Source organism: Sphingomonas sp. BRN-1R (genome assembly GCF_057748035.1).
In genome coordinates this window covers 3,146,071-3,202,697 of sequence record NZ_CM173236.1, presented here as the reverse complement: position 1 = coordinate 3,202,697, position 56,627 = coordinate 3,146,071, and the positions used below count along the sequence as shown (strand labels likewise).

The following is a 56,627-nucleotide window of genomic DNA, read 5'->3' as shown; positions in this document are numbered from 1 at the left end:
CGGTGATCCCCGAACCGCAGGTAGTGACGAGCGGGCGGGTGAGGTCAACGCCCGCCGCGTCGAACTCGGCTTGCAGCGCCGCGCCCGTCTTCCACGTGTTGTCGGGGTTGAACAGCCGCGCATAATGGAGATGCTTCGAGCCGGGAATATGGCCGGGCGCGACGCCGGGCCGGGGATCGGCCTCCGCGCCGGTGAAGCGGCTGGCCGACCGCGCGTCGAGCATCTGCTCGGCACCGCTGTCGAGGTTGGCGCGCATCGCCGCGAGATCGCGCACGTCGTCGCGGACTGCGCCCGGCGTGAAGGCGGCCGGTGTCGGGGCGGGCGCGCGAGCCTCGGTGGCGCGGCCCTCGGCCTGCCATTTCGCGAAACCGCCGTCGAGGATGGCGATGTCGCGCACGCCGAAGTGGCGCAGCATCCACCATGCGCGCGCCGAAGATCGCACCGGAGACGCGTCGTACAGGACAATCCGTGTGCCATCGCCGAGCCCCAGCGCCGCCATGGCCTGCGCGAAGGCATGCGGGGCGGGCAGCATGGTGGGTAGCGGGCTGGCGGTATCGGCGACGTCGCGCAGGTCGAGGAACACCGCGCCGGGTATGTGCGCCGCAGCAAATTCCGCCACCGCGTCGCGCTTGTGTTCAGCGAGATAATAGCTCGCGTCGACGATACGGAGATCGTCCGCGCCGAGTTCGGCGGCGAGCCATTCGGTGGATACCAGCGAGTCCATGCGTGTTTCCCGTAGCCGTTACGCCGGCCCTCCTAACCCCGATCCGCGCCGCGTTGAAGCGCCGTCCGCGATGGAGTGGCGATCGCGGACGCGCGTCGCTACATAGCGTAGCCATGAGCATCACCCATCTCGGCCAGCCCAGCGCGCTGCCCGCTTCGCCCGAAGCGGCAGTCCTCGATTACGTTCCCAATCCGCGGCGCGGCCGCCCGTATCTGGTGCGCTTCACCGCGCCCGAATTCACCTCGTTATGCCCGGTAACGGCCCAGCCCGACTTCGCGCATCTGGTGATCGACTATGCTCCGGCCGAGACGATCGTCGAATCCAAGTCGCTGAAGCTGTTCCTCGGGAGTTTCCGCAACCATCAGGCGTTCCACGAGGATTGCACGGTCGGCATCGGCGAGCGGTTGTTCGCGGAAATGCAGCCGCTGTGGCTCAGGATCGGCGGCTATTGGTATCCGCGCGGGGGCATCCCGATCGACGTTTTCTGGCAATCGGGCGCGCCGCCGGAGGGCTTGTGGCTACCGTCGCAGGACGTGCCGGGATACCGCGGCCGGGGCTGATTTCGCACGCCCATTATGGGTGCGCTACCATCACCTATGTTAAGGGTAAAATGCGCTGCGCTGCAACAACTCTGCAACTTTCCGGGCATCTGGCCGTTGGAGAAGCAAAGGTGGGGTATTAACCCCCGGTTCATGCAGGACGCCCCTCGATGACGCGAGCAGCAGATGCGCTTTCCCAGATCGATCACATCGCGCTGATCGGTAATTTCCTGCCCCGCAAATGCGGTCTGGCGACCTATACCACAGACACGTTCACCGCGCTGAAAGGCCGGTTCCCCGACCTGAAGATCGACGTCTATGCGATGGACGATCATCCCGGTCGTTACGTCTATCCGCCCGAAGTGACGATGAGCATCCCCGAGCAGGATCGCATCGCCTATTCCGAAGCGGCGCGCGCGATCGAGCAGAGCGGCGCGCAGGCGGTGTGGGTGCAGCACGAATACGGCATCTACGGCGGCCCCGCCGGTGAGCATATCCTCGCCCTGCTTGACCGGGTGACGGTGCCCGTCATCGTCACGCTTCACACCGTTCTGGAGAAGCCGAGCGCGGACGAGCGCCGCGTCATGGAAGGTCTGTTGCGCCGCGCCGCCAAGATCGTGGTGATGGCGGAACGTGGCCGCGAAATCCTCGAGCGTGTCTATGGCGCCAGCAGCCGCTCGATCGTGATGATCCCGCACGGCGTGCCCGACCGCGAATTCGTCGATCCCGATACGCTGAAGGCGCAGTTCGGCTGGGAGGGCAAGAAGGTGATCTTCACCTTCGGCCTGCTCGCCCCCAACAAGGGGATCGAGGCGATCATCGACGCGATGCCCGCGATCACCGCGCGTCACCCCGAAGCGTATTACGCCGTGCTCGGCGCGACTCACCCGAACCTCGTCGCGCATGAAGGCGAAGCCTATCGCGACCGGCTGAAGGCGCTGGCGGCGGATCGCGGCGTCGGCGATCAGGTCGCCTTTATCGACGAATTCGTCGAGCATAACGACCTGATCGACTATCTCCAGGCCGCCGACATTTACGCGACGCCCTATACCAACCCGGCGCAGATCACTTCGGGCACGCTCTCCTATGCGGTGGGCGTCGGCAAGGCGGTGGTGTCGACACCTTACGTCCACGCGACCGAGATCCTGTCGGACGGACATGGCGTGCTGGTCGATTTCGGCGACAGCGTCGCCTTCGCGCGCGAGATCAACGCGCTGCTCGACAGCGAGCGCAACCGCGCCCGTCTGTCGCAGCGCGCCTATGAGCGTGGCCGCACGATGATCTGGCCGCGCCTTGCCGAGCGGGCGATGCGCGAGATCGCCGCGATGGTCTCGGCGCAGCCGCGCCGCATCGCCGGACCGGCGCCGTCGATGGCATCCCTCGATCCGGACTTCTCCGCAGTCGAGCGGATGAGCGATTCGACCGGCATGTTCCAGCACGCGATCTTCTCGGTGCCCGATCGCCGCCACGGCTATTGCATCGACGACAATGCCCGCGCGCTGATGCTGACCTGCAAGATGGACTCGCTTGCCGACGACGTTCGCGACAAGTGGATGACCACGTACGAATCGTTCCTGCAATATGCCTGGAACCCCGAGGCGCGCCGCTTCCGCAACTTCATGCGCTTCGACCGGACGTGGTGCGAGGAGGTCGGTTCGGAGGACTCGAACGGTCGCACGATCTGGGCGCTCGGCGTCACCGCACGCGATGCGCGTCATGCCAAGCACCGCGATTGGGCGGTGGCGATGTTCGACATGACCGCGAGCCTCGCGTTCGAACTCGGCAGCCCGCGCGCGCACGGCTTTGCGATGCTCGGCGCAGCGGCGATCCTCGAAGCCTTCCCCGGCCACGCACTGGCGCGCAGCATCCTGACGCGCTTCTCGGCCGAACTGCTCTCGCTCCTCGAGGAAGCGCGGCGGCCCGAGTGGGAATGGTTCGAGATCGTGCTGGCCTATGACAACGCCCGTCTGCCCGAGGCGCTGCTGCGCGCCGGCAAGGCGCTGCACCGCGACGATCTGATCGCCTGCGGCATCGCCACTCTCGACTGGATCGTGGCACGCCAGACCTCGCCCGAGGGGCGGTTCCGCGCGGTCGGCAGCGAGAGCTTCAACCGGCCGTACCAGCCGCCTCTGCCCTACGATCAGCAGCCGCTCGAAGCGCAGGCGACGATCGAGGCGTGCGAGGCCGCCTTCGCCGCGACCGGCGACCAGCGCTGGATCGAGGAGGCGCTGCGGGCCTATCACTGGTATCTGGGCCTCAACGATCTCGATCTGCCGCTCGCCACCGTTCAGGACGGCGGCTGCTTCGACGGGCTGATGCCGACCGGACTTAACCGCAATCAAGGCGCCGAATCGATTCTGGCGCTGCAACTCGCCTCCTGTGTGATTTCAGGGCTTTCAAAGCGGGCCGAAAGCGTGGCAGGACCGGATCGCGCCGTTGCGTAGCCTCGCTCGCAACGCCGCGAATGCGGACGGTTGGCAAGGCGATAACGTGATTGATCTGTTCCACCATGCGCTGCGTTTGCACGCCGACCCATCGCGCGTCGTGGTGCGCCCGTTCCACTTGGCCTGGGCGACGAGCCAGCAGGGGCCAAGCCGGACCGAGCGCATCGTCAACGCAGTGATGGCGCTCAACCCGCTCGAGACGCGCGCCGAACTTGAAGTGGTGCTTAAGGATTTCGAGGCGCGTCACTGGCAGACGCGCCGCGTCTTCATGACCCGCTACGAAGAGATCGCGGCGATGGTCGGGCTCGACGACAGCAAGCTCGACGACGAGAAGCGCCAGTTGATCGGCGCCTATTTCTGTCACGAATACAGCTATGCCGCCGCCGCGCTGATGAACCCGAGCGCGGTGCCGCATTACGACCAGTCGGGCATGCCACCGGGTTCGCAGCGCATCCTGATGTCGCTGCGCGCGGTGGGCGAGGGGCATATCTCATCGGTGGCGTTCCGCGAGGGCATCATCACCGACAACAACGAACTGAAGCTCGCGCCCGAGCCGCCGTTCGCGACCGCCGCCGATATCGTCGGCGGCGACGAGGAAACCGTGCCCGAGGGGCCGGTGACGGTCTATCGCCACCGCGACTCGACGCTGTCGGGCACGGTGATCTTCCCGATCACCAACGCGCAGTCGAAGGGGCTGGAGGATCTGCGTCTCGTCCACTTCCAGCATGACGATGGGTCGTGGGAGTGGCTCGGCACCTATACTGCGTACAACGGCTCTGCGATCCAGTCCGAGCTGATGCGCACGCGCGATTTCCGGGGCTTCGATCTGGTGCCGATGACCGGCCCGGCCGCGCGCAACAAGGGCATGGCGCTGTTCCCGCGCAAGGTGAACGGCCAATATATGATGATCGGGCGGCAGGACGGCGAAAACCTGTTCCTGCTCAAGTCCGACACGCTCACGCACTGGGAGGAGGGCGAGAAGCTGCTCACCCCCGAGCTGCCGTGGGAGCTGGTGCAGATCGGCAATTGCGGGCCGCCGATCGAGGTCGACGCGGGCTGGCTGTTGCTCACCCATGGTGTCGGCGCGATGCGTAAATATTCGATCGGCGCGGTGCTCCTCGACAAGGACGATCCCTCCAAGGTGATCGGCCGCACCGAGGAGCCGATCCTCGCCGCCGCCGACCAGGACCGTGAGGGCTATGTCCCCAACGTCGTCTATACCTGCGGCGCGATCCGGCATGGCGACAAATTGTTCGTGCCTTATGGCGTGGCGGACAGTTCGGTCGCGTTCGCGTTCATCCCGATCGATAGCCTGCTCGCCGCGATGTAAGTCGGGGCAAAGGCGCGCAAGGCAAAGCCTTGCACGCCGGTGCGCGAAAAGCGCATCGCCCCGACCGGCCGGCGGGTCGGGTGACACCCGAACCCGGCCGACGGCTTCGCCGTCGGCATGTCGTAATCCATACCCGGCCCCACATACCTCCGAGCAACTTTGCACCACCACGACACTGGCGTTCCCCGCGCACTTACATTAGTGTCAGCCTCGTGACCGACTCCGCCGCGCCCTTCGAACACGTCATCGCTATCATGCCCGGCGACATCGACTTCATGGGCCACGTCAACAATGCCCGCTATCTCGGCTGGGTGCAGGATGCGGTGCTCGACCATTGGCGCAAGATCGCTCCGGCCGACGCGGTGGCGACGCATCTGTGGGTCGCGCTGAAGCACGAGATCACCTACCGCAAACCCGCCTTCCTCGACGACGAGGTGATCGCCACCGTCGTGCTGGAGAAGGTCCACGGCGCACGCGCGTTCTACGAAACCTTCATCAAGCGCGGCGAGGAGATCCTCGCCGAAGTCCGGTCGAGCTGGTGCTGCGTCGATGCGCAAACGCTGCGCCCGGCACGGATCGCCAAGGAGATCGCGGGGCGGTTCTTCGGCGGTAACGAGGAGTGAAGGCGAGAGCTGCTCGTCGTGTGCAGCTCCAGCTTTCAGCCGAACTGCTGTACCATTTCGATTGGGCCGATGATGGCCGTGTTGAACGCGGGCAGGTCTTCGGCCGGTATCAACAGTCCGGATGGGCGCGGCCGCCGGCGTCCTGCACGGCGTAGCGATCGAGACGCGCCTTCCGCGCCGTGAAATGCGTGACGAACCCCGCACCGCTGTCGCGCACGTTCCAATCGCGCGCGATCTTTACCGCATGATCCTCGGTGGTGACCGGGTAGAAGACCGGCTGATCGGGCAGGCGGGGCGGGAGCGCCGTCATCCCGCTTCCCTCGATCAGCCGCGACTCTGCCGGGCCGACAGGGTGCCACACCTCACCGTCGCGTCGCTCACCGCGCCACCGTTACCGTCCGCCGGTACAGCAGCGCCGCCAGCGCGATGAACAGCAGCGTCCCCGCCACCAGTGCCACGCCCGCGAACCCCGGCCCGACCAGCGCGAGCGGTGCGTCGCTGCCGGTGAGATATACGATAAACGCGAACGCCACGCCCCACAGGCTCTCGCCGACGATGAGGCCGGTCGCGGTGAGCGTGCCCATCCGCTCGGCGACTTCGGGGTTGCGGCTCGCGCGCGCCCAGCGATCGTAGAGAAAGCCGACCACGGAGCCGGTCACGGTCGGCAGGATCACCGACATCGGCAGATAGATGCCGAGCGCTACGCCGAGCGGCGGCAGCCGCAGCAGCTTGAGGCGGCCGAGCACCTCGTCGAGAACGATCAGCGCCACCCCGGCAAGCGCACCATAGCCCAGCATCCGCCAGTTGGCATCGCCCGACAAGACGCCTTTCGCCAGCGCCGAGATCAGCCCGGCCTGCGGCGCGGCCAGCGCGTTCGGCCCCGCGCCTGGCGCGCCGGCGAAACCGATGCCGCTGTTGAGCACGTTGAGCACCGGCGGGATGATGAGCGAGCCGAACACCACGCCGATGATGAGCGCGACCTGCTGCTTCCACGGCGTCGCACCGACGAGTTGCCCGGTCTTGAGATCCTGCAAATTGTCGTTGGAGATCGTCGCCACGCCGAACACGATGCCGGTGACGATCAGCGCATAGGCGATCAGCGCACGCGTCGTGTCTGCGCCCGGATGCTGGCCGAACAGCCCAACCAGCAGCAGCGCCGATCCGATCGCGGCGAGGATGCCGATGCCCGATACCGGCGAGTTCGACGCGCCGATCAGCCCGGCCATATAGCCGCACACCGCCGCGATCATCACCCCGGCGACGAGGATGAACACGAGCGCCCCGCCGATCAGCGCGACCGCCGAGCCCGACAGCGCGCCGCCCGCCAGCACGTCCCACAACAGCCATACGATCGGCAGCAAGGTCAGCACCGCGACCGCGCCGACCCACAGGATCGGCAGATCCTGCTCCTCCAGCGCCAGCGTCTCGCCGCCCTTGCGCGCCGCGCTCGCCGCCAGTGCGGAGCGCACGCCGCCGATCACCGGGCCGGCGATGCGCAGCAACGTCCAGATCGCCGATACGCCGATCACGCCCGCGCCGAAGAAGCGCACCTCGTTCTTGAAGATCAGCCCGACCCAGTCCGCCACGTCGCCCGGAGCGGGCTGCGCGGCGGTCATCACCGGCACCAGCACGCCCCAGCCGATCACCAGCCCGAGCGCCATCGCCGCACCGACCGAGATGCCGACGAGATGCCCGACGCCGAGCAGCGCGAACGACAGGCTGCCCGAAATGCCCGTAGCGCCTGCGCCGACGCGGAAGGCGGTAGCGGCGGTATCGGTGATGATCTTGGTCTGCGTCGCGATGGCGAACCCGGCCGAGGCGATGCTGTTGACGACGAGCACCTTGAGTCCCTCCGCGCTCTCCTCGCCGCCCTCACGCGAGCCCGCGCCGACTTCGAGCACTTCGGCGGCGGCAACGCCCTCCGGATAAGGCAGGTCGGTATCGACCACCAGCGCGCGCCTGAGCGGCACCGAGAACATCACCCCGAGAATGCCGCCGGTCGCGGTGATGAGCGCGGTCTGCACATAGGGGAAGCCCTGCCACCAGCCGATCATCACCAGCCCGGGCAGCACGAAGATGATTGCCGACAGCGTGCCCGCCGCGCTCGCGATCGTCTGGACGATGTTGTTCTCGAGGATCGATCCGCCCGGCAGCAGCCGCAGGATCGCCATCGAGATCACCGCCGCGGGAATCGAGGTCGCGAAGGTCAGCCCGACCTTGAGGCCGAGATAAACGTTGGCGGCGGTGAAGAACAACGTGATGAGGCCGCCGAGCAGCACCCCGCGCAGGGTGAGTTCGGCGAGCGGCTTGGAAGGCGTCTGCATGGTGCCACCGTGGCACGAACGTGAGATACGCGCATTATCAAAGTTGCGCGTCGCCCCGGCGCAGGCCGGGGCCGCTGTGAAACGGGCACCCGATCCGCCGAGTGCATAATGGCCCCGGCCTCCGCCAGGACGGATGCGCCTTTTTCCACCCCCCGCGCGTTGGCCGGGCATGGAGAAACTCTGGTTCATCACCAACCCCGCATCGGGATCGGCGACCGACGCCAAGGCCGAGGCGATCGTCGCCGTGTTCCAGGAACGCGGCCTCGCGCTCGCCGGGCGCACGGCCTTCCCCAGTGACGATCTGCCGACCGACGAGGAACTCGATGCCGCTGGCGCGGACACGGTCGCGCTGTTCGCGGGCGACGGGACGATCAACGCCGCCGTCTGCGCGCTCGCCAAATGGCGGGGCAAGATCCTGATCCTGCCCGGCGGAACGATGAACCTGCTCGCCAAGTCGCTCCACGGCAACACCGACGCGCACGCGATCGTCCATGCCGCGCACCAGCGGGGCGAAGTGGTCGCGCTGCCGTTCGTGGAGGCGGGGCAGCACCGCGCGCTGGTCGGGCTGATCCTCGGCCCCGCCACCGCGTGGGTGCATGCGCGCGAGCTGGTGCGCGCGGGCAAGCTGCGCGGCCTGACGCGGGCGTTGCGCCATGCGGTACGGCGGACCTTCTCACGCGGCATCCGGCTCGAAGGGGTGGCGGGGCTGGAGCATCACGCGCAGGCGGTGTTCGTGCGGCCGGGCGACGACCGGCTCGACATCGCCGCGGTCGACGCGCGCGACTTCCGCTCGATCGCGGCGCTCGGCTGGGAGTGGCTGACCGGAGACTGGGTGGCGGCGCGCGCGGTGACGCAGGTGTTCGCCGAGACCTTCCGCATCGGCGGGCGCAAGCCGGTGCTCGCGTTGTTCGATGGCGAGCCGGTGATGCTCGATCCGCAGACGCGAATTTGCGGGGCGCGCACGAACCGAATGTTCATCCGCACGTTGAAGCCAGACTGAAACCGGAGAAACGCCATGATCCGGCTGTTCCATGTCAGCGACGTGCATTTCGGCCGCGAGGACCGCGCTGCGATCGCGTGGTTCGACGATCTCGTCCACAAGGAGCAGCCCGACGCAGTCATCATGACCGGCGACCTGACGCTCCAGGCGCGGCGCAGCGAGTTCGCCGACGGCCTCGCCTGGCTGCAAGGGCTAGGCGTGCCGGTGACGGTCGAGGTCGGCAACCACGATCTGCCCTATTTCAACCTGTTCGAGCGGTTCTTCCGGCCGTACCGACGCTTCCTCTCGGTCGAGAAGATGATCGAAAAGCCGCTTGAGCTGCCTGGAGTGACGATCGTGCCGATGGTGACGACCGCGCGTTTCCAGTGGCGGTTCAACTGGTCGAAAGGCTATGTCGCGCGCGCGGAACTGGCCAAGGCGCTCGCGCTGGTCCGCGCCGCGCCTGTGGGCAGCCGCGTGTTCATCGCCTGCCACCATCCGCTGATCGAGCCGCACACGCGCATGTCCGCGCAGACGCATCGCGGTGCCGAGGCGTTGCAGGCGCTCGCGGAAGCCGGAGCGGAGGCGGTGTTGACCGGTCACGTCCACGATCCTTTCGACATCGCGCATGATGCCGGCGGTCACGCGATCCGGCTGATCGGGGCGGGTACGCTCTCCGAACGCACGCGCGAGACGCCACCGTCGTTCAACGAGATCCGCATCGCCCCGGAGGGTTTCTCGGTGAAGGTACGCACGCTCGCACCCGAACCCGACGTGCGGCTGCCGGTGGAGCATGTGGCTTGATATATACAGCATAACTGTATAAAAGCGGCGCGAACAAGGAAGGCCGCCGCATGCCACTCGCCACCAACAAGCATATCGTCCGCCGTTTCAACGCCGAGGTGATCGCCGGCGGCGACCGTGCCGCCTTCGAGGAACTGGTCGCGCCCGATTTCATTAATCGTTCGGCGCCCGCCGGTACGCTCGATGGGCGGGAAGGATTGTGGGATACCTTCGCGACCGTGCTGCGTCCCGCGTTTTCCAATCTCGCGGTCACGATCCATGATCAGGTCGCCGAGGGTGACCGCGTCACCACACGCAAGACGATCACCGGCACGCAGGATGGCGCGTTGCTCGGGATCGCACCGACCGGACGCGCGGTGGCGATCCAGGTTATCGACATCGTTCGGCTCGCCCATGGCCGTTATGTCGAGCATTGGGGCATCAACACGCTCGCCAGTGTGCTTGCCGAACTGCGGCAGGATTAGCGGTTAGCTTTCGCGCGCGGCGAGCCGTTCGAGCAACGGCAGGGCGGCGTGGAGGACCGCCTGCTCCTCCGATGAGAGTCGCGCGGCGATCAGTTGAGCGATCGACGCGACCCGCGCATCGCGCCCCGTCGCCAGCGCGGCGCGACCCGCTGCGGTCAGCGTAACGCGTTGGCCGCGACGATCGTGTGGATCGGGTGCACGCACGACCAAAGCTTCCGCTTCGAGCTGAGCCACGACCAGCCGCATGCTCTGGTGCTTGACCTTGCGCCGCTCGGCCAGTGCAGCGACGCTCATCGCACCCTCACGATCGAGCAGCCCGAGCGTCTCCGATCGCGCGGTGCGCGGCGTATCGGCATCGCTGCGGATCGTGCGGGCGAGATCGCCGATCGCATGGCGCAGCCGATCGGCAAGCTCGTGGGTGTCGTCGTGTGGCGGCATCGCGCGACGATAGCAGCATCGCGAGCACGAAAAAGGGCGGCCCGTCGCCGGACCGCCCCCAATCGTGTTCGAGAAGAACCGCTTAGCGCTTCGAGAACTGGAAGCTACGACGTGCCTTGGCGCGGCCGTACTTCTTGCGCTCGACCGTGCGGCTGTCGCGGGTCAGGAAACCGGCGGCCTTGACGGGGGCGCGCAGGATCGGTTCGTACTTGGTGATCGCCTGGCTGATGCCGTGCTTCACCGCGCCGGCCTGGCCCGAGAGACCACCGCCCTTGACAGTGCAGATCACGTCATACTGGCCGGTACGCTCGGTGATGCCGAACACCTGGTTGATGACGAGACGCAGCGTCGGGCGTGCAAAATACACTTCCTGGTCGCGGCCGTTGATGGTGATCTTGCCGGTGCCGGGCTTGAGCCACACGCGGGCGACGGCGTCCTTGCGGCGGCCAGTCGCATACGCGCGGCCGAACTTGTCGAGATCCTGCTCACGCAGCGGCGCGCGCTGAACCGGCTCGTCGATCTGGCCCGAAAGGTACGCGTCGGCCTGGACTTCGGCGCCCGCCTGTGCGGCCTCGCCCTGCTGGTTGAGGACGGCGCCGAGATCGGAAAGGGACTGGCGATTGTCGGTCATTACGCGCCCACCTTGTTCTTGCGGTTCATGCCCGCGATATCGAGGACTTCGGGGTTCTGCGCCTCGTGCGGATGCTCGGTGCCGGCGAAGACGCGCAGGTTGCGCATCTGCTGACGGCCGAGGGGCCCTCGCGGGATCATCCGCTCGATCGCCTTCTCGAGCACGCGCTCGGGGAAGCGACCCTCGAGCACCTTGCCCGCGGTGATGCCCTTGATGCCGCCAGCGTAACCGGTGTGCTTGTAGTACACCTTGTCCTTGAGCTTGTTGCCGGTGAAGCGCACCTTGTCCGCGTTGATGATGATGACATTGTCACCGCAATCGACGTGGGGGGTGAAGCTCGGCTTGTGCTTGCCGCGCAGGACGTTGGCGATGATCGACGCCATGCGACCGACCACGAGGCCTTCCGCGTCGACGATCAGCCACTTTTTCTCCACCTCGTGCGGCTTGGCCGGCTTGGTGGTCTTCATGAGCGCCTTCATGGGGCTATGACCTCTTGGTTTGAAACGAAGCGCGCCGCCCACGAATGGACGGCGCCCGATGGCGCGCTAATGTTGCAGGCGCGCGGCGAAGTCAAGATATCCGCGACTTTGCCGACGGGTATTATGATACCCTACGGGGTTTTTCGCTCGATCCGCAGCGTCACGACGGTTTCCGCGCGACTGGTCAGCGCCGATCCGGCGGCGGAGAGCGTGCGGGCGGACCGGGTCTCGATCACCAGCGCGGTCGCCGGGTCGATCCGGCGCAGCGTGTCGAGCGTGATGCTGCCGTGCGCGGCGCCCGGTACGGTCGGCCCGCCGACCGCGATTGGCCCGGCACCATGCGTCGCGATCGACACCGCGCCATCGGCGTGGCTCACCGTCTCGGTCGCGGGTAGGCCGGTGCCGGGTGGCAGCGGCGGGCGCGGTGGCAGCGTCACCGCGCGCGTGCCGTCCGCACGCGCAAGGTCGCCCGGGCGGATCAGGTCCGCGACGGCCGAGCCGAGCATGTCGCGGCGCTGGCCGGCGTCGAATGCACGCAGCGGCCGCACCATCGCCGCCGCCCGCGCAGCGCCCGCGTCCTTACGGGCGGCGGTTTCGATGGCGGCAGCGACGCGTTCGATCAGCGCATCGGCATCGTCCACCGCCGTCACCGTCCCCGTCGCGCTGAGATGGATGCGCACGGTCACGTTCCGCAGCGCGTCGTTACCGGCGACGAACGCGACACCGAGCCCTGGCCCCGACTGATCGCTCCCGTCGATCGTCGTCTCGGCGAGATAGCCGTCGCGCTCGCGGCGGAACACGACGCGGCGGCTGGTGTGGAAATGCTGGGTCGCGGTGCCGTCGACCAGCGTCTCGGTCGTGTCGCAGCGGTACACCGCGCCTTCGACCGGGTGGAACGCGGGGGCGGCCGGCTGGGCCTGCGCCAACACGAGCAGCAGCGCCGCGCTCATGCGCGCCTGCGTCCGATCGCGTGGATGCCCCAGACGGTGGCGATCACCAGCAGCGCGCCGACCAGTTGGTGGAGCGCGGCGAGGCGGATGTCGACACCGGTCATCACCACGGCGATGCCAAGCAGGATCTGCACGCCGAACGCGCTGTGGATTGCCACCGAGGCGGCGCGGTGCCCCGCTTGCTTGGCCCGGCGCGCCAGTACGATCAGCACCGCGACCGTCACCCATGCCCACCAGCGGTGGAGGAAATGCACCAGCGACGGATCGTCGATCAGCAGCGCGCCGAGCGGCCGCGTGCCGATCACCTCGTTCGGAAAGACGCGCCCGTTCATCAGCGGCCATTCGTTGGTGACGAGCCCCGCGCGCAACCCCGCCATCAGCGCGCCGTAGAACAATTGCACCGCCAGCACCGCCCCCGCGAGTGCGCCGAAACCGGTCAGTCGCGCGGGCCGTACATAGCCGCCCCGCCGCAGCGCGCGCAGGTCGAGCGCGGTCCACACAATGCCGGCCAGCGTGAACAAGGCGGTGAGCAGATGCGCGGCAAGCCACAGTGGCGCGACCTCGGTGCGATCCGAGAGCCCTGAACGCACCATCAACCAGCCGAACGCCCCCTGAAGGCCCCCGAGCGCGAGCAGCGCGACCAGCCGCCAGCCATAGCCGCGCGGGATCTGCCGGCGCAGCGCGAACCAGATCAGCGGCACCGCGAACACCGTGCCGATCAGCCGCCCGAGCAGCCGGTGGAGATATTCCCATAAGAAGATCGCCTTGAACCCGGCAAGCGTCATGCCGTGGTGGATCGCCTCATATTGCGGAATGCGGCGGTAGTTGGCGAACTCGGCCTGCCATGCCGCATCGGTGAGCGGGGGCACGACGCCGCTGATCGGTTTCCACTGCGTGATGGACAAACCCGATTCGGTCAGCCGGGTGATGCCGCCGACGACGACGATCAACACGATCATCGCCGCCACGAGGTAGAGCCAGCGGATCATCGCGACCGGGACAGCCGAACGGCCAGAGTGCGTCTGGAGCATCGCACGTGCCTAGCCGCATGCGCTGCCGCCGTCGATTGGACAAATTGACGGAGGATTCATCCATTCTGCCGCAAGTGCGAAGATTTCGAGCGACTCGTGCGTTAGCAGCGCGCGGCTAGCCGACACCAATCGACGGGATTCGTCCTATTCGCTGGTGTGGCCGGGCCGGGGCGGCAGGACCGTTCCGGCCCGGCCTTCGGCTCGAAAAACTTGCGATGATATGTTGTAACTTGCCTCGGCGCGTGCCACATGCGGCTGGCAATGACTGCTCATGTTCATCACCCGGCGATCCGCTGGATCGAGTCGCGCTTCGATGGGTTCGCCATCGGCCTGTCCGGGCTGTGCGTCGTCCACTGTGTCGCGAGTTCTGTGTTCGTCGCCCTTGCGGCCTCGGCCGGCGGGCTGCTGCTCAACCCGCTGTTCCACGAGGTCGGTCTGTCGATCGCGATCCTGCTTGGCGTGGTCGCGCTCGGGCGGGGGGCGTTCTCGCATGGCTATATGCTGCCGGCGGCGACCGGCTCGTTCGGGCTCGGCATGATGGCGGGCGCGATGTCGCTGCCGCATGACGGCAGCGGTGGCGAGACGATGTGGACGTTGATCGGCGTGGCGGTTCTCGCGCTCGGCCATGATCTCAACCGCCGGGCCGCACGCTAGTCGAGCACGTCGCGGACGGTCGGGACGGTGCTGCCGGGATGCGAGTCGCTCCCAATCGTTGGTGGTTGCCGAAAGCGGGATGCGCGCAAGCTGATCCCCGCGCCGCTGCCGCAGCCTGACGTCTCACTATCCCGAAGACGGAAAGGTCTGAACCAGCAGACATGGAAAACCCGGCGATATCGAGATATCGCCGGGCCAATCATCGTGTCAGTCGGTCGAAAGCGATCAGGCGCTGCCGGGGCTGTCGAAACCGCCAGCGGCCGAGTAGCTGCCGACGACGACGGCGAACAGCGCCGCGACGCTGAGCAGCGCGCTCTGGATAGACCGGATGGCGAGGAACTTGCTCGACCCGCCATGCGGCGTCGCGGCGGCGCGCTGCACCAGCTGCGAGCGCGTACCGATCATCGGCATTGGCTTCGCGGCGGCAACCTGCGGCGCCTGAGCGGCGGGAGCTGCCAGCGCGGGCGCGGAGGCTGCCATGAGCATGCAACCCGCGGTTGCGATCGCAATGAGCTTCTTCATATTCAGCCTCCCTGTCTGATATGGCTAAGTAGAAAGGTGTATCGCAGTTGCGAACGTAAAAGTCAAGATTGGCAGTCTCTGCATTACCTCTTGAGGTCGCGGTATATTCCTGTGATCGCCGCGATCATCCTCGTTTCGGTGAACTCGGCGAGAAACAGGTCGAGTCCGCTTTGCCCGACCCTGCGCAAGCCTGCACGGTCCAGCCCTGCCAATACGTCCGCGAGCGCCACGATGTTCCCGCGCGGGTAGAGATATCCCGACACGCCGGGCCGCACGATCTCGGGCAAGGCATCGGCATCGCTCGCCACCACCGCGCGCGCCTGCCGCATCGCCTCGATCGCGGCGAGGCCGAACCCTTCCCAGCGCGAGGGCATCACCACCGCATCGGCGGCGGCGATATAGCCGGCGAGCGCGGCATGCGGTTGCCAGCCATGTTCGGTGATGTTGGCGGGGATGGGGCCGCCGATCCGGTCGCCGACGGTGTGGAGGTGGATCGGCCGATCCGCCAGCCGCGCCATCGCCGCGACCAGATCGGGCAGGCCCTTTTGCGGCGTGGTGCGGCCGACGAACAGCAGGTTGAGCCGCTCGGCATCGAACCCGGCCACCGGATGCGGTGGCGCGGCGAGCGGGGGCAGGCCGTTATAGACCATCGCCAGCTTCGCCGTCGGCAGGCCGATCGCGCGCGCACTGTCATATTCGAAGCGTGAAATGCAAAGGATGCGATCGGTCGCGCGGGCGAGCAGGCGCTCGATGCCCTCGTAGATGCGCTTCTGCCACGCCGGGATCTGCATGTTGAACGCCCAGCCGTGCGCGCAATAGACGATCGCCGGGCGGCGCGTGCGGCTCGTGAACAGGTAGCGCGCGCGCACCAGCACGCCCGCGAAGGTGCTGTGGATGTGGATCAGATCTGGCCGCTCGGCTGCGATCGTACGATGGGCAAAGCGCGCCATCTGCGCGAACGCGCCCGGCCGGCGGGCGGAACTGGGGAACAGCCGCAACGTCTCGGGCGGCAGCGTGTCGAAATAGTGCCGCTCGTCCGCGCCGACCACGATCGTGACGTTGGCCGCGCCATGTTCGGCCGCCTGCGCCCGCACCAGTTGCGCCATATGCGTGGCGACGCCGCCCTTGGTCTTTTGCGCGACGTGCAGGATCTTCAAGTCAGGCCTCCCGAACCACGCACCGCCTTAGGCGAAAAGCGCGCGCCGACGATAGCGGTTCAGGGCGTCTCGTCGGCGGGCGCGCGTTCGGGCTCGGGTGCGGGCGGCGCGGCGGGGGCGAAGGCGGCAGGCAGCGCCGCCACCGCCGAGGGCGCACCGCCACGCGTGCGATTGCCGCTCAGCGTGCCGAGCGCCTTCGACTGGACGTACACTGTCGCCACGCTGTTGTCGGTGACGGCGGCATGCCCGTTCGTGCCGATCAGCGCGATCGGTAGAGCGGTGCTCCCTCCGTCGTCGATCACGCGGTTGCGTGCGATCTCGGCGCGGTGCGGGGTGATGCCGGGCGCGGTATCGGCGATCGCCGCCGAACCGGGCGCTTGCGCCGCCGTCACGCGGATCTCGTTATCGGTGATCGTCGCCTGCACCGCACTGTTGCCGATCGCGCGCAGCGGCGTGGCGGCGGCGCGGTCGAAGCTCATGCGGTTGCGCGTCATCGTCAGCGTGCCAGTCGCGCCGTAGGTGAGGTCGCACTCGACATTCTCGAAGCTGTTGCCGTCAATCACCAGTCGCGTGAAATAGCTCGGCAGGCACACGCCGACGCCGCTCTTGCCGCCCCATACGAAGCGGTTGCCGATGAACGATATGTCGACCGCGCCCGGCTGGCGTGCGAACCCGGCGCTGCGCAAGGCGAACAGCGCGCGCCCGCCGCTCTTGCCATAGCGCGCGCCATATCTGGCGGGCAGAGCGGCGGCGCTGCCGTCCTGATAGACCTGGTTGTTGCGGAACACGATGTTCCTGGCGGCATAGAAGGTGGCGAGTCCGAAGTTCGACGCGTTGCGCACGATGTTGTCGTGCGCAAGCGCGTTGAAGCAGCCCTCGAAGTCGATGCCGACGTCGAGCATCTCGCTCACCTCGTTATGCGCGACGAGAATGCCGTCGCCATTGTTGCCGTAGATGCCGCCGTTGGCACCGTGGACCTTGTTGTGCGTGACGTAGATGTCGCGCGCGCGGCGCAGGAACTGGGTCGCGCCGCCCTGGTTGATCCGCGCAGCGCCGCCAAACCAACTGATGTTGGCGAAACGCCCGACATTGCCGACCGCGGCGATGCGGCGGCCGTAATTGACGCGCAGGATCTGGCTCATGAACGCGCCGCCGTCGATGCGATTGTCGTAGGCGAGGATATCCTCGTTGAGATCGTCGCCGTTCGCCGAGAAGCCCGCGACCAGCGCGGGGTCGTGGATGTCGGTGCGCCCGTCGCGGACGAGCCGGCGCAGATGCGCGACGAACAGCCCGCCGATCCGCTCGCCCGAACAGCGCGTGACGGAGATCTTGCGCACGTTCAGCCCGCGCAGGATCGTGCCGTTAAAGGGCAGCGGCGCGGGCCGCACCACGCGCAGGGAATCGATATGCACGCCGGTCACGAAGGTCGCCGGATCCTTGCCGGCGGGAAGTGCCAGGAACGGGTCGCGCTGGCGGCCCTCCCACCGGATCACCGAGGCGTCGCCCGCGCCGAGGATCGCGAGCGGCCGGGTGATCGCGACCGCGCGCGTCAGCCTGAGCGTGCCCGCCGGGATCAGCAGCACGCTTGCGTCGGAGGCGATCGCCTGTTGCAACGCGGCGGTATCGTCGCTCTGCCCGTCGAGCTTCGCGCCGAAGCTGCGGATATCTTTGCCGCGCGTGCGCCACTGGGCGAACTCGGCATAGAGCGCGGCGCGGGTGGGTGCCCAATGCGGCCAGCTCGGGTCTTCGCCGCCACCGCCATGCTGGGCGAGCGTCGCGCGCACCGCCAGCGCGCCGCCGCCCAGGCCCAGCAGCGGCAGCACCGCGCGGCGGCTGAGGGTGATCGCATCGGATTTCCGCATCGGGGCTCTCCTGCCTATCGCGTTCGCGCCGGCCGGCGCGTGGCGGCCCATAACGTCAGCGCACACAGCACGCAGGGCCATAGCAGGGTGTTGAACACATCCTGCTCGGTATCGCGCACCTGCCATGCCTGAAGGATTGGCCAGGTCGCGGCGAGGTCCATCGTCTCGTTAAACGCCTCGAGCAGAACGACGCCGGCCAATGCCCAAAGCGGGCCACGACGCCGACGCGTCAGCAGCCGCAGCGCGATATAGATCGCCATGCCGAGGTGGATGTGGAGGATCGAGCGGCCGAGTTCGCCGGGCGGCGCGACGAGGTTCTTCACCATTTCGAAGTTCGCGACCAAGCCCATCGTCACCGTCTGCCCGTGCCTGTGCCCCCGCGCCTTTCGCATACCAAGGTTCGTCTGCGAAACAACCGCCAATCCGGCGCATGTTGATGCGGCGCACCATTTGTGGCATTCTGTCGGCTCCCTTCTGCCGACCCGTCGGAGCCGAGGGCTGGGGATTCATCCGCGTGGCCACGTTCGAGAGCAAACAGGACGAGAGCGACCGCGTGTCGCTTGATCCTTCCGCGCTCGCGCCGCGGCGCATTTCCAAGCAGATGGTTCGCGGGCGCCTGATGCTCGGCATGCTCGGGGTCGATCTCGTCGCGATCACCGGGCCGATCGTGCTCGCCGCCTGGGTGCATCTCGGCTATTTCTTTGGCTTGCGCGTCGGCAATCTGCTCACCTTGGTGCTGCCGCTCTATTGCCTTATCGCCTTGCAGACGAAGGCATTTTCGCTGCGGAACATCATCAAGGCACCGCGCAGCATGCGCAAGGCGTGCTTCGCCTTGCTCGGCGCGTTCGCGATCGGCCTCGCCATCACCTTCGGTACGCGCTCCAACGAGACGCTGTCGCGTGTGCTGGTCGTGTCCGGATGCTTCGCGAGTTGCGCGTCGCTGGTGGTGGCACGCGCGATCTTCGCCGACCTCGCCGCGCGCGCGCTCGGCGGCACGCCCGCGACCGAGATCGTCATCGTCGACGGGGTGGAGCCGCCACCGGGCTGCACCGCGCTGCGGCTCGACGTGGAGGGCGCAGGGATCACCCCCAACGTCAACGATCCGATGATGCTGCACCGCATCGGCGAATATGTCTTCCAGGCCGATCGCGTCATTATCTGCTGCCCGCCCGAGCGACGCGGCAAATGGGCATTGGCGCTAAAAGGGGCGGGCGTGCAGGTCGAGGTGCTGGCGCCCGAACTCGACGCGCTCGGTGCGATCGGCACCAGCACCTATCACGGGTTCGCCACCGCCGTCGTCGCGGTCGGTCCGCTCAACGGTATCGACCGCGTGACCAAGCGCATCTTCGACGTGGGCGTTGCGGGTGCGATGCTGATCGGGCTGCTGCCGCTGCTGGTGGTGGTCGCGATCGCAATCAAGCTCGATTCGAAAGGGCCGGTCTTGTTCGCGCAGCAACGCGTCGGTCAGGGCAACCGGCTGTTCCGGATGCTCAAGTTCCGCAGCATGTACGTGTCGCAAACCGATGCGAGCGCGAGCCGCCTCGTCACGCGCGGCGACCCGCGCGTTACGCGGATCGGCTGGTTCATTCGCCAGACCAGCATCGACGAACTGCCGCAGCTTTTCAACGTGTTGCGCGGCGAGATGAGTGTCGTCGGCCCGCGCCCGCACGCGACTGGCGCGCTGGCGGGGAGTGCGCTCTATTGGGAAGTGTCGGCGCATTACTGGAACCGCCATGCGGTCAAGCCCGGCCTGACCGGCCTCGCGCAGGTACGCGGATTCCGCGGCAATACCGAGACGGGTGCCGACCTGCTCAACCGCTTGCAGGCCGATCTCGCCTATCTCGAATCCTGGACGATCTGGCGCGACGTGATCCTGGTGCTCCAGACCTTCAAGGTGCTGATGCACCGCAACGCCTTTTGATGCACACAAGCGCAAGGCTGTTCGGCTGGCTCGCGCTGGCGGCGTGCGCGGTGCAGCCGGTTGCGGCCGCAGATGCGCCTGATGCCACGCGCGCCACGACATTGGCGGCGTTGCGCGCAGCCGACATGGAACTGGCCGGCATCGGCTACCGGCTCGTGACCGCCAATGCCGCTTTGTGCGACCAGCGCCAGCCGACGTTCGGCATGCCGCTCCAGGCGATCACGCAGTATGACGCCGCCTCGCGCGAGGATGCGCGCGCGGTGTTCGGCTTTGCGTCGCTGATCGCCATCGAGGGGGTCGTGCCGGGGAGCCCGGCCGAGCGCGCGGGCCTGCGCGGCGGCGACTCGATCGTCGCGATCAACGGCATGACCCAGCCGACGCTCGCGCAGGCGGGTGCCACCGTCAGCACCAGCGATCGCGATGCGGTGCAGGCGACGCTCGATCGCGGCACCGGCGACGGTCCGCTCGCGCTGCGTATCCTGCGGGGCGTCACCCCGCGCGAGGTGACGGTGACGCCGGTCGCCGGGTGCCGCGCGGCGTTCGAGGTGCTGCTCGGCGGCGCGTTGAAGGCGCTATCGGACGATGTCCGCGTGCAGATCGGCGGCGGCTATTTCGACCGGTTCGATGCCGATGCGGTCGCGGTGGTCGCCGCGCACGAACTCGCGCACATCATCCTGCGCCACCCCGCGCAACTGCGCCGCGCGCGCGGCTGCCACATGCTCGCCGCCGAAACGCGCCGCACCGAAGCGGAAGCGGACCGGTTGAGCGTCTATCTGCTCGCCAACGCCGGTTATGATCCGCTGCTGCCGGTGCGCTTCTGGCAGGGGCCGGGCGTGCAGCTCGAACGCCACGGCTTCGATACGGATCACGGCAACCCGGCCGAGCGCGCGGCGGCGCTGGCGGCAGCGGCCACGTCGGTCGCGGCGGGCGGTGCGAAACCGCTGTCGCCACCCGATTATGCGCAACTGGTCGCACGCGTCGAACGCCCCGGCTGCTGATCCGCCCCGCGACGGGCGATCTGATCCGTTTCGGTGCGCTGCACTGCGGCAAGCCTGTCGACAAGCCCGCGCCCGCCCCGGTATAGGCGAGGCCGCACCGGACCGATCGGTTGCGGGTTCCACAGCTTTCCACCACCCCCAGTCGCTTTCGGAGATCAGGACGCATGAGCATCAAACCGGTACGCAAGGCGGTCTTCCCGGTGGCGGGCCTGGGAACGCGGTTCCTGCCGGCGACCAAGTCGATGCCCAAGGAAATGCTGACCGTTCTCGACAAGCCGCTGATCCAGTACGCGGTCGAGGAAGCGCTGGAGGCGGGGATCGAGCAGATCATCTTCGTCACCGGTCGCGGAAAGAGCGCGCTGGAGGACCATTTCGACGTCTCCTACGAGCTTGAGGATACGATGAACCGGCGCGGCAAGTCGCTCGCTGTGATCGAGAATATCCGCATGAAGCCGGGTTCGCCCGTCTATATCCGCCAGCAGGAGCCGCTCGGCCTCGGCCATGCGGTGTGGTGCGCGCGCGAGATCGTCGGCGACGAGCCGTTCGCGGTGCTGCTGCCCGACGAGCTGATGGTCGGCACGCCCGGCTTCATGAAGCAGATGGTGGAGGCGTATAATCAGGTCGGCGGCAACGTCGTCGGCGCGCTCGAGGTCGCGCCGGCCGAGACGCACAAATACGGCATCATCTCGCCCGGCAAGATCGACGGCCGGCTCACCGAGGTGACCGCTTTGGTCGAAAAGCCCGCACAAGGCACCGCGCCGTCGAACCTGATGATCCCCGGCCGCTACATTCTCCAGCCCGAGGTGATGCGCATCCTCGAAAAGCAGGAGACCGGCGCGGGCGGCGAGATCCAGCTTACCGATGCGATGTTGCAGTTGATCGGCACGCAGCCGTTCCACGGTTTCACCTTCGAAGGCGAGCGTCACGATTGCGGCGACAAGACCGGCTTCATCCAGGCGAACCTCGCGCTGGCGCTTGCGCACGATGACATCGGGCCGGCGGTGCGCGAGTTCGCGAAGAAGCTGCTCGGCTGATCGATCCCCGGCGAAAGCCGGGGTCCAGTTGGAAAGGTTGGCGTTACGGAGCGCAGCGCCAATTTACGCCCGCTCCGTAGCTTCGGCGGGGATCAGTCAGGCCGCGCTGCGGCGGGCGATATCGACCGGCGCCTTGGCCGATTCGAACAGCCAGCGGCGGGTGCCTTCGATGCCGAGCACCGTCAGCCGCCCGCTATACACCGCGCCGGTGTCGATGCCGATCCGGTTGGCGCGCAGTTCCGGTTCTTCGGTCACGGTATGGCCGTGGACGATGATGCGGCCGTGGTCGGCGTTGCTTTCGAGGAACGGACTGCGGATCCAGCGCAGATCGCTCTCCGACTGATCGGCGAGGGGGATGCCCGGCCGGATGCCTGCGTGAACGAAGACGTAATCGCCGCGAAACACCATCTCGTCACAATCGTCGAGCAGCGCGACGTGCGCGGGCGGCACCAGTTCGCGCAGCCGGTCGCCCAGCGCCTCGTTCGACAGCGTGTCGTATTCCTCGCGATTGATGCCGTAGCTGAACAGCGTCTCGCGGCCGCCGATCTTGATGAACATCGGCAGCAGGTTGTCCTCACCGTGGAGGATGCGGAGGAAGATCTCCTCGTGGTTGCCGAGCAGGACGCTCATGCTGCGCCCGCTCTCGCGCAGTTCGACGACGCGCGCGACCACGTCGGCCGAATCGGGGCCACGGTCGATCAGATCGCCCAGGAAGATGATCTCGGATTGTGTGTCGCCATCCTTGGCGTCCTGCGCGTCGATCTGCCGCAGCACATCGTCGAGCAAATCGCGCCGGCCGTGAATGTCGCCGATCGCGTACAGCCGCGAACCGTAGGATGCCGCTGCCCTCTGCCGTTCCGGCTGGCGTTCACGACGACGGTTGAGAATACGGCCTAACATCTACGCTTGAACACTCGCCTCGTGCTTTGGTTCACCGTCACCTGCGAAAACGCGCGACGGTTTCCATGCTGCGCCGCAATACCGCAATTTCGCCCCGACCTCAATCGTGCAAGCGTCCCGCTGCGGCAGGCCGGGATCGCGCGGCTTGCCGCCGGGGTCGGGAACGCCTATTTCCCGGCGATGGCGAGCCATCATCTTCACCAGGAACCGCAAGGCGATGATCTCGCGCGCGCCGCGCAGCAGACGCTCGAGCGATCGGGTGAGCAGTGGACGACGATGCGCGCGCACATCTTCGCCGCGCTGGCGAGCTTCGACAAACCGGCGTCGGCCTATGACATCGCCGAGGCGGTGTCGAAGGCGGAGGGTCGCCGGGTCGCTGCCAACAGCGTGTACCGCATCCTCGATCTGTTCGTGAATTCCAACCTCGCGCGGCGGGTCGAAAGCTCGAACGCCTATGTCGCCAACGCGCACCCCGACTGCCTGCACGACTGCATCTTTCTGGTGTGCGACACCTGCGGGCAGACCACCCACCTCGACGATGATCGCATCACCAGCGGCGTACGCTCGGCGGCGACCAAGGCGGGGTTCTCGCCGGTGCGCCCGGTGATCGAGGTGCGCGGCATCTGCGCGGAGTGCGACTCGGCGGAATAGGCGTCGCCCCGGCGCAGGCCGGGGCCGCCGCGTCTGACGCGGAACAATCGCCAAGCCACCCAGCGGCCCCGGCCCGCGCCGGGGCGACGGTTTAGAGGCGTTTGCCCATCCGCACGCCGGGCACCGCGACGCCATCGGTGTTCATCCGCTCCACGCGCTCGATCGTCTCATACCCGCACGCACGGTAGAGCGGCTCGCCCGCCAGCGTCGCCATCATCTCGGCGCGGCCGAAGCCCGCTTCCCGTGCGGCGGCTTCGCACACGGCGAGGGTCATCCGCCCGACGCCGCGCCGCGTGAAATCGGGATCGGTGTACATCGCGCGGATCCGTGCTGCGTCGCTGGCGGGGTCGAGCACCGATCCGTCGCGCAGCGACACGCTGTGGTTGCCGCCGTACAGCGTCGCGCGGAAACTCCAGCCGCCGCAGCCGGCGAGTCGCGCGCCGTCCTCCACCACGAAATAGGTGCCGTCCTCGATCAACTGCGTATCGAGCCCCATGCTCAGCCGGCTCGCCGCGACCTGTTCGGGGGTGAGGAAGCCGTGCTGAAGTGCGCCGATCGCGCGCTCCATCAGCGCGGCCATGGCGGGAATGTCGGCGGCGACGGCGAGGCGGTGGGTGAGATCGATCATGCAGGCGTTGTGGTTTTGCCACGTATCTGCGGTCAAGTCGCATGTCGCCTGATCGCGACAATCGACAGTCCCGCCCGGCTTCGCTAAGGACGCGCGATGGTTGACGCTTCCACCACGCCGCTCCTCGACACCGTCGATACGCCTGCCGATCTCCGCCGACTCGCGCCCGATGATCTCCGCCAGCTCGCCGACGAGCTGCGTCAGGAGACGATTTCCGCCGTCGGCCAGACCGGCGGCCACCTCGGTTCGGGGCTCGGCGTGGTCGAGCTGACCGTGGCGATTCACTATGTGTTCGACACGCCGCGCGACCGGCTGGTGTGGGACGTCGGCCACCAATGCTACCCGCACAAGATCCTGACCGGACGGCGCGACCGCATCCGCACGCTGCGCCAGGGCGGTGGCCTGTCGGGCTTCACCAAGCGCAGCGAGAGCGAATACGATCCGTTCGGCGCGGCGCATTCGTCGACGTCGATCTCCGCATCGCTCGGCTTCGCGATCGCCAACAAGATCGCCGACAAACCCGGCAAGGCGATCGCGGTGATCGGCGACGGCGCGATGTCGGCCGGCATGGCCTATGAGGCGATGAACAACGCCGAGGCCGCGGGCAACCGCCTCGTCGTGATCCTCAACGACAACGACATGTCGATTGCGCCGCCGGTCGGCGGGCTGTCGGGCTATCTCGCCCGGCTCGCGTCGAGCAAGGAGTTCCTGGGCTTGCGCGATCTCGCCAAGCGCGTCGCCAAGCGGCTCCCGAAGCCGCTCGCCACGAGCCTCAAGAAGACCGACGAGTTCGCGCGCGGCATGGCGATGGGCGGCACCTTGTTCGAGGAACTCGGCTTTTATTACGTCGGCCCGGTCGACGGGCATAATCTCGAACAGCTCATCCCGGTGCTCGAGAACGTCCGCGACGCGCCCGATGGGCCGATCCTGGTCCATGTCGTGACGCAGAAGGGCAAGGGCTATGCTCCGGCCGAGGCGGCGGCGGACAAGTACCACGGTGTCCAGCGCTTCGACGTCATCACCGGTGCGCAGGCCAAGGCGCCGCCGGGGCCGCCGCAATATCAGAACGTGTTCGGCCAAGCGCTGGTCGAGGAGGCCAAGACCGACAAGACGATCGTCGCGATCACCGCGGCGATGCCCTCGGGCACCGGGCTCGACGCGTTCGCCAAGAGCTATCCCGACCGCTTCTTCGACGTCGGCATTGCCGAGCAGCACGCCGTTACCTTCGCCGCCGGGCTCGCCGCGCAGGGGATGCGGCCGTTCTGCGCGATCTATTCGACCTTCCTGCAACGCGCCTACGATCAGGTCGTGCATGACGTGGCGATCCAGAATCTGCCGGTGCGTTTCGCGATCGACCGCGCCGGGCTGGTCGGCGCGGACGGTGCGACCCATGCGGGCAGCTTCGACGTGACCTATCTCGCCTCGCTGCCAAACTTCGTGGTGATGGCGCCGTCCGACGAGGCGGAACTGGTCCACATGGTCCACACCGCCGCCCAGCACGACAGCGGGCCGATCGCGGTGCGCTATCCGCGCGGCAACGGCATCGGCGTCGCGTTGCCCGCCACGCCCGAGTTGCTGGAGATCGGCAAGGGCCGCATCGTGCGGCAGGGGCAGAAGGTCGCGATCCTCTCGCTCGGCACCCGGCTGGGCGAGGCGCAGAAGGCGGCCGAGGCCTTGGAAGCACGCGGCCTCAGCACCACCATCGCCGACCTGCGCTTCGCCAAGCCGCTCGACGAAGCGCTGATCCGCAAGCTGCTGTCGACGCACGAAGTCGCCGTCACGATCGAGGAAGGCTCGGTCGGCGGCTTAGGCGCGCATGTGCTGACCTTCGCGTCGGACGCGGGTCTGATCGACGCGGGGCTCAAGCTGCGCACGCTGCGCCTGCCCGACACCTTCCAGGATCAGGACAAGCCCGAGGTGCAATATGCGCAGGCGGGTCTCGACGCGGACGGCATCGTCGAGACGGTGCTGAAGGCGCTGCGCTACAATTCGGACGGCGTGGTCGAACACGCCCGCGCGTAACCGTCGCCCCGGCGAAGGCCGGGGCCGCTGTGTCGCTTGGCGTGGCGCTCGCCCGGTTGGGAACGCCGCCGGGGCGACGATCAGCCGCGCACGATCTCGGGCAGGATCGCGTCGAGCAGCAGCATACCCGCCTCGGTGACGGCGAGGTGATCGCCGTTGCGCGCGAGCAATCCCTGCGCGGCCAGTCGCGCCGCCTTCGCCTCGTCGATCATCGCCGCCACCGCCGCGTCGCCCAGTCGCGCCACGCGTGCGAGATCGATCCCCTCGCGCAGCCGCAGCCCCATCAGCAGCGCCTCCTTGGCGCGGTCGGCGGGCGCGAGCGGCTCCTCGATCTGCGCGCCGTGGCCGTTGCGCGCGACCGCGCCCATCCAGTTCTCAGGCTTCTTGTGGCGCGCGGTCGCCAGCCCGCCGCGCCGCCCGTGCGCGCCTGGGCCGATGCCGGCATAATCCTGATAGCGCCAATAGACGAGATTGTGCCGGCTCTCCGCGCCTAACCGCGCGTGGTTGGAAATCTCATAGGCCGGCAACCCCGCCGCCGCCGTCATCGCGCGCGTCGCCTCGAACAGGTCCGCAGCCGCGTCGCCATCGGGGATGACGATGCGCCCGGCCGTCGCATCTGTGGCGAAGCGCGTGCCGGGTTCGATGGTGAGCTGATAGAGCGACAGATGCTCGGTGCCGAAGCCGATCGCGCGGGCGAGTTCCGCCTCCCAGGCGGCGAGGCTCTGGTCGGGACGTGCGTAGATCAGGTCGAAGCTGACGCGCGCGAAACAGCCTTGCGCGGTCGCCAGCGCGGCCAGCCCTTCATCGACACCATGCGCGCGGCCGAGGAAGCGCAAGGCGTTGTCGTCGAGCGCCTGCAACCCCAGCGACACGCGGTTCACGCCTGCCGCCGCCAGATCGGCGAAGCGCGCCGCCTCGACCGAGGAGGGGTTCGCCTCCAGCGTGATCTCGATATCGGGCGTGAAGCCCCACGCATCTTCCGCCGCGCGCAGGATCGCCGCCACCGTGGCGGGCGGCATCAGCGAGGGCGTGCCGCCGCCAAAGAAGATCGAGCCGAGCCGCCGCCCCGGCAACGCCTGCGCCTCATAGGCGAGATCGGCGAGCAACGCCTTCGCCCACGCCGCCTGATCGACCGATTCGCGAACATGGCTGTTGAAATCGCAATACGGGCATTTCGAGACGCAGAACGGCCAATGGACATAAAGCGCGAGCGGTGGGGTTTCGCTTGGGGGCATCCCGCGCCATCTATGGACCCGCAAGGGATGTGGGAAGATGCGGAAGATACTGTTGTTGGCGCTGGCGCTCGCCGCGTGTTCGCCGCCCGGCCCCGCGAGGATCACGGAGCCGCGCCTTGCCGAGCAGCCCGCGCGGGGGTTGAGCCTGCTGCGGCAGGCGATGCTCGACGGGCATAACCGCGCGCGCGCCGCCGTCGGCGTCGCGCCGCTGGTGTGGGACGACACGCTCGCCGCGCATGCGCTCGACTATGCGCGCACGCTGGCCGCCGAACACCGATTCGAACATGCCGAGCAGCCGATGGGGCCGGGGCGCGAGGGCGAGAATCTGTGGACCGGCACGCGCGGCGCGTATCGCTACGACGAGATGGTCGGCGGGTTCGTCGATGAGAAGCGTTTCTTCCGCAACGTCGTGACGCCCGATTTCAGCACCACCGGCAAGTGGGAGGACGTTGCGCACTACACGCAGATCGTGTGGCGCGGCACCACGCGGTTCGGCTGCGCGCTCGCCAGCAACGAGCGCGACGATTATCTGGTGTGCCGCTATACGCCGCCGGGCAACGTCGTCGGGCAGGTCGCTTTTTAGTTTCTTCATAGGAATAACGATTGTGCGGCGCAGCGAAGCCGCTACCCTCGCGCGGGACTCATGCCAGTGCCGAGGTGCCGATGCTGAACCGCCGTTCCCTGCTCGCGACCGCAACCCTGGGCGGGATTGCCGCGCCATTCGGCCGCGAGGCGTTCGCCGCCGCGCTGGAGCCAGTGGCGATGCCCGCATCCGGCCTCTACGAACGCGATGAGGACGCCTATTGGGCGACTTTGCGCAAACAGTTTCTGATGCCGGCGGAACTCGTCAACCTCAACAACGGCACGGTCGGCTCGTCCCCGCGCCCGGTGCTCAAGGCGGTGTTCGACAGCTACCAGCAGACCGAACGGATGATGCAGCCCGAGCCCGAGGATTATCCGATCTGGGGCTATGGCCCGTGGCCCGAGTTCCGCAAACCCTTCGCCGATCTGGTAGGCGCGCACGTCGACCAGATCGCAATGGTGCGCAACGCGACCGAGGCGAACAGCTTCGTCGGCAATGGCTTCGACATGCGCGCCGGCGACGAGGTGCTGATGTCCGACGAGGAGCATGGCAGCGGCATCGCCCCTTGGGAGCTGCGTGCGAAACGCTACGGCATCGTCGTCAAGACCTTCGCGATGCCCAAGCCGCCCAAGAGCCCCGACGAGATCCTCAACCGTATCAACGACGCGATTACACCGCGCACGCGCATCATCTTCGTCAGCCACATCAGCACCAACACCGGCGTTGTACTGCCCGCCAAGCAGATCGCCGCACTGGCGCGCTCCAAGGGCATCGTCTCGGCGTTCGACGGCGCGCATGCTGCGGGGATGGGGAAGCTCGACCTCAACGATATCGGCTGCGACCTCTATACGGGCTCGATGCACAAATGGCTTTTCGCGCCGAAGGGCACCGGGTTCCTCTACCTGCGCGACGAAAGCATCATGGACCGCGTGTGGAACACCACCGTCACGCATAGCTGGGACGATCCGACGCTCAAGGCGGCGCGCTACCAGCAGTTCGGATCGTCCAACATCCCGACGATGATGGGGCTGAACGCGGCGCTGGCGATGGCGCAGGGCATCGGCATCGACCGGATCGAGAAGCGCCACCGACAGATGGCCGATTATCTCCACGCCGAGATGATGAAGCGTGGCGCGGAGAGCTGGACCTCGCCCGATCCGGCGATGCGCTGCGCGATCATCACGGTCAACGTGCCGCCGGTGCAGCGCATGGAGTTGGAGACGTGGCTGTGGAAGACCCACACGATCCGCATCCGTGGCGGCGAGCCGAGCAAGCTGAGGCTGTCCACGCCCTATTACCTGTCGAAGACCGACCTCGACCGGTTCCTCGACGCGTTCGACGCATTCCGCAAGATGAAGGGGATCGCCTGATCCCTCGTCGCGCCGGGGCGGCGGCTCAGGCAGCGAGGTCGAGCGTCACGCGCGTTCCGGTCGGTCCGCTTTCGGTGTGCAGCCGTCCCTCCGCCTGACGGGCGAACGCATCGACCAGCCGGGTGCCAAGGCCGCCGCGCGGCACCGGACCGCCCTTCGGCGGCAGGCCGACGCCGTTGTCGGCTACGCTCAGCGTCCAGCCGGTGCCATGCTGGTGGAACGTCACGTGGATGCGGCCGGTGTCGCGTCCGGTGAAAGCGTGCTTGGCGGCGTTGGTGACGAGTTCGTTGACGACGAGCCCGATCGACACCGCACGGTCGCGCGGCAGTTGCGCGCTCTCGCATTCGCAGGTCAGCGTCACCTTGCCGCCGAGGAACAGCGCCTCGACCAGCGCGCCGCAGAGCTGATGGAGGTAGTCGCCCATCTCCACCGCGCCGATCGCATCGCTACCGCGGTAGAGGTGACGGTGCGCCTGCGCGATACTTTCGACGCGCATCCGCGCCGTATTAAGCGCGGCGACGGTGGCGGGATGTTCCGCGCGGCGTGCCTGCATGTCGAGCAGCCCCGCGACGATCGCGAAGTTGTTCTTCATGCGGTGGTCGAACTCGGCGAGGAACAGGTCGCGGTCGGCGATCTCACGGTCGCGCTCGGCCGCGGCCTGACGCACAGCCTGCCGGAACATCTCGGCGATGATGATGGTGATGCCCGCCGCCGCCGAGATCACCAGCGTCCGCACCACGCCATACGGATCGGCCGCGGGCAGCGTGACCGGCATGGCGAGCCCGAGCAGCACCGAACGCCACGCATAGAGGATCGACAGCGCCGCCGTCAGCACGCCCGCCGGCCAGTGCGCGAACAATGTCGCGAGGATCAGCGCGGGGAAGACCAAGGCGTAAGGCCCGACACCCGGCACGACCAGATCGAGCAACAGCCGCCCGCCGATCGCGCCGAGCCCGCACAGCAGGCCGACGCCGATCTGCGTGGCCCATCGCGGGACACCCGGCGCAAGCCGGTCCGGCAGATCGATTTCCCCCACGCGCCCCATGCGAGCATTTCAGGGCCGTGCGGAACCAAGTCAAGGCGGATCGCAACCACCCTGATTTCGATCAGCAACTATGTCAAAGATCGGCCGTATCGCCCGGCCAGATCGACGATGTAATGCCATGCCACCCGCCCCGAACGGCTGCCGCGCCGCGTCGCCCAGCCGACCGCCTCGACCGCGTCGAACGGCAGATCGAGCGCCTGCGTATATCCCTCGACGATGCCGAGATAGGTGTCCTGATCGATCACGTGGAAGCCCAGGCTCAGCCCGAAACGGTCGGCCAGCGCGAGATTGTCGTCGACCGCGTCGCGCGGGTTGATCGCATCGGCCTGTTCCTCGATGTTGCGCGGCACGAGGTGGCGACGGTTCGAGGTGACGAACAGCCGCGCGTTCGCCGGCCGCGCCTCCGCGCCGCCATCGAGCATCGAACGCAGCGCGCGCGCGTCGCTTGCGGCATCGAAGCCGAGATCGTCGATGAAGATCGCGAAGGCGCGGGGCGCTGGCGCGATGTGTGCGAACAGCTCGGGCAGCGTATCGAGCCCGGTGCCGATCACCTCGACCAGCGCGAGGTCCGCACCTGACGCCTGCACCGCGCCGGTGCAGCTCTTGACCAGCGCCGACTTGCCGGTGCCGCGGGCGCCCCACAGCAGAACGTCGTGCGCGGCGGCGCGGTTCGCCAGCCGGGTGAGATTGTCGAGCAGCGCCTGTTTCTGTGCGGACAGCCCGAAGATGCGGTCGAGCGGCACCGGCGCGAACGCGCGCGCGGCCACCAGCGTGTCGCCGCGCCAGACATAGGCGGGGTGCGCGTGGGGATCGGCAGGGGCGAGGCGAGGCGGGGCGAGCCGTTCGAGCGCGGCGGCGATCCGTTCGATCGGGTCTGTCATGTGCGTAGCTCCCCAGGTCAGGCGGGGTTGCGCTGTATCGCGGTGCGGGAAGGAAGCAACCCCGCAAGCCGTCGCCCCGGCGCAGGCCGGGGCCGCTATGGTATGATGCAGGCCGGTTGCCCTACACGCAGCGGCCCCGGCCTGCGCCGGGGCGACGATCGTTCAGGCGCTCAATGCCTTCAACGCCGCCGTTGCCGCAGTGCGATCCGCAAACGTCGGGTCCGCCAGCGCCGCGCGGATCTGCGTCGCCGCCTCGCCGTCGCGGTTGAGGTCGCCGAGCGCCTGGGCGAGATGCCAACGCAAGGTCGCATCGGCGGGCGCGATCGCCACCGCTTTCTGGAACAATTGCAGCGCGAGATCGGTCTTGCCGAGCTGGTACAAGGCCCAGCCATAGGCATCGGTCGCGGCCGGGTTCATCGGCGCGAGCCGGTAGGCGGCTCGGGCGTAGCTGCGGCCGGTGGCGGCATCCTCGTCGCCGGTATAGGCATAGCTGAGTTCGGCGAGCAGCCCGGCATCGCGGTCGCCGAGCTGCTGGCGTAAGGACTCCAGCGTGTCAATGGCGGCGTCGTAATCGCCGCCGGCGATCTGCCAGTGCGCGGCGATGCGCTGGCCGGCGATGCTCTGCGGGTTCTGCGACAGGAATTTGGTGAGCGCGTCCAGCGCGCGCGGTCGCTGGCCGGCACGGTCGAGCGCGTCGACCATGCGCAGCATCGTCGGCTCGTCGAAGCGGATGTCGGCGGCGCGGGCATAGGCGGTGGCGGCATCGCCGTAGCGCGCGCCCGCCGCCAGCGCATCGCCGAGCGCGAGCCAGCCCGAGGGCGCGCCCGGCATGATCTGCGTGATCGCCTGCGCCTGTGCGAGCGCGCCGCTCTGGTTGCCCGCTTCGAGCAGCCCGCGCACCGCGCCCAAACGCGCGACCGGCTCGCCGGGCTGATTGCTCGCGGCGGCGGTCAGCAGGCCGGGATCGTCGTCGATGCCGAACGGGGTCGTGGTGGGGCGGCCCGGCCAGAACGAGCGGTCGAGGTACGGTGCGGCCCAGTTCCGCTCGCCCGATTGCTCGAACGCGCGCGCCACCAGCGTCAGCGTGTAGCTGTCGGCGTCGCCGCGCAACGCCGCCGGGCGCATCGCCGCGAGTGCGCCGCGCGCATCGCCCGCGCGCAAGGTGGCGAGACCGAGCAGCCGCTTGGCGGTGAGGTTCATCGGCTGTTGCGCGGCGAGCGCACTCCATTGTTCGATGGCCTGCTGATACGCGCCCGCCTGATAGGCGAGCATTCCGCCGAGCAACTGCACGCCCGGCATGCCGCCGAGTGTGCCCGAGGTCCGCGCGAGCAGGGTGCGCGCAAGATCGTACTTGCCCGAACGCGCCGCCAGCACCGACTGGAGGTAATAAGCCTGCGCGTCGCCCGGCCGCGCGTCGAGGGCCTTGCGCGTCGCCTCGAGCATGTCCTGATAGCGGCCGACATCGCCGAGCGTCGCGGCATAGTCGATCAGCGCGTCATAATAATAAGCATCCTTGGCGAGCGCCGCCTCGAACCACGGCAGCGCGGCGACGAGACCGTATTGAGTGCGGATCAGTTCGCCGCGCAGCGTCAGCGCGGCGAGATTGTCGGGGCTGAGCGCGACCGCGCGCGCGGCCGAATCGGTCGCGCCGGCGACATTGCCCGAATCCAGCCGCACCCGGCCGAGATCGGCATAGGCCGCGCCGTCCTGCGGATTGGCGGCAGCCACGCGCAGCAGCATCGCCTCCGCACCGGGCACGTCGCCCTTGGCGGCGAGCGCGCGCGCGGCGATCCGCATCGCATAACCGGCGAAGCGTGGCTGCGCCTTGGCCGCCTCGGAGAGCGCGCGGTCGGGATCGCCCTCCAGCAGCGCGGCATGTGCGTAGAGCTGGTGCGCGCGGGCCGTGTCGAAGCCGTCGTCGCGCGCGCGGTCGAGTTCGCCCTCGGCCGAGATGCCGTCGCCGATCGCCAGATACGCGCGGCCCAGCACCGCATGGGCGAGGCCCCAGTTGGGATCGGCCTTGATCGCGAGTTGCGCGTGGAGCCGCGCCGCGCTGTAATTGCCCGCGTCGAGCAGGGTGAGGCTCTGCGCGAGATGCCGGCGCGCGTCGCCCGCATCGGCGCGCGCGGGGGTGAGCGCCGTGACCGCGAACAGCCCGGCGACCGCCGTCGCGCCGAGCGCGCCGCCCGCTACCAGGGCTTTGCGGACAAGACCGAGGCGTTTGCGGGGCTTAGGCATGGAGATCATAGCTCTTCAGGAGGTCGTACAAAGTCGGCCGGCTGACGCCGAGCAACTTGGCGGTGTTCGAGATGTTGCCTTCGGCGCGCGCGAGCGCCTGACGGATGGTCTTGCGGTCCGCGCCCTCGCGTGCGGCGCGCAGGTTGAGCGGCACTTCCTCCGCGCCCTCGGCCAGATCGAGGTCGGCGGCGGTGACGAGTTTGCCCTCGGCCATGATGACCGCACGCTTCATCCGATTCTCCAGCTCGCGCACGTTGCCGGGCCAGCCCCATGCGTCGATCGCGGCGCGCGCATCGGGCGCGAGCCCGGTTACGGCGGAGTGCATCTGCTTGGCGTAGCGCTTGAGGAAATGGCTGGCGAGCAGGCTGGCGTCGCCGCTGCGCTCGGCCAGCGACGGGATGCGCACGACGATCTCGGCGAGACGGTAGTAGAGGTCTTCGCGGAAACTGCCGTCCGCAACCATTGCGTCGATGTCGCGGTGCGTCGCGCAGACGATGCGCGTATCGACCGCAATGGCCTTACGCCCGCCGATCCGCTCGATCACGCGTTCCTGCAGGAAGCGCAGCAGTTTGACCTGCAAGGGCAAAGGCACGTCGCCGATTTCGTCGAGGAACAAAGTGCCGCCGCTGGCCTGTTCGATCTTGCCTTCGGTCGTTTTCACCGCGCCGGTGAACGCGCCCTTTTCGTGGCCGAACAATTCGCTTTCCAGCAACGTCTCGGGAATCGCCGCGCAGTTGATCGCGACGAAGCTCCCACGTCCACGCGGGCTGGTGTCGTGGAGCCCGCGCGCGAGCAGTTCCTTGCCGGTGCCGCTCGCGCCGAGCAGCATCACCGACACGTCCGCGCCCGCGACACGCTCGATCGTGCGCGTCACCTTCAGCATCTCGGGCGCGGCCGTAATCATGCCGCCCAAAGCGGTGCCGCTCGTGCGGTCGGCGAGGCGGCGGTTCTCGGCTTCGAGCGCGTGGACGTGGAAGGCGCGCGCGACGATCAGCCCGAGCGCGTCGATGTCGATCGGCTTCTGGTAGAAATCCCAGGCGCCGTCGGCGATCGCCTGCCGCGCGCTCTCACGCGCGCCGTGGCCCGAGGCGACGATCACCTTGGTATCGGGTTTCAGCGCGAGGATTTCGGCCAGCGTGGCGAACCCCTCGGTCACCCCGTCGGGATCGGGCGGCAGGCCGAGATCGAGCGTCACCACTGCCGGCTCCTCCGCGCGCACCGCGTCGATCGCGCTGGCGCGGTCGCCCGCGACGATCACCTCATAGCCGTCATAGGCCCAGCGCAACTGGCGTTGCAGCCCGAGATCGTCCTCGATGATGAGCAGCTTGGGCAGCGGTTTGGACTTGTCGGTCATGCGGCCTGTTCCACGGGCAAGACGGGTGCGGGGGCGAGCGTCACGACGAAGCGTGTGCCCCGGCCCTCGCGGCTGGTGACGGAAACGGTGCCGCCCATCGCCTCGGCAAGCTGGCGCGCCTCGAACGCGCCGATACCGAACCCGCCGGGCTTGGAGGAGACGAACGGCTTGAACAACTGGTCGCGCACGAACGCGGGCGACATGCCGCAGCCGGTATCCGCGACGACGATGCTCGGCCGGTCGCCCCCCGCGACGGCGATCTCGATCGGCTGATCCTTGCCGCTCGCCTCGATCGCATTCTGGAGCAGGTGCGCGAGCAACGTCTCCAGCCGGGCGGGATCGGCGAGGGCGAAGGCGTGGGCATCGCCCGACAGCAGGATCGGATGCTGGCGGCGGCGCTGGCGGATCACCTGCGCGGCGACATCGGCCAAGTCGGTCGCGCGCGGCTCCTCGCTGCGGCCCGAATGGTGCTGCGACAGCCGCGCGAGCAGATCGTTCATCCGCCCCGCGGAGTCCTTCAGCGTCGCGATCATGTCGGCGCGGAAGGCGGGGTTCTCGGCATGGCGCTCGGCATTGCGCGCGGTGAGCGTCAGCTGGCTCACCAGATTCTTGATGTCGTGCATGATGAAGGCGAAGCGGCGGTTGAATTCGTCGAACCGCTCGGCCTCGGCCAAGGCCTCCTGCGCGCGCGCTTCGGCGAGGTAGCTCGCCACCTGCCGCCCGGCGATGCGCAACAGGTCGAAATCCTCCCAGTCCAGCGCGCGGTCGACCGGCGGCCGCGCGAGCAGGATCGCGCCCTGCAAACGGCCGAGATGAACGAGCGGCACCAGCGCCCAGGCGTCGCTCGTCAGCATCCACGCGGGCACGCTCGCCAGCTCGGCGGGATCGGCGGTGGCGGCACGCACCGAGTCCAGCTCGACGATCCGCCCGCTGGTGGCGAGATAGTCGGCGAGCGCTTCGTCGGCGCCCTGGGCACCCGGCTCGCTCCAGCGCCAGCCCGCGCCGACGCCGAGCCCGGCACCCTCGGGCACCAGCAGCAGCCCGGCGGGCGAATCGGTCAGGTCAGCCACCGCCTTTACGATGCGTTCGGCGAGCGGGGCGGCACCCTCGGGCTTGCCGAGCGTATCGGTGAAGCGCACCCATTCGGCGCGGTAATCGTAGCGATGTTCGAAGAAATGCTTGGCGAGCTTCACCTTCGCCCACGCCTTCACCCACGGCGAGGACAGCAGCGTGAGCCCGGCGGCGGTGCTGCCGAACACGAAGGCGGTTTCGAGCAGCCGGGCATGATCCCCGCCCAGCGTCGCGATCGCGCTGGTGGCGAGCAGCATCGCCACCGCATAGAGGATCGTCGCGGCGATCGAGAGCGTCTGCCATGCGACCGTGCGCGAGAGTTGCAGGGTCCAGTCGCCGCCACGCTGCACCGCCACCGCGAGCACCGGCGCGGTCAGCGCCATCACGACGCCGCGCGTCGCCACCAGCTCCTGCGGCCAGCGCCCGGCCGTATAGGCGGTGGCGGTGAGCAGCAGGTCCATCCCCCACATCGCCGCCAGCGCGATCACGACGAGGCGGATGCCGCCGCGCGCGCGCGGCACCACCGCGCCGTACAGATGCTGGAGCAGCACCAAGGCGCTGATCGCCACCATCGCGCGGAACAGCGTGCGGACCGAGACGAGATCGCGCGCGACGGTCGTGCCGAGCATCTCCTGCGCGACCGACAGGGCGGAGCCGCACAGGATGACGAGTACCACCGCGCCGTAGATCAGCGATACCGCCCGGCGCTCCGGCGCGGCCGGATCGCGCCGCACCAGCGCGAACATGAAGGCGAGCCAGGCGAGGTTGCGCGCGCTGTCCGCTGCCCGTGTGACGAACTCGCGGGTGCCGATCCCCGCCACCGCCAGCGCCCACAGCGCGGTGACGACCAGCGCGATGGTGAAGGTCAGCCGCGGCAGCCCGGGCCGCCCCTCGCGCAGCACCGCCAGCGCCACTCCGGCGAACAGCAATGCGGCGAGCGCGTGGCCCCACAGGATGACGCCCGCGAGCATCACGGTCAGCGCGCGCCTTCGGGGAACAGCACGACGCGGATCGTCTGGAGGATGATGAGCAGATCGAGGAACGGCGAATAGTTCTTGGCGTAGAACAGGTCGTATTCGAGCTTGTGGCGCGAATCGTCGATCGACGCGCCGTAGGGATAGTTGATCTGCGCCCAGCCGGTGATGCCAGGCTTCACCATGTGGCGTTCCGCATAATAGGGCAGTTGCTGTTCGAGATCCTCGACGAACTGCGGGCGTTCGGGACGGGGGCCGACGAAGCTCATCTCGCCCTTCAGCACGCTCCACGTCTGCGGCAGCTCGTCGATTCGGCATTTGCGGATGAACCGGCCGACGCGGGTGATGCGCGGATCGTCCTTTTCCGCCCACACCGCCTTGCCGGCGACCTCGGCATCCTGTCGCATGGAGCGCAGCTTGATGCAGTCGAACCCGACGCCGAACAGCCCGACGCGGCGCTGACGGTAGAAGGCCGGCCCGCGGCTCTCCAGCTTGATGGCGATCGCGGTCAGGATGATGACGGGCGCCATCAGCACCAGCAACGTCGCGCTCATGCAGATGTCGAACAGCCGCTTGAACATGCTCGAGAACATCCGCCCCGACGAGAATCCGTCGGAGAAGATCAGCCAGCTCGGGTTGACGCTTTGCAGGTCGATCCGGCCGGTTTCGCGTTCGAGGAAGGTCGAGATCTCGTTGACGTGGACGCCGGTGGTCTTGATGCGCAGCAGATCCTTCAGCGGAAGCGCGTTGCGGCGTTCCTCCAGCGCCAGCACCACCTCGCTCGCATTGAGCAGCACGACATGGTCGGCGAGGTTGTAGATCGCGTCACGCGCGATCGCTTCGGGGATGACCCGCGTCGCCGCCTCGCTCATCGCGACGTAGCCGACCACGACGAAGCCCGCGCCCGGCGCCGAGGCGAGCGCCTTCAGCCGCGCCGCGCGCGCGCCGGCGCCGAGCACGACGATGCGTCGCTTGAAGATCTGCCCGCCCAGCGCCTTGCCGAGCAGCATGCGCATCGCCATCAGCATGACGACGCTCAAGCCCATCGAGTAGAGCAGGTTGGAGCGCCAGAAGGTCGCGCCCGGCACCAGGAAGAAGATCACGCTGAGCAGGATCACCGCCAGCGACACCGCCACCACCAGCCGCGCCGTCGCGAAGCGCAGCGATTGCAGCGATTGCGCGCTATAGACGCCGGTCGCCATCATCGCGATCTCGACGCACAGCGCGAACGAGCCCAGTTGCGCCATGCGGTTCTGGATCGGGTCGACCATGCTGCCAAGCTGGTGGATGCGGATCACATAGCCGACCTCGCCCGCCACCACGAGCAGCACGATATCGAGCAGCCCGAGCAACAGCACGGCATTGGGGATATAATGCTTGAACAGCCTTATCATTGTCGCGCGATCCCGATGACGTGTTTGGGCGGGGCGTGTGTAAGCATTTCCGACACGTCCTCCGCCATGTCGCAGAAATTGACAAACAAAGGTTAAACGGAGTGTCGGCAGCGGCGGGTGAGCGAGATTCGCGGCGCGTCGTCTGATACGATCGCTGGCGATGTACTTCGACTCCGGAGCATGGCCGCCACCGCCGGGCGGCGCCGATCCGCCGCCGCCGGCACCCAAGCTCAACCCGGCGCAGGAGCGGCTGTTGCTGCGTCTGGTCGGCATGATGTTGCTCGCGGTGTTCATCGGCCCGCTGGCGGGATCGTCGGTGATTGTCGCGCTTGTCGCGGTCGTCCGCGCGATCGTCGGCTTGTTCGTCTAGGACGGGGGGCGGCGCGCTATCGCTCGAAATAGCCGGCCTTGCCGCGATATTGCGCGACCGGCGCGGCATGGATGCCGGGGACGAGCGACATGATTCGCGTGTTGAAGCACGCCAGCGTCGTGTCGGTCGCTTCGCTGCCGCTCGCCACGCAGGCCTTCAGCACCGCGCAGCCGATCCGGTCGATCCGCGCGTCCCCGCTTCGCCGGGTGTTGGAGCAGTTGGTGAGGATGCGGCCGTCGCTTGCGTAGCGCAGCCGCAGGTTCATCAGCTTGCGCGCGACGACGACGATATCGTCGGGCTGCGCCGGCGCGCCGATCGGGATGCCGCGCGGCATGACGGTGGGGGCGGGCGTCAGGTCGTCTTCCAGCGGCTTTGGGTGGACCACGGTGGCGAAGGTGGGGTTATGAATCGAAGGCTGCTGATCGACGCCGATACCCTTGCACTCGCCAAGCCGGTTCGCGAACAGCCGGCTTTGCGTTGTGATCGTGTTGCTCAGCCCACGCGTCGAATATTCCGCTACCTTGCTCACACGCAGATCGACGCTGCGCGGAGTCGCTGTCCCGCCGTAAGCGACGTCTTCGTTGCCGACCCCGTGCGTACAAGCGAAGTCGGCGGTCATGCGGTTGCCGCGCTGGCGGAAGCGGATCGGCGAACATCCGAGCGCCGACCCTTCGATCAGCAGCCGGGCGATCTGGGCGCTCAGCGCCTGTCCGGGCAAGCACACTTGCCAGCGGAAGGCGGGAATAGCGTACGTGCGCCGGCCGTTCATCTCCGGCGTGTCGCTGATCGTAGTCGCGATGCCCGGCCCGGCCTGTATGCTCCACAGGCCGGGCGTGAGCGTGGTGCGGCTGCCCTCCACGATGATGTCCCGGTCCAGCCGCTTGCCTTTGACGATCACGTCGCCGGGCGCTTTCTGTGGCGACGCCCCGGCGAGCACGGCGCAGGCGGCGATCGCGAGGCAGCGTTTCAGCACCGCATCTCTCCCATGCAGTCGTGCGCGCGTTCAAGCGCGTCACGTCGCCGCGCAGAGTATCGCACCGGTCCTCGTCGTCAATCGGCGGAGGCGGCGGATTGCGTCCGTTTTACCGCTATATTGTTAGGATCGCGGGCGGATTTGCCCTCTACAAAGCGGGTCCGCCGCGATAGGCTCAAACCGGGTTTTTCTCAGAGGCAGTTCGATGATCAAGGCCGCTCCTACGCTCCCCAAGCCGGCGCCGCGCGCCACCGACCCGGACACGCTCGCCGCCGAGATCGTCGAGCGGCTGACCTACCGGATCGGCAAGAACGCGGTCGCCGCCAAGCCGCACGACTGGCTGGCGGCGGTCATCAACGTGATCCGCGACCGCATCATCGACCGCTGGATCCAGTCGACGCAGGAAACCTACGAGGAAGGCGGCAAGCGCGTCTATTACCTCAGTCTCGAGTTCCTGATCGGCCGGCTGATGCGCGATGCCGTGTCGAACATGGGCCTGATGGATTCGATGCGGCAGGCGCTGTCCTCGCTCGGCGTCGAGCTCGATCTCATCCGCGAGCTGGAGCCCGACGCGGCGCTCGGCAACGGCGGTCTCGGCCGACTGGCGGCGTGCTTCATGGAATCGATGGCGACGGTCGACGTGCCTGCCTATGGCTATGGCATCCGCTATGTGAACGGCATGTTCCGGCAGGAGATCCACGACGGCTGGCAGGTCGAATTGCCCGAGACGTGGCTCGCGCATGGCAATCCGTGGGAGTTTGAGCGGCGCGAGGCGAGCTATGAAATCGGCTTCGGCGGCTCGGTCGAACCGGCGCGCGCCGACGGCAGCGGCGACGATGCTCGCGTGTGGAAGCCGGGCGAGCGGCTGATCGCCACGGCTTACGACACGCCCGTGGTCGGCTGGCGGGCCGAGCGCGTCAACACGCTGCGGCTGTGGACCGCGACGCCGATCGACCCGATCCTGCTCGACCGCTTCAACGCGGGCGACCACATCGGCGCGTTGGCGGAGAGCAACAAGGCCGACAGCCTCGCGCGCGTGCTGTATCCGGCCGACTCGCACATCGCCGGGCAGGAATTGCGGCTGCGGCAGGAGTATTTCTTCTCCTCCGCATCGCTTCAGGACATCGTGCGGCGGCACATCCAGTATTTCGGCGACATCCGCACGCTGCCCGAAAAGGCGGCAATCCAGCTCAACGATACGCACCCGGCGGTGTCGATCGCCGAGATGATGCGCATCCTGATCGACGAAATGGACCTGTCGTTCGACGAGGCATGGGCGGTGACCCAGCCGACCTTCGGCTACACCAATCACACATTGCTGCCCGAGGCGCTGGAGACGTGGCCGGTGCCGCTGTTCGAGCGGCTGCTGCCGCGCCACATGCAGCTCGTCTATGCGATCAACGCCAAGCTGCTGATCCAGGCGCGGCGCGAGAAGGGCATGGACGACCGCGCCATCGCCGCGATCTCGCTGATCGACGAGACCGGCGAGCGGCGCGTGCGCATGGCGAACCTCGCCTTTGCCGGGTCGCACAGCGTCAACGGCGTGGCGGCGCTGCATACCGAGCTGATGAAGCAGACCGTGTTCGCCGATCTGCACCGCATGTTCCCCGATCGGATCAACAACAAGACCAACGGCGTCACCCCGCGCCGCTGGCTGCAACAGTGCAATCCCGAACTGACCGGCTTGCTGCGCGAGACGATCGGCGATGCCTTTCTCGACGATACCGAGAAGCTCACCGCGCTCGACACCTTCGCCGACGATGCCGACTTCCAGGCGAAGTTCAAGGCGGTGAAGCTCGCCAAGAAGACTGCGCTCTCCAACCTGCTGCGCGAGCGGATGGGGCTGAAGATCGACCCGACCGCGTTGTTCGACATCCAGATCAAGCGCATCCACGAATACAAGCGCCAGTTGCTGAACATTGTCGAGGCGGTGGCGCTGTACGACCAGATCCGCTCGCATCCCGAGAAGAACTGGCAGCCGCGCGTGAAGCTGTTCGGCGGCAAGGCCGCGCCGAGCTACCACAATGCCAAGCTCATCATCAAACTGGCCAACGATGTTGCGCGCGTCATCAACCACGATCCGGCGGTGCAGGGGCTGCTCAAGGTCGTGTTCGTGCCGAACTATAACGTGTCGATCGCCGAGGTGATGATGCCCGCCGCCGACCTGTCCGAACAGATTTCGACCGCAGGCATGGAAGCGTCGGGCACTGGCAACATGAAGTTCGCTCTGAACGGCGCGCTGACGATCGGCACGCTCGACGGCGCCAACATCGAGATCAAGGATCATGTCGGCGACCAGAACATCATGATCTTCGGCCTCACCGCCGACGAGGTGCAGGCCAAGCGCGCGGGCGGCTACAATCCGCGCGCGGTGATCGAGGGCTCGCGCGAACTGAGCCAGGCATTGTCGGCGATCGCCTCGGGCGTGTTCTCGCCCGACGACCGCGATCGTTACCGCGATCTGATCGGCGGCATCTACGACAAGGACTGGTTCATGGTGGCGGCGGATTTCGACGCTTACCACGCAGCGCAGCGCCAGGTGGACACGCTGTGGGCGGACCAAAATGCATGGTATTCAAAAACGATACGGAACACAGCGCGAGTTGGCTGGTTCTCCTCCGATCGTACTATCCGGCAATATGCCAGCGAGATTTGGGGCGTCCTGCCATAGCCGGCTTTCAGTGAGAAGGAGTGCGCGTTGAAGCCCGGCGAAGCGGAAGCGATCGTCGCGGGTACGCATCGCAATCCGTTCGCGGTGCTCCGCGTGGATCGTGACAGTGCGGCTGGTGTCGCGCGCTGCTTCGTGGCCGGAGCGGAGACGGTCGAGGCGTTCGCGCGCGACGTGCCGCAGCACCCCGCGCTCCGCGAGGCGCCGATGCAAGCCGCCAATCTCATGCCCCGCCCGTTGACGGGGTGCCGGATAACGCTACCCGTTGCGGGTGTGCGACACGGCATCCTCTCTACCGATGGGCATGGCCATGGGGGCAGCGGCACAGGCACTTTCGGCGGCATCACGGCGGCGGAGGGCGGCGCGGGCGTCGTCGCGATCCCGCCGCGCGCCACCAGCATGTTCGAACATAGCAGATAACGGGAGGAAGCAGGCATGGTCGAGAGGAGAGGCGCACCGCTCGCACGCGACGCAATGGCGTATGTGTTGGCCGGCGGGCGCGGCAGTCGCTTGTGGGAGTTGACCGACGTGCGCGCGAAGCCGGCGGTCTATTTCGGCGGCAAGGCGCGGATCATCGATTTCGCGCTGTCGAACGCGCTCAATTCGGGCATCCGCCGCATCGGCGTGGCGACGCAGTACAAGGCGCATTCGCTGATCCGCCACCTGCAACGCGGCTGGAACTTCTTCCGCCCCGAACGCAACGAGAGCTTCGATATCCTCCCCGCCAGCCAGCGGATGGAGGAATATGGCTGGTATTCGGGCACGGCGGACGCGGTGTACCAGAACCTCGACGTGATCGAGAATTACGCGCCGGAGTTCATGGTCATTCTCGCGGGCGATCACGTCTATAAGATGGACTATGAATTGATGCTGCAACAGCACGTCGATTCAGGCGCCGACGTGACGGTCGGCTGTCTCGAGGTGCCACGCGCGGATGCGGTCGCGTTCGGCGTGATGCATGTCGATGAGGCGGACCGCATCATCGCCTTCGTGGAGAAGCCCAAGGACCCGCCGGGCATCCCCGCCCAGCCTGACCTCGCGCTCGCCTCGATGGGCATCTACGTGTTCCGCACGCAGTTCCTCGCCGATCTGCTGCGGCGCGATGCCGCCAACCCGCAGTCCCAGCACGATTTCGGCGGCGACATCATCCCCTATATCGTCGAGCATGGCAAAGCGGTGGCGCATCGTTTCGCGGCAAGCTGCGTGCGATCGGAGCTGGAGCAGAAGGCCTATTGGCGCGATGTCGGCACGATCGATGCGTATTGGGAGGCGAATATCGACCTCACCGACGTCATCCCGCAGCTCGACATCTACGATCGCGCCTGGCCGCTGTGGACCTATTCGGAGATCAACCCGCCCGCCAAGTTCGTCCACGATTTCGACGGGCGGCGCGGCAGCGCGATCTCCTCGCTGGTGGCGGGCGGCTGCATCATCTCGGGGTCGGCGTTACACAAGAGCCTGATCTTCACCGGCGTGCGCGCGCACAGCTACTCGACCATCACCGAGGCGGTGGTGATGCCCTATTGCGAGATCGGCCGCGGCGCGCAGCTCTGCAAGGTGGTGGTCGATTCGCACGTCAAGATCCCGCCCGGGCTGATCGTCGGCGAAGATCCGGTCGCCGATGCGGAGCGCTTCCGGCGTACCGAGAGCGGCGTCGTGCTCATCACCCAGCCGATGATCGACCGGCTCGGCTGACGCGCATGCACGTTCTTGCCGTCGCCTCCGAAATGCACCCGTTCATCAAGACCGGGGGTCTCGCCGATGTGGTCGGCGCGCTGCCGGCCGCGCTGTCGTCCTATGGCGTCACGGTGACGACGGTGCTGCCCGGCTATCCCGCCGTCCTCGCCGCCTTGGGCGACGCCGAGGTGGTGGCGGACTATCCCGACCTGTTCGGCGCGCCCGCGCGGCTGCTGCGCGCGCAGGTCGGCGAGACGCGGCTGCTGGTAGTCGATGCACCGGCGCATTTCCAGCGTGCCGGCGGCATCTACAGCGATGCGGGCGGCGGTGAATGGGACGACAATTGGCGGCGCTTCGCCGCGCTGTCGGCGGTGGCGGCCAGCGTCGCGGGCGGGGCGGTGGCGGACCTTCGCCCCGACATCGTCCACGCGCACGACTGGCAGGCGGCTCTGACGCTCGCCTATCTGCGCCACGGCCCGCGCGGCCGCCTGCCGGCGGTGATGACGATCCACAACCTCGCCTTCCAGGGCGGTATCGACGCCGCGCTATTCCCTGCGCTGGGGTTGCCGCAGAGTGCCTTCGCGGTCGATGGCGTCGAATATTACGGCGGGGTCGGCTACCTGAAGGCCGGTCTGTTCTACGCCGACGCGATCACTACGGTCAGCCCTGCCTATGCCGACGAGATCCTGACGCCCACGCACGGCATGGGGCTCGACGGGCTGCTCGCCGCGCGGCGCGGGCGGCTGCACGGCATCCTCAACGGCATCGACATCGCCGAGTGGAACCCGGCGACCGATCCCGCGCTGCCGGCGCATTACGACGTGTCGAACCTTGCGGAGCGGCGGCGCAACCGCGAAACGGTCGAGGCGCGGTTCGGCATCGCGGCGGGCGAGGGGCCGCTGTTCGCGGTAGTCAGCCGGCTGACGTGGCAGAAGGGGCTGGATATCCTCGCAGCCACCGTTGACGAGCTGGTGGCGATGGGCGGGCGGCTGGTCGTGCTCGGCTCGGGCGACCGCGCGATCGAGGCGGCGTTCCGGGATGCGGCCGAGCGGCATCGTGGCAAGGTCGGTGTATCGACCGGCTTCGATGAGCCTTTGTCGCACGTCATCCAGGCCGGCGCCGATGCGATGCTGGTGCCCTCGCGGTTCGAGCCGTGTGGACTGACCCAGCTCTATGCGCTGCGCTACGGCTGTGTGCCGGTTGTCGCGCATACCGGCGGTCTCGGCGATACGGTGATCGACGCCAATCAGGCGGCGGTCGCGGCGGGCGTAGCGACCGGCGTGGTGCATGATCCGGGCACGCAGGAGGCGCTGCGATCGGGCATTCACCGCACGGTCGCGCTGTTCGAGCAGCGCGAGACATGGGCGGCGATGCAGCGCGCCGGAATGGATGCGGATTTCTCTTGGCGGCAGAGCGCGGCGCGCTATGCGGCTTTGTACCAGTCGCTCCTCCAAGAACGGACGCCAGCATGATCGAAACCGTGCCGACGACGCCCTATCAGGACCAGAAGCCCGGCACGTCCGGACTTCGCAAGAAGGTGCCGCATTTCCAGCAGCCCAATTATATCGAGAATTTCGTCCAGGCGATCTTCGACAGCCTCGACGGGTTCGAGGGCCAGACGCTGGTGGTCGGCGGCGACGGGCGGTTCTACAACCGTGAGGTGATCCAGGTCGTGCTGCGCATGGCGGCGGCGAACGGCTTCGGCCGTGTGCTGGTCGGGCGGGGCGGCATCCTGTCGACCCCGGCGGCGAGCAACGTGATCCGCAAATATCAGGCGTTCGGCGGCATCATCCTCTCGGCCAGCCACAATCCCGGCGGCCCGACCGAGGATTTCGGCATCAAGTACAATATCGGCAACGGCGGCCCCGCGCCCGAAAGCGTCACTGACGCGATCTACGCGCGCACCAAGGCGATCGACGCGTACAAGACCGTCACCGCACCCGATGTCGATATTGACGTGATCGGCGAGAGCTTCGTCGCGGGCATGTCGGTGCAGGTGATCGACTCGGTCGCCGATTACGCCGCGCTGATGGAGACGCTGTTCGATTTCGACGCGATCCGCGCGTTGATCGGCGGGGGCTTCCGCGTTGTGTTCGACGCGATGAGCGCCGTCACCGGGCCGTATGCGCTGGAGATCATCGGCCGCCGGCTTGGCGCGGGCGAGGACGCGATCTTCAACGGCGAGCCGCTGCCCGATTTCGGCGGGCATCACCCCGACCCCAATCTCGTCCACGCGCACGATCTGTACGAGCGGATGATGGCCCCCGATGCGCCCGATTTCGGCGCGGCGTCGGACGGCGACGGCGATCGCAACCTCATCATCGGCAAGCATATCTTCGTTACGCCCTCGGATTCGCTGGCGATGCTGGCGGCGAACGCGCAGCTCGCGCCCGGCTATGCGGCGGGGCTGACGGGTATCGCCCGCTCGATGCCGACCAGCGGCGCTGCCGATCGGGTGGCGGAGAAGCTCGGCATCCCGCTGTTCGAGACGCCTACGGGGTGGAAGTTCTTCGGCAATCTGCTCGACGCCGGCATGGCGACGATCTGCGGCGAGGAGAGCGCGGGCACCGGCTCGGATCACGTCCGCGAGAAGGACGGGCTGTGGGCGGTGCTGTTGTGGCTCAACATCCTTGCCAAGCGCGGCGAGAGCGTCGCCGCCATCGCACAGGCGCATTGGGCGACCTATGGCCGCAACTACTACGCGCGGCATGATTACGAAGCGATCGACACCGCCAGCGCCGACGCGCTGATGGCGGAGCTGCGCGGCAAGCTCGCCACGCTGCCGGGCAGCGACGTGGCCGGCCTCAACGTCGCGAGCGCGGACGATTTCGCCTATACCGATCCGGTCGACGGTTCGGTCAGCGCGAAGCAGGGCGTGCGCATCGGCTTCGAAGGCGGATCGCGGGTGGTGTTCCGCTTGTCGGGCACCGGCACCTCGGGCGCGACGCTGCGCGTCTACATCGAACGCTACGAACCCGCCGACGGCGATCTCGCCGCCGAAACGCCGGACGCGCTCGCGCCGCTGATCGCGGCGGCCGAGGCGGTGGCGGGGATCGCGCGGCACACCGGCCGCACCGCTCCCGACGTCGTCACCTGATGGAGCCGCCCTTTCCGCCCGGCGCGTGGCCGCAAGAAGACGGCACGCACTTCACGATCTGGTCCGAACATGCCGAGACGATCGACGTGGTGCTGTTCGATACGGAAGATGCCGAGATCGCCCGCGCGCGGCTGCGGATCGGGCAGGGCGGCTGGCACCACGCCTTTATCGAAGGCGTCGAGCCCGGCACGCGCTACGGCTACCGGATCGACGGACCATATGATCCGGCGGCGGGGCACTGGTTCGACCCGTCGAAGCTGCTGGTCGATCCGTATGCGCTCGCGATCGACCGGGCGTTCGTGCAGGATCCACGGCTGGGCGAGCGGGGTGTGGACACCGCCGCGCTGGTGCCCAAGGGCATCGTCACCACGTTGCCCGAACCCGCTTTCCGCGAGCCACCGCGTTTCGCGAACGGCGGGCTGATCTACGAAGTCGCGGTGCGCGCCTTCACCATGCTCCACCCCGACGTGCCGGAGGCGCAACGCGGCACGATCGCCGCGCTCGGCCATCCGGCGGTGATCGCGCACCTGAAGGCGATCGGCGTCAGTGCGGTCGAGCTGATGCCGATTGCGGCGTGGATCGACGAGCGCCACCTGCCGCCTTTGTGGCTGCGCAACGGCTGGGGCTATAACAGTGTGCCGTTCATGGCGCTCGACCCGCGTCTCGCGCCCGGCGGCACGGCCGAGCTTGCCGATGCTGTGGCGAAGCTGCATGCGGCGGGGATCGGCGTGATCCTCGACATGGTGTTCAACCACAGCGGCGAGAGCGACGCGCAGGGCGGCACGCTGTCGCTGCGCGGCGTGGATGGCGCCAGCTACTTCCGCATGGCCGACGGCATGCTCATCAACGATACCGGCTGCGGCAACACGCTGGCGTGCGAGCGCGCGCCCGTGCAGCGGCTGATCCTCGATACGCTGCGGCACTTCGTCGTGAACGCCGGTATCGACGGCTTCCGCTTCGATCTCGCGACCGTGCTGGCGCGCACGGCAAGCGGGTTCGACCGCCACGCGCCGCTGCTCGACGCGATGGCGGCCGACCCGGTGCTGGGCGACCGCGTGATGATCGCCGAGCCGTGGGATGTCGGTCCGGGCGGCTATCAGCTTGGCAATTTCCCGGCGCACTGGCTCGAATGGAACGACCGCTACCGCGACGACGTGCGGCGGTTCTGGCGCGGCGACGCGGGGCGGATCGGCGATTTCGTCACCCGCGTCGCCGGTTCGTCCGACCTGTTCGCCGGCGCGACCCGCAGCGTCAGCGCAGTCGCCGCGCATGACGGCTTCACCCTTGCCGATATCGTTGCTTACGAGAGCAAGCACAACGAAGCCAACGGCGAGGCCAATCGCGACGGGCACGAACCCAATTTCTCCTGGAACCACGGCGTCGAGGGGCCGAGCGACGATCCTGCCGTCCGCGCCGCGCGGCGGCAGGACACGCGCGCGCTGCTCGCGACCGTATTCGCCACGCGCGGCACGATCATGCTCACCGCCGGCGACGAATTCGGGCGGAGTCAGCGCGGCAACAACAACGCCTATTGCCAGGACAATGCGATCACCTGGCTCGACTGGGCGAACCGCGACACCGAGCTGGAGGCGTTCGTCGCTGGCCTCGCGACGGTGCGTGCGGCGTGCCCGGCACTTGCCGATCCGGCCCTGCTGACCGAAGGCGACGTGGCGTGGCTGCGGCCCGATGGCGGCGGCTACGAGGTCGAGAACTGGAACGACCCGGCAAGTGGCGTGATCGCGATGCGGCTGACGGGCGTGAGCGTGCTGTTCAACCGGACCGCCGATCCCGTCGTCTTCGCCGAACCGGCGGTTACGGTGCCTGCACGCAGCGTCGTCTTCGTCCGCGACGGAGACAACACACCGCGACCGTAGTTTTACGGAGTTGCGATTCGCTCGCGTTGCGCGCAGCAATCGTTACGATGGAGGCATCGCACAGCTTAGCCTTTCCGTGGCGCACGGAAAGCGCCGGTGGGCGCTGGTGGATGCATTTCGCCTGCCTGACGCTCGGCTGTTTCGGCGCGTTCCTGCTCGGCTTTGCGCTCAATCACTCCGGATCGATGCCGCCGATCATGCCGTTTACCGGCATTGCGATGGCGGGTCTGCTGTTGTGGGGCAAGCGAATGTGGCCGGCGGTGCCGATCTCCGCGCTCGCTGCGGCGCTGGTCCTGGGGCTGCCGAACCTGCTGCTTCAGATCGTCATCGCGCTTGGTCTCACGATCGGGCCGGTGATCGGCGCGGTGGTGGTCGAGCGACTGGTCGGGCGCGTCGCGCTGCCAGTGCGTGCCGAGCACGCGCTGCCGATCATCCTCGGTGCATTGGTGTGTTCGGCGTTGATGGCGGCGTGCGTCAGCGTGCCAATCGCGCTGCATGGCGATCTGCATGGGGTCTCCTTGCCGATCGATCTGTTCAACCGCAGCGTGCGGCATCTGACCGGCGCGATGCTGACGCTGCCGCTGGTGCTCGCCTGGGCGGACGCGCGCGATCGCTGGGACGGGCACGACTGGATGCACTTCGTCGCGATGCTGCTGACTACAGCTGCGGTCGGCTACCCGATCTTGCTCGGACGCGATGCCGAGCCGATCTCCTGGGCGATCTATCCGCCGCTGATCTGGGCGGCGATCGCGTTCCGGATGCGTGGCGTGACCGCGGCGATGCTCGTCATCAGTGTCGAGGCTTTCGCGGGCATTTCGCTCGGCGTCGGCATTTTCAAGCATAGCCATACCGACGCGACGCTGCTGATGCTGCTGTTCATCAGCGTCACCACTGCCACCATGCTGGTGTTCGCAGCGCTCGCGCATGAGCGGATGAGCGAGCGGCGGCTGCGGGTGCAGGTCTCCGAAGCCAAGCTGGCGCTTGAGATCGCGCAGGCCGAGGCGGTTGACGCCAACACAAGGCTGCGGCTGTCGCAGGAGGCGGCGGGCGCCAACGCTTGGGAATATGACGTCGAGACGGCGCGGATCGTGCGCGCCTTCGGGGAGGACGAAACCGTCGATCTGATGACTGGCGAGATGCCGGTCGGCGGGTTGTCGCATGAGATCGTCCCGAGCGATCTCGCGCACTTCGGCGTCGCGATGCGCCGGGCCGTCACCACGCGCGGGCTGCTCGACGTCACGCTGCGCACCGGCACGCCCGAGCAGCCCACCCGCTGGCTGCGCGTGGTCGGTCGATACGACGGATCGAACAACCGTCGCCGCGTGATCGGCATGACGCTCGACGTGACGCTGCTGCACGAGGCGCGGGCGGCGGCGCAGGCGGCGAGCGAGAAGCTGCTGAGCATCTCACGGCTGAGCGCGATGGGGGCGATGGCCTCGACGCTGGCGCACGAGCTTAACCAGCCCCTCACCGCCATCGCCAATTATGCGGCGACGGCGCGGATGCTGCTGTCCTCCAACATCCCCGATGCCAACGAGATGGCGGGCGAACACCTCGCGCAACTGACCGATGCGAGCCTGCGCGCGGGCAAGATCATCCGCAAGATGCGCGACTTCACGATTAGCGGCGAGATCACGCGTACCGTCGGCGATCTCAACGAGATCGTCGAGACCGCGTGGAGCAACGTGCGCGATCGGCCGGTCGCGGCAGGCGCGGAACTGGTCTTCGATCAGGACGCGCGCGGCCCACGGGTTGCGGTCGACCGGCTCCAGATCGAGCAGGTGCTCGTTAATCTCCTGCTCAACGCGGTGGAGGCGACTGCGGGGCAGGACAAGCGCGTGGTCGACGTGCGCATTCTCTCGGGCGACGACACCATCACGGTGACGATAGGCGACAACGGGCGCGGCTTGCCCGAGGAAATGGTCGACAATCTGTTCGAACCGTTCCGCACCACCAAGCCGGACGGCACTGGCCTTGGCCTGCCGATCTGCCGCACCATCGTCGAAGCGCACGGCGGCAAGCTGTGGGCGGAAAGCCGCGCGGCGGGCGGGACCGAGTTCATCTTCACGCTCGCCGGCGACGCCGTGCTGCACTGAGCGGTTCGCCCCGGGTCGCCCGGGGTGGCGTAGCGTTCAGAACGCGCGGGCGATCGCGAACTCAACGGCTTCGATCATCGCATCCTTGGCCGCGCCGCCCGGGAAGATCGCCAACGCGTCGATCGCGCGCTGACCATAATGGCGTGCGCGCGCGAGCGTGTCGTCGATCGCGCGGGTGCTGCGGACCAGTTGCAACGCGTGGGCGAAATCCTCGTCGCGGTTGCGATGGCCTTCGATCGCGGCCTTCCAGAACGTGCGGTCGGCCTCGTCGCCGCGCGCATAGGCGAGGATGACGGGCAGGGTGGCCTTGCCCTCGCGGAAATCGTCGCCGCTGTCCTTGCCCATCGTATCGGCGTCGGACACATAGTCGATCGCATCGTCGACGAGCTGGAACGCGACGCCGAGGTTGCGGCCATAAGCATCCAGCGCGGCTTCCTCCGCTTCGCTCCGCTCCGCCACCACCGCCGCGATCCGGCAGGCGGCGGCGAACAGCGCGGCGGTCTTGGCGACGATGATGTCGAGGTAGCGATCCTCGGGCGTGTCGATCCGGCGCGCGGCGGTAAGCTGGTTGACCTCGCCCTCGGCGATGATCGCGCTCGCGCTCGACAGGATCTTGAGCACCTTGAGGCTGCCCGCCTCGACCATCAGTTCGAACGAGCGGCTGAACAGGAAATCGCCGACCAGCACGCTGGCCGGATTGCCCCAGATCAGGTTGGCGGTGCGCTTGCCGCGCCGGAGATCGGAGCCGTCGACCACATCGTCGTGGAGGAGCGTTGCGGTGTGGATGAACTCGACAGCGGCCGCCAGAGCATGGTGATGCGTGCCATCGTACCCGATCAGCCGTGCGCTCGCCAATGTCAGCATCGGGCGCATCCGCTTGCCGCCGCCGGCGATGAGATGGCCGGCAAGCGTCGGGATCAGCGGGATATCCGAGCGCATGCGATCGAGGATGACGGCGTTGACCTGTTCGAGGTCGGCGGCGATCAGCGCCACCATCGGATCGAGCGATGGCGCGGGACGGGGTTCGAGGCGGTGGATCGTGGCGCTCATCTCCCCCGCGATGTGGCGGGACTATCGCGCAAAGGCAAGCCCGCATTAGGCTTGCGTGGCGCGGGCTCGGTGCGCAAAAGGCGCGCGGTTTGCGTTTGGAGGGCTGTGATGACCGACGGGACGCTGGCAGGCTATCGCCAGAGCATCGACAATATCGACGCGGCACTCGTGTTCCTGCTCGCCGAGCGGTTCAAGGTGACGCAGGCGGTGGGCCGTCATAAGGCGACCGCCGGGCTGCCGCCCGCCGATCCGGGCCGCGAGGAAGCGCAGATCGCGCGGCTGCGTGGCCTTGCCAAACAGGCTGATCTCGACCCGGATTTCAGCGAGAAATTCCTGCGCTTTATCATCGACGAGGTGATTCGCCACCACGAGCGCGTCCGCGACGCGGGCTGAGGCTCAGCCGCGCGCGATCCACTCCGCCAGCGCCGCGCCCGCCGCGTTGTTGCCGCCGATCATCGTGACCAGCACGATCAGCGTCTGCGCGCCCGCGCCCCACCAATAGGCGGGGTGGATTGAGCCGCGCGCGCGGGCGTCGAACACCATGCCCGCGACGAGGTAGAGCGTTGCCGCGACATAGACCGCGACCGGCGCCCAGAACCCGAACAGCGGCATCGGCAGGATGCGGCCGAGCGCGGGAGCGATCACCACCGACATCGCCGCCAGCATCAGCCGTTTATGCCAGTCGGGCCGGTTGCGCATCCGCACCGCCACCGCGACCAGCGCGCCGAACACGATCACCGCGACGCCGTCGATCAGCAGGAACACGCCGGGCGCGAAGAAGAACGGCACCGCGCCACGCCGCAGGCACATCACCGTCACCACCAGCCCCAGCACCACCATCGCCGCCGCGAGGACACCGCCGATCCAGCCGATCTGCCGGTGGATCGACACCGCGCCCTTCGCGACCAATCCGTTCTGGAGCAGGTAGAAGCCGACCCAGCACACGAACACGACCGCATGCAAGTGGATCTGGATCGGCAACGTGACCGCGGGCTGCTGCAAGCGCAAGTAACCGAGCGAAAATCCGATTCCGACCGTTACGGCGAAAGCGATCGCTATGACGAAGAAGAACCTGCGTTCCGATGAAACCGGATCGCGGACTGGTGCTATAGATGCCATATCGTCCCCCGACTCTTGGCCGGCACTTACCGTAAAGCGGTTCCGCCGGCAATTGTCATACGGCGATCAGCGTTCGGTGAAGTCGTAGGAGCGGCGGCCGACCGCGATCAGCGCGGCCATGTCGATCGTGTGGGTATCGGCCGCCTCGCACGGCGGCGGCGCGGCGTCGGCCAGCGTTTCGACGCGGGCGCCGCCGGTCAGCGTGCGATGTACCGGGCAACGGTCCGCAATCTCGACCAGCCGCGCGCGCTGCGCTGCGTCGAGCCCGTCGGGCAGCGCGATGTGGCGGACGAACAGGTCGGGCGGGGTGCGACCGGGCTCGCGACGATGGCCGACCTGCGTGCGGATCGCCGCGACCGGCCAGCCCTTCTGCTCGGCATAAAGCCGCAGCGTCATCGTCGTGCAGGCGGCGAGTGCGGCACACAGCAGTTCATAGGGGTTAGGCCCGCTGCCGAGCCCGCCAGCCGCTACGGGCTCGTCGGCGAGCAACACCGCGTCGCCGGCCTCGATCCGGACCTGGAAGCGACCCGCGCCCGTCTCGGTCGCGCTGGCGCCGCCGGCGTTGCTGTCGGGGCCGGTCATGTCGAATCTCCTCGCTGGTAGCGGCATCATGCCACGCCCGGGGCGATGCGGGAACGGTGTCGGAAGACACGCCCGCCATGCGGTTTCGATTATGCTGCTATTGATAAGCGATCGCAAATAGGCCAAGAGTCGCCGCAGAAAGCAAAAGGGACTGTTGATGAAGCGTGAGATTTTCGCCGCGATGCTGCTCGGTACGGCGGCCTATGGCACCCCCGCGATGGCGGCGGACGCGCCCACCGACGACGAGACGATCGTCGTACAGGGCGAGCGGCCGCGCAGCGAATCCTCCGCCGGCACCAAGAACGCCGCGCCGATCGCCGAGACGCCGCAGTCGATCAGCGTCATCAGCTCCGCTGACATCGCCGATCTCGGCATCGCCAATCTTAACCAGGCGCTGCGCTTTGTGGCGGGCGTCACCACCGAACAGCGCGGATCGAGCGCCGAGGTGTACGACCAGTTCAAGCTGCGCGGGTTCGACGCGCCGCAGTTCCTCGATGGGCTGAAGGTGGCGCAGGGTGCGGGGTATCTCGCCTCGCAGGTCGACATGTCGCGGCTCGACCGGATTGAGGTGGTCAAGGGTCCGGCGTCGGCGCTGTACGGCCAGTCGGGGCCGGGCGGCCTCGTCGCGCTGTCGAGCAAGCTGCCGCTCGATGAGGCCCTGTACGGCGCGGCGTCGGCGACCTACGGCACCTATGATCTCTACCGTGTCGACGGCGACATCGGCGGCAAGACCGGCGGCGTGCTGTGGCGCGTCTATGGCAGCGTCAACGGCGCGCACACGCAGCAGACCTTCAGCGCGCGCGAACGCGAGACGATCTCGGGCGCGGTGACGCTCGGCTCCGGCCATGCCACCACGCTGACCTTGCTCGGCGCTTATTCGCACGATCCGCAGAACGGCAGCTATGGCGTGTTCCCGGCGTCGGGCACGTTCCTCGACAATCCCAATGGCAAACTCCCGACCAGCCGCGACTTCGGCGAGGACGGCAATTACTTCCGCCGCGAACAGGTCGCGGGTACCTATATCCTCAACCATGATTTCGGCTCGGGCTGGAGCTTCCGCGCTGCCGGCCGTTATCAGCACGCCACCTCGCGGCTCGGTATCGTCTATGCCGCTGGCCCACTCGACGCGTCCGATCCGAGCGGGCGAACCTACAGCCGCGCATCTTACGCGACGCGTGAGACCGGCAGCGGCTGGGTGTTCGACAATCAGGTGCGCGGCAGTTTCAATACGGGCGTGCTCAAGCACGACGTGCTGTTCGGCGTTGATCACCAGTTCGGCAAGGCGTATGAGGCGTCGGCATTCGGCGGCGCGACCTCGCTCAACGGGTTCGCGCCGGTGTACGGGACGACGGTGGTGCCGGACGGACCGGAGACGGTGCCCGCCAACTTCGGCGTCGGTACGCAGTCGCCGCGCCAGAAGCAGACCGGCATCTACGCGCAGGACCAGATTTCCTGGGGCGGGCTGCGCGTGCTGCTGAGCGGACGGCAGGACTGGGCGGAGAGCCGCGCCAGCGCCTCGGCGGTTCCCGAAAAGTCGGATCGCTTCACCTACCGCGCCGGCGCGCTGTACACCACGTCGTTCGGTCTGGCGCCCTATGCCAGCTATTCGACCTCGTTCGAGCCGCAGAGCGGGATCGTCACGCGGTCGGACGGAACGCTGGGCGTGGCGCGGCCGTCGCTCGGCAAGCAGCTTGAACTCGGCGCGAAATATACCGTGCCGGGCACCAAGATCCTGCTCACCGGCGCATGGTTCCACATCAACCAGACCAATGTCGTCACCTACAACCCGATCACCTTCTCGGGCGTGCAGGGCGGCGAGGTGCGTTCGGAGGGTTTCGAGATCGAGGCGAACGCGCCGTTGCCGCACGACTTCAACGCGCGTCTCGCGTTCAGCCGCCAGAAGGTGCGCACGGTGAAGGACACCGCCAATCCCGCGACGATCGGCTACGGCATCCTCGGCGTCGGGCGCGGGGGTACGTCGTTCAACCTCGAATGGGCGCCGCATGACGGTGCGCTTGCGGGCTTCGCGATCGGCGGCGCGGTGCGTCAGGTCGACAGCGTCTCGGCGAGCAGCACCTCGCTGGTCAGCACGCCCGGCTATACGCTGTTCGACGCCCTCGCGCGCTACGATCTCGGTAAGCTGTCGCCGCGTCTTGAAGGGCTGACGCTCGCGGTCAACGCGCAGAACGTGTTCGACAAGAAGTATCTGACCACCTGCTACCTCGACTACGCATGGTGCTGGTACGGCAATCGCCGCACCGTGCAGGGCACGATCGGCTACCGCTTCTGATCGGCGGTCCGGGCGGAGCGGATGCCCCGCCCGGACATCCTGCCCGCGCGTTAACCGTTTGGAACGCGGCGCGCGCTATAAGAAGGCATGCGGCTCGCGACGATCACCAACTGGGCTTACGGCATCACCGTGGCGCTTACCCTCGCCGCGGGCAGCACGATGCTGCTCGCCTCCGTCGCGCAGGACCGGGAGCGGGTCGCGCTCGGCGAGCGTGATGCGCTCGATCAGGCGACTTCGACGGTGGACGAGGACGTCGCGCAGCTCAGCAACCTCGCCCGCCAATATGCGATCAGCGGCAGCCCTGCCGACGTGATCGCCTATCGCCGCGAGGTCGCGGTGCTGCGATCGGTCGAGGCGCGCACCGCCGCGATCCGCGATGCGGGCGCCACCCCCGACGAGCTGCGCGTCCTGCACGAGACGCTGCACTGGGCGGATGCGCTGCGCGACGAACAGACGGCGGGGATCGCCGCCGCCGCACGCGGCGACCGGCACGGCGCGGTCGCGATCCTGTTCTCGCCCGAATATGCGCGCGAACTCGATCGCATCCAGACCAGCGTGGAACGCTTCCAGGAGCAGA

The 56,627-nt window shown here is 67.8% G+C and carries 51 protein-coding genes (2 of these 51 only partly in view); 26 read left to right on the top strand and 25 right to left on the bottom strand.

The features are described from left to right. A protein-coding gene (locus AC3ANX_RS14950; RefSeq protein WP_488334052.1) for a sulfurtransferase crosses the window boundary here: on the bottom strand, window positions 1-724 show its 5' portion. The gene continues 119 nt to the left of window position 1, outside the view; the window shows 724 of its 843 coding nt (coding positions 1-724); its start codon is at window positions 722-724; its stop codon lies beyond the left edge, outside the window. A 113-nt stretch (window positions 725-837) separates the two neighbouring features. Here AC3ANX_RS14950 and queF point away from each other — a divergent pair, with 113 nt between their 5' ends. The 4 genes from queF to AC3ANX_RS14930 all read left to right on the top strand — a co-directional run bounded on the left by queF (window position 838) and on the right by AC3ANX_RS14930 (window position 5,660). Further along, on the top strand, window positions 838-1,284 hold the full coding sequence (queF, locus tag AC3ANX_RS14945; RefSeq protein WP_488334051.1) for a preQ(1) synthase: 447 nt from the start codon (window positions 838-840) through the stop codon (window positions 1,282-1,284). A gap of 149 nt (window positions 1,285-1,433) precedes the next feature. Continuing rightward, window positions 1,434-3,707: a glycosyltransferase family 4 protein gene (locus AC3ANX_RS14940; protein ID WP_488334050.1), complete on the top strand. Its 2,274-nt coding sequence runs from the start codon at window positions 1,434-1,436 to the stop codon at window positions 3,705-3,707. A gap of 46 nt (window positions 3,708-3,753) precedes the next feature. Beyond that, a complete protein-coding gene (locus AC3ANX_RS14935) occupies window positions 3,754-5,037 on the top strand; it encodes a glycoside hydrolase family 130 protein (RefSeq protein ID WP_488334049.1) in 1,284 nt (427 codons plus the stop codon). Window positions 5,038-5,291: 254 nt separating this feature from the next. Further along, on the top strand, window positions 5,292-5,660 hold the full coding sequence (locus AC3ANX_RS14930) for an acyl-CoA thioesterase (protein WP_488336965.1): 369 nt from the start codon (window positions 5,292-5,294) through the stop codon (window positions 5,658-5,660). Between the two features lie 109 nt (window positions 5,661-5,769). Here the strand turns inward: AC3ANX_RS14930 and AC3ANX_RS14925 are convergent, their stop codons facing one another. Together AC3ANX_RS14925 and AC3ANX_RS14920 are read right to left on the bottom strand one after the other, a co-directional pair. Further along, the gene (locus AC3ANX_RS14925) at window positions 5,770-5,970 is read right to left on the bottom strand and encodes a hypothetical protein (protein ID WP_488334048.1); all 201 of its coding nucleotides are present in this window, start codon (window positions 5,968-5,970) and stop codon (window positions 5,770-5,772) included. Window positions 5,971-6,037: 67 nt separating this feature from the next. Then, entirely contained in the window at window positions 6,038-7,984 is a 1,947-nt protein-coding gene (locus tag AC3ANX_RS14920; RefSeq protein WP_488334047.1) for an OPT family oligopeptide transporter, read from the bottom strand. A 169-nt stretch (window positions 7,985-8,153) separates the two neighbouring features. On the opposite strand from AC3ANX_RS14920, the gene AC3ANX_RS14915 reads away from it, so the two are divergent. Genes AC3ANX_RS14915 through AC3ANX_RS14905 form a run of 3 tightly spaced genes read left to right on the top strand, consistent with a single transcriptional unit; the run spans window position 8,154 to window position 10,231 of the window. After that, entirely contained in the window at window positions 8,154-8,984 is an 831-nt protein-coding gene (locus AC3ANX_RS14915) for a diacylglycerol/lipid kinase family protein (protein ID WP_488334046.1), read from the top strand. Window positions 8,985-8,999: 15 nt separating this feature from the next. Next, the gene (locus tag AC3ANX_RS14910) at window positions 9,000-9,767 is read left to right on the top strand and encodes a metallophosphoesterase family protein (protein ID WP_488334045.1); all 768 of its coding nucleotides are present in this window, start codon (window positions 9,000-9,002) and stop codon (window positions 9,765-9,767) included. Between the two features lie 50 nt (window positions 9,768-9,817). Further along, complete coding sequence (locus tag AC3ANX_RS14905) at window positions 9,818-10,231, top strand: ester cyclase (protein WP_488334044.1); 414 nt, start codon at window positions 9,818-9,820, stop codon at window positions 10,229-10,231. 3 nt (window positions 10,232-10,234) lie between these two features. On the opposite strand, the gene AC3ANX_RS14900 is transcribed toward AC3ANX_RS14905, so the two are convergent. The 5 genes from AC3ANX_RS14900 to AC3ANX_RS14880 form a co-directional block, all read right to left on the bottom strand. Then, window positions 10,235-10,669 (bottom strand): MarR family winged helix-turn-helix transcriptional regulator, encoded by a 435-nt coding sequence (locus AC3ANX_RS14900; RefSeq protein ID WP_488334043.1) that lies wholly within the window; start codon window positions 10,667-10,669, stop codon window positions 10,235-10,237. An 82-nt stretch (window positions 10,670-10,751) separates the two neighbouring features. Further along, window positions 10,752-11,300 (bottom strand): 30S ribosomal protein S9, encoded by a 549-nt coding sequence (rpsI, locus tag AC3ANX_RS14895; protein WP_488334042.1) that lies wholly within the window; start codon window positions 11,298-11,300, stop codon window positions 10,752-10,754. Next, a complete protein-coding gene (rplM, locus tag AC3ANX_RS14890; protein ID WP_488334041.1) occupies window positions 11,300-11,779 on the bottom strand; it encodes a 50S ribosomal protein L13 in 480 nt (159 codons plus the stop codon). The genes rpsI and rplM overlap by 1 nt, the downstream gene beginning before the upstream one ends. Before the next feature lie 131 nt (window positions 11,780-11,910). Next, window positions 11,911-12,729 (bottom strand): hypothetical protein, encoded by an 819-nt coding sequence (locus AC3ANX_RS14885; RefSeq protein ID WP_488334040.1) that lies wholly within the window; start codon window positions 12,727-12,729, stop codon window positions 11,911-11,913. Then, complete coding sequence (locus AC3ANX_RS14880; protein ID WP_488334039.1) at window positions 12,726-13,760, bottom strand: COX15/CtaA family protein; 1,035 nt, start codon at window positions 13,758-13,760, stop codon at window positions 12,726-12,728. The genes AC3ANX_RS14885 and AC3ANX_RS14880 overlap by 4 nt, the downstream gene beginning before the upstream one ends. A 261-nt stretch (window positions 13,761-14,021) precedes the next feature. Between AC3ANX_RS14880 and AC3ANX_RS14875 the strand changes: the two genes are divergently transcribed. Then, the gene (locus AC3ANX_RS14875) at window positions 14,022-14,414 is read left to right on the top strand and encodes a MerC domain-containing protein (RefSeq protein ID WP_488334038.1); all 393 of its coding nucleotides are present in this window, start codon (window positions 14,022-14,024) and stop codon (window positions 14,412-14,414) included. 225 nt (window positions 14,415-14,639) lie between these two features. Here AC3ANX_RS14875 and AC3ANX_RS14870 read toward each other — a convergent pair whose 3' ends face one another. The 4 genes from AC3ANX_RS14870 to AC3ANX_RS14855 form a co-directional block, all read right to left on the bottom strand. Beyond that, complete coding sequence (locus tag AC3ANX_RS14870) at window positions 14,640-14,936, bottom strand: hypothetical protein (RefSeq protein ID WP_488334037.1); 297 nt, start codon at window positions 14,934-14,936, stop codon at window positions 14,640-14,642. 83 nt (window positions 14,937-15,019) lie between these two features. Next, window positions 15,020-16,093, bottom strand: coding sequence for a glycosyltransferase family 4 protein (locus AC3ANX_RS14865; protein WP_488334036.1), 1,074 nt, complete (start codon window positions 16,091-16,093; stop codon window positions 15,020-15,022). A 59-nt stretch (window positions 16,094-16,152) separates the two neighbouring features. After that, window positions 16,153-17,955 (bottom strand): right-handed parallel beta-helix repeat-containing protein, encoded by a 1,803-nt coding sequence (locus tag AC3ANX_RS14860; RefSeq protein WP_488334035.1) that lies wholly within the window; start codon window positions 17,953-17,955, stop codon window positions 16,153-16,155. Window positions 17,956-17,969: 14 nt separating this feature from the next. After that, window positions 17,970-18,311, bottom strand: a complete 342-nt coding sequence (locus tag AC3ANX_RS14855; RefSeq protein ID WP_488334034.1) for a hypothetical protein — start codon at window positions 18,309-18,311, stop codon at window positions 17,970-17,972. Between the two features lie 158 nt (window positions 18,312-18,469). Between AC3ANX_RS14855 and AC3ANX_RS14850 the strand changes: the two genes are divergently transcribed. From AC3ANX_RS14850 to galU, 3 genes are all read left to right on the top strand, one after another. Then, window positions 18,470-19,876, top strand: a complete 1,407-nt coding sequence (locus AC3ANX_RS14850) for a sugar transferase (RefSeq protein ID WP_488334033.1) — start codon at window positions 18,470-18,472, stop codon at window positions 19,874-19,876. Continuing rightward, on the top strand, window positions 19,876-20,874 hold the full coding sequence (locus AC3ANX_RS14845) for a PDZ domain-containing protein (RefSeq protein WP_488334032.1): 999 nt from the start codon (window positions 19,876-19,878) through the stop codon (window positions 20,872-20,874). The genes AC3ANX_RS14850 and AC3ANX_RS14845 overlap by 1 nt, the downstream gene beginning before the upstream one ends. Before the next feature lie 164 nt (window positions 20,875-21,038). Continuing rightward, window positions 21,039-21,908, top strand: a complete 870-nt coding sequence (gene galU / locus AC3ANX_RS14840) for a UTP--glucose-1-phosphate uridylyltransferase GalU (RefSeq protein ID WP_488334031.1) — start codon at window positions 21,039-21,041, stop codon at window positions 21,906-21,908. 96 nt (window positions 21,909-22,004) lie between these two features. On the opposite strand, the gene AC3ANX_RS14835 is transcribed toward galU, so the two are convergent. Then, window positions 22,005-22,808: a metallophosphoesterase family protein gene (locus tag AC3ANX_RS14835; RefSeq protein WP_488334030.1), complete on the bottom strand. Its 804-nt coding sequence runs from the start codon at window positions 22,806-22,808 to the stop codon at window positions 22,005-22,007. 180 nt (window positions 22,809-22,988) lie between these two features. Here AC3ANX_RS14835 and AC3ANX_RS14830 point away from each other — a divergent pair, with 180 nt between their 5' ends. Continuing rightward, window positions 22,989-23,459 (top strand): Fur family transcriptional regulator, encoded by a 471-nt coding sequence (locus AC3ANX_RS14830; RefSeq protein WP_488336964.1) that lies wholly within the window; start codon window positions 22,989-22,991, stop codon window positions 23,457-23,459. A 91-nt stretch (window positions 23,460-23,550) separates the two neighbouring features. Here AC3ANX_RS14830 and AC3ANX_RS14825 read toward each other — a convergent pair whose 3' ends face one another. After that, complete coding sequence (locus AC3ANX_RS14825; protein WP_488334029.1) at window positions 23,551-24,087, bottom strand: GNAT family N-acetyltransferase; 537 nt, start codon at window positions 24,085-24,087, stop codon at window positions 23,551-23,553. Between the two features lie 96 nt (window positions 24,088-24,183). On the opposite strand from AC3ANX_RS14825, the gene dxs reads away from it, so the two are divergent. Then, window positions 24,184-26,109: a 1-deoxy-D-xylulose-5-phosphate synthase gene (gene dxs / locus AC3ANX_RS14820; protein WP_488334028.1), complete on the top strand. Its 1,926-nt coding sequence runs from the start codon at window positions 24,184-24,186 to the stop codon at window positions 26,107-26,109. Between the two features lie 80 nt (window positions 26,110-26,189). On the opposite strand, the gene hemW is transcribed toward dxs, so the two are convergent. After that, window positions 26,190-27,344, bottom strand: a complete 1,155-nt coding sequence (gene hemW / locus AC3ANX_RS14815) for a radical SAM family heme chaperone HemW (RefSeq protein ID WP_488334027.1) — start codon at window positions 27,342-27,344, stop codon at window positions 26,190-26,192. A 37-nt stretch (window positions 27,345-27,381) separates the two neighbouring features. On the opposite strand from hemW, the gene AC3ANX_RS14810 reads away from it, so the two are divergent. Further along, window positions 27,382-27,927, top strand: coding sequence for a CAP domain-containing protein (locus AC3ANX_RS14810; protein ID WP_488334026.1), 546 nt, complete (start codon window positions 27,382-27,384; stop codon window positions 27,925-27,927). 80 nt (window positions 27,928-28,007) lie between these two features. Further along, on the top strand, window positions 28,008-29,297 hold the full coding sequence (locus AC3ANX_RS14805; protein ID WP_488334025.1) for an aminotransferase class V-fold PLP-dependent enzyme: 1,290 nt from the start codon (window positions 28,008-28,010) through the stop codon (window positions 29,295-29,297). 25 nt (window positions 29,298-29,322) lie between these two features. Here AC3ANX_RS14805 and AC3ANX_RS14800 read toward each other — a convergent pair whose 3' ends face one another. From AC3ANX_RS14800 to AC3ANX_RS14775, 6 genes are all read right to left on the bottom strand, one after another. Beyond that, entirely contained in the window at window positions 29,323-30,333 is a 1,011-nt protein-coding gene (locus AC3ANX_RS14800; protein ID WP_488334024.1) for a sensor histidine kinase, read from the bottom strand. A gap of 77 nt (window positions 30,334-30,410) precedes the next feature. Then, complete coding sequence (locus AC3ANX_RS14795) at window positions 30,411-31,223, bottom strand: ATP-binding protein (RefSeq protein WP_488334023.1); 813 nt, start codon at window positions 31,221-31,223, stop codon at window positions 30,411-30,413. 162 nt (window positions 31,224-31,385) lie between these two features. Further along, window positions 31,386-33,461, bottom strand: a complete 2,076-nt coding sequence (locus AC3ANX_RS14790; protein ID WP_488334022.1) for a tetratricopeptide repeat protein — start codon at window positions 33,459-33,461, stop codon at window positions 31,386-31,388. Continuing rightward, window positions 33,454-34,815 carry a PEP-CTERM-box response regulator transcription factor gene (prsR, locus tag AC3ANX_RS14785; RefSeq protein ID WP_488334021.1) on the bottom strand — a complete coding sequence of 454 codons (1,362 nt, stop codon included), beginning with the start codon at window positions 34,813-34,815 and terminating at the stop codon, window positions 33,454-33,456. The genes AC3ANX_RS14790 and prsR overlap by 8 nt, the downstream gene beginning before the upstream one ends. After that, window positions 34,812-36,857, bottom strand: coding sequence for an XrtA/PEP-CTERM system histidine kinase PrsK (gene prsK / locus AC3ANX_RS14780; RefSeq protein ID WP_488336963.1), 2,046 nt, complete (start codon window positions 36,855-36,857; stop codon window positions 34,812-34,814). Before prsK ends, prsR begins: the two co-directional genes overlap by 4 nt. Before the next feature lie 5 nt (window positions 36,858-36,862). After that, window positions 36,863-38,254 (bottom strand): TIGR03013 family XrtA/PEP-CTERM system glycosyltransferase, encoded by a 1,392-nt coding sequence (locus AC3ANX_RS14775; protein WP_488334020.1) that lies wholly within the window; start codon window positions 38,252-38,254, stop codon window positions 36,863-36,865. 160 nt (window positions 38,255-38,414) lie between these two features. Between AC3ANX_RS14775 and AC3ANX_RS14770 the strand changes: the two genes are divergently transcribed. Next, window positions 38,415-38,624, top strand: a complete 210-nt coding sequence (locus tag AC3ANX_RS14770; RefSeq protein WP_488334019.1) for a hypothetical protein — start codon at window positions 38,415-38,417, stop codon at window positions 38,622-38,624. A gap of 16 nt (window positions 38,625-38,640) precedes the next feature. On the opposite strand, the gene AC3ANX_RS14765 is transcribed toward AC3ANX_RS14770, so the two are convergent. Continuing rightward, window positions 38,641-39,597, bottom strand: a complete 957-nt coding sequence (locus AC3ANX_RS14765; RefSeq protein WP_488334018.1) for a DUF3617 domain-containing protein — start codon at window positions 39,595-39,597, stop codon at window positions 38,641-38,643. 205 nt (window positions 39,598-39,802) lie between these two features. Between AC3ANX_RS14765 and AC3ANX_RS14760 the strand changes: the two genes are divergently transcribed. The 7 genes from AC3ANX_RS14760 (at window position 39,803) to AC3ANX_RS14730 (ending at window position 51,009) form a co-directional block, all read left to right on the top strand. Then, the gene (locus AC3ANX_RS14760; RefSeq protein ID WP_488334017.1) at window positions 39,803-42,268 is read left to right on the top strand and encodes a glycogen/starch/alpha-glucan phosphorylase; all 2,466 of its coding nucleotides are present in this window, start codon (window positions 39,803-39,805) and stop codon (window positions 42,266-42,268) included. Window positions 42,269-42,295: 27 nt separating this feature from the next. Further along, window positions 42,296-42,685, top strand: coding sequence for an alpha amylase C-terminal domain-containing protein (locus AC3ANX_RS14755; protein ID WP_488334016.1), 390 nt, complete (start codon window positions 42,296-42,298; stop codon window positions 42,683-42,685). A gap of 15 nt (window positions 42,686-42,700) precedes the next feature. Continuing rightward, on the top strand, window positions 42,701-43,960 hold the full coding sequence (gene glgC / locus AC3ANX_RS14750) for a glucose-1-phosphate adenylyltransferase (RefSeq protein ID WP_488334015.1): 1,260 nt from the start codon (window positions 42,701-42,703) through the stop codon (window positions 43,958-43,960). Between the two features lie 5 nt (window positions 43,961-43,965). After that, on the top strand, window positions 43,966-45,414 hold the full coding sequence (glgA, locus tag AC3ANX_RS14745) for a glycogen synthase GlgA (RefSeq protein WP_488334014.1): 1,449 nt from the start codon (window positions 43,966-43,968) through the stop codon (window positions 45,412-45,414). Beyond that, on the top strand, window positions 45,411-47,039 hold the full coding sequence (locus AC3ANX_RS14740) for an alpha-D-glucose phosphate-specific phosphoglucomutase (protein ID WP_488334013.1): 1,629 nt from the start codon (window positions 45,411-45,413) through the stop codon (window positions 47,037-47,039). The genes glgA and AC3ANX_RS14740 overlap by 4 nt, the downstream gene beginning before the upstream one ends. Further along, a complete protein-coding gene (gene glgX, locus AC3ANX_RS14735; protein ID WP_488334012.1) occupies window positions 47,039-48,913 on the top strand; it encodes a glycogen debranching protein GlgX in 1,875 nt (624 codons plus the stop codon). The genes AC3ANX_RS14740 and glgX overlap by 1 nt, the downstream gene beginning before the upstream one ends. A 110-nt stretch (window positions 48,914-49,023) precedes the next feature. Next, window positions 49,024-51,009 (top strand): ATP-binding protein, encoded by a 1,986-nt coding sequence (locus AC3ANX_RS14730; protein WP_488334011.1) that lies wholly within the window; start codon window positions 49,024-49,026, stop codon window positions 51,007-51,009. 36 nt (window positions 51,010-51,045) lie between these two features. On the opposite strand, the gene AC3ANX_RS14725 is transcribed toward AC3ANX_RS14730, so the two are convergent. Next, window positions 51,046-52,059 (bottom strand): polyprenyl synthetase family protein, encoded by a 1,014-nt coding sequence (locus tag AC3ANX_RS14725; RefSeq protein WP_488334010.1) that lies wholly within the window; start codon window positions 52,057-52,059, stop codon window positions 51,046-51,048. Between the two features lie 108 nt (window positions 52,060-52,167). On the opposite strand from AC3ANX_RS14725, the gene AC3ANX_RS14720 reads away from it, so the two are divergent. After that, window positions 52,168-52,452, top strand: coding sequence for a chorismate mutase (locus AC3ANX_RS14720; protein WP_069204420.1), 285 nt, complete (start codon window positions 52,168-52,170; stop codon window positions 52,450-52,452). 3 nt (window positions 52,453-52,455) lie between these two features. Here the strand turns inward: AC3ANX_RS14720 and AC3ANX_RS14715 are convergent, their stop codons facing one another. Both AC3ANX_RS14715 and AC3ANX_RS14710 read right to left on the bottom strand, forming a co-directional pair. Further along, a complete protein-coding gene (locus AC3ANX_RS14715; RefSeq protein ID WP_488334009.1) occupies window positions 52,456-53,061 on the bottom strand; it encodes a hypothetical protein in 606 nt (201 codons plus the stop codon). 183 nt (window positions 53,062-53,244) lie between these two features. Then, on the bottom strand, window positions 53,245-53,760 hold the full coding sequence (locus AC3ANX_RS14710; protein WP_488334008.1) for an OsmC family protein: 516 nt from the start codon (window positions 53,758-53,760) through the stop codon (window positions 53,245-53,247). A gap of 157 nt (window positions 53,761-53,917) precedes the next feature. Here AC3ANX_RS14710 and AC3ANX_RS14705 point away from each other — a divergent pair, with 157 nt between their 5' ends. Together AC3ANX_RS14705 and AC3ANX_RS14700 are read left to right on the top strand one after the other, a co-directional pair. Further along, on the top strand, window positions 53,918-56,050 hold the full coding sequence (locus tag AC3ANX_RS14705; RefSeq protein ID WP_488334007.1) for a TonB-dependent siderophore receptor: 2,133 nt from the start codon (window positions 53,918-53,920) through the stop codon (window positions 56,048-56,050). An 87-nt stretch (window positions 56,051-56,137) separates the two neighbouring features. Beyond that, window positions 56,138-56,627: the beginning of a diguanylate cyclase gene (locus AC3ANX_RS14700; RefSeq protein WP_488334006.1), read on the top strand. It continues 1,319 nt past the right edge of the window; only the first 490 of its 1,809 coding nucleotides appear in the window; the start codon lies at window positions 56,138-56,140; its stop codon lies beyond the right edge, outside the window.

Excerpts from the sequence above, each read along its gene's own strand:
- queF (WP_488334051.1), top strand. The coding sequence starts at position 838 with ATGAGCATCACCCATCTCGGCCAGCCCAGCGCGCTGCCCGCTTCGCCC.
- AC3ANX_RS14940 (WP_488334050.1), top strand. The coding sequence starts at position 1,434 with ATGACGCGAGCAGCAGATGCGCTTTCCCAGATCGATCACATCGCGCTG.
- AC3ANX_RS14930 (WP_488336965.1), top strand. The coding sequence starts at position 5,292 with ATGCCCGGCGACATCGACTTCATGGGCCACGTCAACAATGCCCGCTAT.
- AC3ANX_RS14925 (WP_488334048.1), bottom strand. The coding sequence starts at position 5,970 with ATGACGGCGCTCCCGCCCCGCCTGCCCGATCAGCCGGTCTTCTACCCG.
- AC3ANX_RS14920 (WP_488334047.1), bottom strand. The coding sequence starts at position 7,984 with ATGCAGACGCCTTCCAAGCCGCTCGCCGAACTCACCCTGCGCGGGGTG.
- AC3ANX_RS14915 (WP_488334046.1), top strand. The coding sequence starts at position 8,154 with ATGGAGAAACTCTGGTTCATCACCAACCCCGCATCGGGATCGGCGACC.
- AC3ANX_RS14910 (WP_488334045.1), top strand. The coding sequence starts at position 9,000 with ATGATCCGGCTGTTCCATGTCAGCGACGTGCATTTCGGCCGCGAGGAC.
- AC3ANX_RS14905 (WP_488334044.1), top strand. The coding sequence starts at position 9,818 with ATGCCACTCGCCACCAACAAGCATATCGTCCGCCGTTTCAACGCCGAG.
- AC3ANX_RS14900 (WP_488334043.1), bottom strand. The coding sequence starts at position 10,669 with ATGCCGCCACACGACGACACCCACGAGCTTGCCGATCGGCTGCGCCAT.
- rpsI (WP_488334042.1), bottom strand. The coding sequence starts at position 11,300 with ATGACCGACAATCGCCAGTCCCTTTCCGATCTCGGCGCCGTCCTCAAC.
- rplM (WP_488334041.1), bottom strand. The coding sequence starts at position 11,779 with ATGAAGGCGCTCATGAAGACCACCAAGCCGGCCAAGCCGCACGAGGTG.
- AC3ANX_RS14885 (WP_488334040.1), bottom strand. The coding sequence starts at position 12,729 with ATGAGCGCGGCGCTGCTGCTCGTGTTGGCGCAGGCCCAGCCGGCCGCC.
- AC3ANX_RS14880 (WP_488334039.1), bottom strand. The coding sequence starts at position 13,760 with ATGCTCCAGACGCACTCTGGCCGTTCGGCTGTCCCGGTCGCGATGATC.
- AC3ANX_RS14875 (WP_488334038.1), top strand. The coding sequence starts at position 14,022 with ATGACTGCTCATGTTCATCACCCGGCGATCCGCTGGATCGAGTCGCGC.
- AC3ANX_RS14870 (WP_488334037.1), bottom strand. The coding sequence starts at position 14,936 with ATGAAGAAGCTCATTGCGATCGCAACCGCGGGTTGCATGCTCATGGCA.
- AC3ANX_RS14860 (WP_488334035.1), bottom strand. The coding sequence starts at position 17,955 with ATGCGGAAATCCGATGCGATCACCCTCAGCCGCCGCGCGGTGCTGCCG.
- AC3ANX_RS14845 (WP_488334032.1), top strand. The coding sequence starts at position 19,876 with ATGCACACAAGCGCAAGGCTGTTCGGCTGGCTCGCGCTGGCGGCGTGC.
- galU (WP_488334031.1), top strand. The coding sequence starts at position 21,039 with ATGAGCATCAAACCGGTACGCAAGGCGGTCTTCCCGGTGGCGGGCCTG.
- AC3ANX_RS14835 (WP_488334030.1), bottom strand. The coding sequence starts at position 22,808 with ATGTTAGGCCGTATTCTCAACCGTCGTCGTGAACGCCAGCCGGAACGG.
- AC3ANX_RS14830 (WP_488336964.1), top strand. The coding sequence starts at position 22,989 with ATGGCGAGCCATCATCTTCACCAGGAACCGCAAGGCGATGATCTCGCG.
- AC3ANX_RS14825 (WP_488334029.1), bottom strand. The coding sequence starts at position 24,087 with ATGATCGATCTCACCCACCGCCTCGCCGTCGCCGCCGACATTCCCGCC.
- dxs (WP_488334028.1), top strand. The coding sequence starts at position 24,184 with ATGGTTGACGCTTCCACCACGCCGCTCCTCGACACCGTCGATACGCCT.
- hemW (WP_488334027.1), bottom strand. The coding sequence starts at position 27,344 with ATGCCCCCAAGCGAAACCCCACCGCTCGCGCTTTATGTCCATTGGCCG.
- AC3ANX_RS14810 (WP_488334026.1), top strand. The coding sequence starts at position 27,382 with ATGCGGAAGATACTGTTGTTGGCGCTGGCGCTCGCCGCGTGTTCGCCG.
- AC3ANX_RS14805 (WP_488334025.1), top strand. The coding sequence starts at position 28,008 with ATGCTGAACCGCCGTTCCCTGCTCGCGACCGCAACCCTGGGCGGGATT.
- AC3ANX_RS14795 (WP_488334023.1), bottom strand. The coding sequence starts at position 31,223 with ATGACAGACCCGATCGAACGGATCGCCGCCGCGCTCGAACGGCTCGCC.
- AC3ANX_RS14790 (WP_488334022.1), bottom strand. The coding sequence starts at position 33,461 with ATGCCTAAGCCCCGCAAACGCCTCGGTCTTGTCCGCAAAGCCCTGGTA.
- prsR (WP_488334021.1), bottom strand. The coding sequence starts at position 34,815 with ATGACCGACAAGTCCAAACCGCTGCCCAAGCTGCTCATCATCGAGGAC.
- prsK (WP_488336963.1), bottom strand. The coding sequence starts at position 36,857 with ATGCTCGCGGGCGTCATCCTGTGGGGCCACGCGCTCGCCGCATTGCTG.
- AC3ANX_RS14775 (WP_488334020.1), bottom strand. The coding sequence starts at position 38,254 with ATGATAAGGCTGTTCAAGCATTATATCCCCAATGCCGTGCTGTTGCTC.
- AC3ANX_RS14770 (WP_488334019.1), top strand. The coding sequence starts at position 38,415 with ATGTACTTCGACTCCGGAGCATGGCCGCCACCGCCGGGCGGCGCCGAT.
- AC3ANX_RS14760 (WP_488334017.1), top strand. The coding sequence starts at position 39,803 with ATGATCAAGGCCGCTCCTACGCTCCCCAAGCCGGCGCCGCGCGCCACC.
- glgC (WP_488334015.1), top strand. The coding sequence starts at position 42,701 with ATGGTCGAGAGGAGAGGCGCACCGCTCGCACGCGACGCAATGGCGTAT.
- glgA (WP_488334014.1), top strand. The coding sequence starts at position 43,966 with ATGCACGTTCTTGCCGTCGCCTCCGAAATGCACCCGTTCATCAAGACC.
- AC3ANX_RS14740 (WP_488334013.1), top strand. The coding sequence starts at position 45,411 with ATGATCGAAACCGTGCCGACGACGCCCTATCAGGACCAGAAGCCCGGC.
- glgX (WP_488334012.1), top strand. The coding sequence starts at position 47,039 with ATGGAGCCGCCCTTTCCGCCCGGCGCGTGGCCGCAAGAAGACGGCACG.
- AC3ANX_RS14730 (WP_488334011.1), top strand. The coding sequence starts at position 49,024 with ATGCATTTCGCCTGCCTGACGCTCGGCTGTTTCGGCGCGTTCCTGCTC.
- AC3ANX_RS14725 (WP_488334010.1), bottom strand. The coding sequence starts at position 52,059 with ATGAGCGCCACGATCCACCGCCTCGAACCCCGTCCCGCGCCATCGCTC.
- AC3ANX_RS14720 (WP_069204420.1), top strand. The coding sequence starts at position 52,168 with ATGACCGACGGGACGCTGGCAGGCTATCGCCAGAGCATCGACAATATC.
- AC3ANX_RS14710 (WP_488334008.1), bottom strand. The coding sequence starts at position 53,760 with ATGACCGGCCCCGACAGCAACGCCGGCGGCGCCAGCGCGACCGAGACG.
- AC3ANX_RS14705 (WP_488334007.1), top strand. The coding sequence starts at position 53,918 with ATGAAGCGTGAGATTTTCGCCGCGATGCTGCTCGGTACGGCGGCCTAT.